The 56,259-nt window shown below is 62.0% G+C and carries 54 protein-coding genes (2 of these 54 cut by a window edge); 26 read left to right on the top strand and 28 right to left on the bottom strand.

Features of this window, described 5'->3' with window-relative positions; all coding sequences use genetic code 11:
- The 3 genes in view from M5G17_RS01795 to M5G17_RS01785 are tightly spaced (each overlapping or abutting the next) and all read left to right on the top strand, a layout consistent with a single transcriptional unit that may run on beyond the window.
- A protein-coding gene (locus tag M5G17_RS01795; RefSeq protein WP_273891304.1) for an efflux RND transporter periplasmic adaptor subunit crosses the window boundary here: on the top strand, window positions 1-874 show its 3' portion. Its footprint begins 218 nt before the window's first position; the window shows 874 of its 1,092 coding nt (coding positions 219-1,092); the start codon falls outside the window, past its left edge; its stop codon occupies window positions 872-874.
- Window positions 871-1,941, top strand: a complete 1,071-nt coding sequence (locus M5G17_RS01790) for an efflux RND transporter periplasmic adaptor subunit (protein WP_273891303.1) — start codon at window positions 871-873, stop codon at window positions 1,939-1,941. The genes M5G17_RS01795 and M5G17_RS01790 overlap by 4 nt, the downstream gene beginning before the upstream one ends.
- Window positions 1,938-4,985 (top strand): efflux RND transporter permease subunit, encoded by a 3,048-nt coding sequence (locus M5G17_RS01785; RefSeq protein WP_273891302.1) that lies wholly within the window; start codon window positions 1,938-1,940, stop codon window positions 4,983-4,985. The genes M5G17_RS01790 and M5G17_RS01785 overlap by 4 nt, the downstream gene beginning before the upstream one ends.
- 81 nt (window positions 4,986-5,066) lie before the next feature.
- Here M5G17_RS01785 and M5G17_RS01780 read toward each other — a convergent pair whose 3' ends face one another.
- The 9 genes from M5G17_RS01780 to tcyJ form a co-directional block, all read right to left on the bottom strand.
- Complete coding sequence (locus M5G17_RS01780; protein WP_273891301.1) at window positions 5,067-5,711, bottom strand: methionine ABC transporter permease; 645 nt, start codon at window positions 5,709-5,711, stop codon at window positions 5,067-5,069.
- Complete coding sequence (locus tag M5G17_RS01775; protein WP_273891300.1) at window positions 5,701-6,831, bottom strand: methionine ABC transporter ATP-binding protein; 1,131 nt, start codon at window positions 6,829-6,831, stop codon at window positions 5,701-5,703. The genes M5G17_RS01780 and M5G17_RS01775 overlap by 11 nt, the downstream gene beginning before the upstream one ends.
- Before the next feature lies 1 nt (window position 6,832).
- Window positions 6,833-7,636: a MetQ/NlpA family ABC transporter substrate-binding protein gene (locus M5G17_RS01770; RefSeq protein ID WP_130261921.1), complete on the bottom strand. Its 804-nt coding sequence runs from the start codon at window positions 7,634-7,636 to the stop codon at window positions 6,833-6,835.
- On the bottom strand, window positions 7,629-9,020 hold the full coding sequence (locus M5G17_RS01765; RefSeq protein WP_273891299.1) for an LLM class flavin-dependent oxidoreductase: 1,392 nt from the start codon (window positions 9,018-9,020) through the stop codon (window positions 7,629-7,631). Before M5G17_RS01765 ends, M5G17_RS01770 begins: the two co-directional genes overlap by 8 nt.
- Window positions 9,020-10,225: an SfnB family sulfur acquisition oxidoreductase gene (locus M5G17_RS01760; protein WP_273891298.1), complete on the bottom strand. Its 1,206-nt coding sequence runs from the start codon at window positions 10,223-10,225 to the stop codon at window positions 9,020-9,022. Before M5G17_RS01760 ends, M5G17_RS01765 begins: the two co-directional genes overlap by 1 nt.
- Before the next feature lie 22 nt (window positions 10,226-10,247).
- Window positions 10,248-11,489 (bottom strand): SfnB family sulfur acquisition oxidoreductase, encoded by a 1,242-nt coding sequence (locus M5G17_RS01755; protein ID WP_273891297.1) that lies wholly within the window; start codon window positions 11,487-11,489, stop codon window positions 10,248-10,250.
- A gap of 277 nt (window positions 11,490-11,766) precedes the next feature.
- Window positions 11,767-12,528, bottom strand: coding sequence for an L-cystine ABC transporter ATP-binding protein TcyN (gene tcyN, locus M5G17_RS01750; RefSeq protein ID WP_273891296.1), 762 nt, complete (start codon window positions 12,526-12,528; stop codon window positions 11,767-11,769).
- Window positions 12,529-12,531: 3 nt separating this feature from the next.
- The gene (tcyL, locus tag M5G17_RS01745) at window positions 12,532-13,197 is read right to left on the bottom strand and encodes a cystine ABC transporter permease (protein ID WP_273891295.1); all 666 of its coding nucleotides are present in this window, start codon (window positions 13,195-13,197) and stop codon (window positions 12,532-12,534) included.
- Entirely contained in the window at window positions 13,197-13,997 is an 801-nt protein-coding gene (gene tcyJ, locus M5G17_RS01740) for a cystine ABC transporter substrate-binding protein (RefSeq protein WP_273891294.1), read from the bottom strand. Before tcyJ ends, tcyL begins: the two co-directional genes overlap by 1 nt.
- Before the next feature lie 337 nt (window positions 13,998-14,334).
- Here tcyJ and epsC point away from each other — a divergent pair, with 337 nt between their 5' ends.
- The 6 genes from epsC (at window position 14,335) to betT (ending at window position 22,493) form a co-directional block, all read left to right on the top strand.
- Window positions 14,335-15,267 carry a serine O-acetyltransferase EpsC gene (epsC, locus tag M5G17_RS01735; RefSeq protein ID WP_273891293.1) on the top strand — a complete coding sequence of 311 codons (933 nt, stop codon included), beginning with the start codon at window positions 14,335-14,337 and terminating at the stop codon, window positions 15,265-15,267.
- A gap of 175 nt (window positions 15,268-15,442) precedes the next feature.
- Entirely contained in the window at window positions 15,443-16,051 is a 609-nt protein-coding gene (locus M5G17_RS01730) for a molecular chaperone (protein ID WP_273891292.1), read from the top strand.
- A gap of 33 nt (window positions 16,052-16,084) precedes the next feature.
- Window positions 16,085-16,570, top strand: a complete 486-nt coding sequence (locus M5G17_RS01725) for a CS1 type fimbrial major subunit (RefSeq protein ID WP_273891291.1) — start codon at window positions 16,085-16,087, stop codon at window positions 16,568-16,570.
- A gap of 78 nt (window positions 16,571-16,648) precedes the next feature.
- A complete protein-coding gene (locus M5G17_RS01720) occupies window positions 16,649-19,135 on the top strand; it encodes a TcfC E-set like domain-containing protein (protein WP_273891290.1) in 2,487 nt (828 codons plus the stop codon).
- A complete protein-coding gene (locus M5G17_RS01715; protein WP_273891289.1) occupies window positions 19,135-20,361 on the top strand; it encodes a hypothetical protein in 1,227 nt (408 codons plus the stop codon). Before M5G17_RS01720 ends, M5G17_RS01715 begins: the two co-directional genes overlap by 1 nt.
- Before the next feature lie 131 nt (window positions 20,362-20,492).
- Window positions 20,493-22,493: a choline transporter BetT gene (gene betT / locus M5G17_RS01710; protein ID WP_273891288.1), complete on the top strand. Its 2,001-nt coding sequence runs from the start codon at window positions 20,493-20,495 to the stop codon at window positions 22,491-22,493.
- Between the two features lie 73 nt (window positions 22,494-22,566).
- Here the strand turns inward: betT and tauD are convergent, their stop codons facing one another.
- The 4 genes from tauD to tauA are packed head-to-tail and all read right to left on the bottom strand — an operon-like array spanning window position 22,567 to window position 26,043.
- Window positions 22,567-23,400, bottom strand: a complete 834-nt coding sequence (tauD, locus tag M5G17_RS01705; protein ID WP_273891287.1) for a taurine dioxygenase — start codon at window positions 23,398-23,400, stop codon at window positions 22,567-22,569.
- A gap of 19 nt (window positions 23,401-23,419) precedes the next feature.
- Entirely contained in the window at window positions 23,420-24,259 is an 840-nt protein-coding gene (gene tauC, locus M5G17_RS01700) for a taurine ABC transporter permease TauC (protein WP_273891286.1), read from the bottom strand.
- Window positions 24,256-25,050: a taurine ABC transporter ATP-binding subunit gene (gene tauB / locus M5G17_RS01695; RefSeq protein ID WP_273891285.1), complete on the bottom strand. Its 795-nt coding sequence runs from the start codon at window positions 25,048-25,050 to the stop codon at window positions 24,256-24,258. Before tauB ends, tauC begins: the two co-directional genes overlap by 4 nt.
- Before the next feature lie 15 nt (window positions 25,051-25,065).
- Window positions 25,066-26,043 (bottom strand): taurine ABC transporter substrate-binding protein, encoded by a 978-nt coding sequence (gene tauA / locus M5G17_RS01690; protein ID WP_273891284.1) that lies wholly within the window; start codon window positions 26,041-26,043, stop codon window positions 25,066-25,068.
- Between the two features lie 553 nt (window positions 26,044-26,596).
- On the opposite strand from tauA, the gene M5G17_RS01685 reads away from it, so the two are divergent.
- The 8 genes from M5G17_RS01685 (at window position 26,597) to M5G17_RS01650 (ending at window position 33,656) form a co-directional block, all read left to right on the top strand.
- Window positions 26,597-27,922, top strand: a complete 1,326-nt coding sequence (locus M5G17_RS01685) for an OprD family porin (RefSeq protein WP_273891283.1) — start codon at window positions 26,597-26,599, stop codon at window positions 27,920-27,922.
- A 162-nt stretch (window positions 27,923-28,084) separates the two neighbouring features.
- A complete protein-coding gene (locus tag M5G17_RS01680) occupies window positions 28,085-28,723 on the top strand; it encodes a peroxiredoxin (protein ID WP_273891282.1) in 639 nt (212 codons plus the stop codon).
- Window positions 28,724-28,947: 224 nt separating this feature from the next.
- Window positions 28,948-29,541 carry an NADPH-dependent FMN reductase gene (gene ssuE / locus M5G17_RS01675; protein WP_273891281.1) on the top strand — a complete coding sequence of 198 codons (594 nt, stop codon included), beginning with the start codon at window positions 28,948-28,950 and terminating at the stop codon, window positions 29,539-29,541.
- Between the two features lie 93 nt (window positions 29,542-29,634).
- Complete coding sequence (locus M5G17_RS01670; RefSeq protein WP_273891280.1) at window positions 29,635-30,600, top strand: sulfonate ABC transporter substrate-binding protein; 966 nt, start codon at window positions 29,635-29,637, stop codon at window positions 30,598-30,600.
- A 58-nt stretch (window positions 30,601-30,658) separates the two neighbouring features.
- Window positions 30,659-31,807: an FMNH2-dependent alkanesulfonate monooxygenase gene (gene ssuD, locus M5G17_RS01665; protein WP_130261903.1), complete on the top strand. Its 1,149-nt coding sequence runs from the start codon at window positions 30,659-30,661 to the stop codon at window positions 31,805-31,807.
- Between the two features lie 10 nt (window positions 31,808-31,817).
- The gene (gene ssuC, locus M5G17_RS01660) at window positions 31,818-32,612 is read left to right on the top strand and encodes an aliphatic sulfonate ABC transporter permease SsuC (protein ID WP_273891279.1); all 795 of its coding nucleotides are present in this window, start codon (window positions 31,818-31,820) and stop codon (window positions 32,610-32,612) included.
- The gene (gene ssuB / locus M5G17_RS01655; protein ID WP_273891278.1) at window positions 32,609-33,421 is read left to right on the top strand and encodes an aliphatic sulfonates ABC transporter ATP-binding protein; all 813 of its coding nucleotides are present in this window, start codon (window positions 32,609-32,611) and stop codon (window positions 33,419-33,421) included. The genes ssuC and ssuB overlap by 4 nt, the downstream gene beginning before the upstream one ends.
- Before the next feature lie 19 nt (window positions 33,422-33,440).
- On the top strand, window positions 33,441-33,656 hold the full coding sequence (locus M5G17_RS01650; protein WP_028942316.1) for a TOBE domain-containing protein: 216 nt from the start codon (window positions 33,441-33,443) through the stop codon (window positions 33,654-33,656).
- A gap of 89 nt (window positions 33,657-33,745) precedes the next feature.
- Here the strand turns inward: M5G17_RS01650 and M5G17_RS01645 are convergent, their stop codons facing one another.
- The 3 genes from M5G17_RS01645 to M5G17_RS01635 all read right to left on the bottom strand — a co-directional run bounded on the left by M5G17_RS01645 (window position 33,746) and on the right by M5G17_RS01635 (window position 38,517).
- Window positions 33,746-34,372, bottom strand: a complete 627-nt coding sequence (locus M5G17_RS01645) for a TetR/AcrR family transcriptional regulator (RefSeq protein ID WP_273891277.1) — start codon at window positions 34,370-34,372, stop codon at window positions 33,746-33,748.
- Window position 34,373: 1 nt separating this feature from the next.
- Window positions 34,374-35,960: a glutamate--cysteine ligase gene (gshA, locus tag M5G17_RS01640; RefSeq protein ID WP_273891276.1), complete on the bottom strand. Its 1,587-nt coding sequence runs from the start codon at window positions 35,958-35,960 to the stop codon at window positions 34,374-34,376.
- A 238-nt stretch (window positions 35,961-36,198) separates the two neighbouring features.
- Window positions 36,199-38,517, bottom strand: coding sequence for a Tex family protein (locus tag M5G17_RS01635; protein ID WP_273891275.1), 2,319 nt, complete (start codon window positions 38,515-38,517; stop codon window positions 36,199-36,201).
- Between the two features lie 241 nt (window positions 38,518-38,758).
- On the opposite strand from M5G17_RS01635, the gene ompR reads away from it, so the two are divergent.
- Window positions 38,759-39,502, top strand: a complete 744-nt coding sequence (gene ompR, locus M5G17_RS01630) for an osmolarity response regulator transcription factor OmpR (RefSeq protein WP_273891274.1) — start codon at window positions 38,759-38,761, stop codon at window positions 39,500-39,502.
- A gap of 127 nt (window positions 39,503-39,629) precedes the next feature.
- Complete coding sequence (locus tag M5G17_RS01625; protein WP_273891273.1) at window positions 39,630-40,943, top strand: ATP-binding protein; 1,314 nt, start codon at window positions 39,630-39,632, stop codon at window positions 40,941-40,943.
- 3 nt (window positions 40,944-40,946) lie between these two features.
- On the opposite strand, the gene rimK is transcribed toward M5G17_RS01625, so the two are convergent.
- Window positions 40,947-41,852, bottom strand: coding sequence for a 30S ribosomal protein S6--L-glutamate ligase (gene rimK, locus M5G17_RS01620; RefSeq protein ID WP_010221234.1), 906 nt, complete (start codon window positions 41,850-41,852; stop codon window positions 40,947-40,949).
- Window positions 41,849-42,331, bottom strand: coding sequence for a retropepsin-like aspartic endopeptidase RimB (gene rimB, locus M5G17_RS01615; RefSeq protein WP_130261896.1), 483 nt, complete (start codon window positions 42,329-42,331; stop codon window positions 41,849-41,851). Before rimB ends, rimK begins: the two co-directional genes overlap by 4 nt.
- A gap of 143 nt (window positions 42,332-42,474) precedes the next feature.
- Here rimB and M5G17_RS01610 point away from each other — a divergent pair, with 143 nt between their 5' ends.
- From M5G17_RS01610 to M5G17_RS01600, 3 genes are all read left to right on the top strand, one after another.
- Window positions 42,475-42,876, top strand: coding sequence for an RNA-binding S4 domain-containing protein (locus M5G17_RS01610; protein ID WP_273891272.1), 402 nt, complete (start codon window positions 42,475-42,477; stop codon window positions 42,874-42,876).
- Between the two features lie 63 nt (window positions 42,877-42,939).
- Entirely contained in the window at window positions 42,940-43,842 is a 903-nt protein-coding gene (gene hslO, locus M5G17_RS01605) for an Hsp33 family molecular chaperone HslO (protein WP_273891271.1), read from the top strand.
- Between the two features lie 179 nt (window positions 43,843-44,021).
- Complete coding sequence (locus tag M5G17_RS01600) at window positions 44,022-45,563, top strand: phosphoenolpyruvate carboxykinase (protein ID WP_273891270.1); 1,542 nt, start codon at window positions 44,022-44,024, stop codon at window positions 45,561-45,563.
- A gap of 67 nt (window positions 45,564-45,630) precedes the next feature.
- Here the strand turns inward: M5G17_RS01600 and M5G17_RS27410 are convergent, their stop codons facing one another.
- The 3 genes from M5G17_RS27410 to M5G17_RS01590 are packed head-to-tail and all read right to left on the bottom strand — an operon-like array spanning window position 45,631 to window position 46,359.
- Window positions 45,631-45,723, bottom strand: coding sequence for a type II toxin-antitoxin system RelE/ParE family toxin (locus M5G17_RS27410; RefSeq protein WP_337993337.1), 93 nt, complete (start codon window positions 45,721-45,723; stop codon window positions 45,631-45,633).
- Between the two features lie 4 nt (window positions 45,724-45,727).
- Window positions 45,728-45,883, bottom strand: a complete 156-nt coding sequence (locus M5G17_RS27405) for a hypothetical protein (protein ID WP_337993338.1) — start codon at window positions 45,881-45,883, stop codon at window positions 45,728-45,730.
- Between the two features lie 17 nt (window positions 45,884-45,900).
- The gene (locus tag M5G17_RS01590) at window positions 45,901-46,359 is read right to left on the bottom strand and encodes an antitoxin PaaA2 family protein (RefSeq protein ID WP_273891269.1); all 459 of its coding nucleotides are present in this window, start codon (window positions 46,357-46,359) and stop codon (window positions 45,901-45,903) included.
- Between the two features lie 103 nt (window positions 46,360-46,462).
- On the opposite strand from M5G17_RS01590, the gene M5G17_RS01585 reads away from it, so the two are divergent.
- A complete protein-coding gene (locus M5G17_RS01585; protein WP_273891268.1) occupies window positions 46,463-46,891 on the top strand; it encodes an acyl-CoA thioesterase in 429 nt (142 codons plus the stop codon).
- Between the two features lie 6 nt (window positions 46,892-46,897).
- Here the strand turns inward: M5G17_RS01585 and M5G17_RS01580 are convergent, their stop codons facing one another.
- The 6 genes from M5G17_RS01580 to M5G17_RS01555 all read right to left on the bottom strand — a co-directional run bounded on the left by M5G17_RS01580 (window position 46,898) and on the right by M5G17_RS01555 (window position 53,622).
- A complete protein-coding gene (locus M5G17_RS01580; protein ID WP_273891267.1) occupies window positions 46,898-47,554 on the bottom strand; it encodes a response regulator in 657 nt (218 codons plus the stop codon).
- A gap of 121 nt (window positions 47,555-47,675) precedes the next feature.
- Entirely contained in the window at window positions 47,676-48,488 is an 813-nt protein-coding gene (locus M5G17_RS01575; protein ID WP_273891266.1) for a CheR family methyltransferase, read from the bottom strand.
- A gap of 287 nt (window positions 48,489-48,775) precedes the next feature.
- A complete protein-coding gene (locus tag M5G17_RS01570) occupies window positions 48,776-49,255 on the bottom strand; it encodes a glycine zipper domain-containing protein (protein WP_176794206.1) in 480 nt (159 codons plus the stop codon).
- Window positions 49,256-49,466: 211 nt separating this feature from the next.
- Complete coding sequence (locus tag M5G17_RS01565) at window positions 49,467-51,803, bottom strand: FdhF/YdeP family oxidoreductase (RefSeq protein ID WP_273891265.1); 2,337 nt, start codon at window positions 51,801-51,803, stop codon at window positions 49,467-49,469.
- Window positions 51,800-52,639 carry a formate dehydrogenase accessory sulfurtransferase FdhD gene (fdhD, locus tag M5G17_RS01560; protein WP_273891264.1) on the bottom strand — a complete coding sequence of 280 codons (840 nt, stop codon included), beginning with the start codon at window positions 52,637-52,639 and terminating at the stop codon, window positions 51,800-51,802. The genes M5G17_RS01565 and fdhD overlap by 4 nt, the downstream gene beginning before the upstream one ends.
- Before the next feature lie 95 nt (window positions 52,640-52,734).
- Window positions 52,735-53,622 (bottom strand): LysR family transcriptional regulator, encoded by an 888-nt coding sequence (locus M5G17_RS01555; protein ID WP_273891263.1) that lies wholly within the window; start codon window positions 53,620-53,622, stop codon window positions 52,735-52,737.
- 84 nt (window positions 53,623-53,706) lie between these two features.
- Here M5G17_RS01555 and lysM point away from each other — a divergent pair, with 84 nt between their 5' ends.
- Window positions 53,707-54,147 (top strand): peptidoglycan-binding protein LysM, encoded by a 441-nt coding sequence (gene lysM, locus M5G17_RS01550; protein WP_038605656.1) that lies wholly within the window; start codon window positions 53,707-53,709, stop codon window positions 54,145-54,147.
- Here lysM and yrfG read toward each other — a convergent pair whose 3' ends face one another.
- Entirely contained in the window at window positions 54,148-54,810 is a 663-nt protein-coding gene (yrfG, locus tag M5G17_RS01545; RefSeq protein WP_273891262.1) for a GMP/IMP nucleotidase, read from the bottom strand. It abuts the gene before it with no gap.
- 79 nt (window positions 54,811-54,889) lie between these two features.
- Here yrfG and nudE point away from each other — a divergent pair, with 79 nt between their 5' ends.
- Window positions 54,890-55,456, top strand: coding sequence for an ADP compounds hydrolase NudE (gene nudE, locus M5G17_RS01540; protein WP_130261883.1), 567 nt, complete (start codon window positions 54,890-54,892; stop codon window positions 55,454-55,456).
- Window positions 55,453-56,259 carry the 5' portion of a 3'(2'),5'-bisphosphate nucleotidase CysQ gene (cysQ, locus tag M5G17_RS01535; protein ID WP_273891260.1) on the top strand. Its footprint extends 27 nt past the window's final position, so 807 of the gene's 834 nt are visible here — the first part of the coding sequence; it begins with the start codon at window positions 55,453-55,455; its stop codon lies off the right edge, out of view. The genes nudE and cysQ overlap by 4 nt, the downstream gene beginning before the upstream one ends.

Below are 56,259 nucleotides of genomic sequence, written 5' to 3'. Positions count from 1 at the left end.
CAGCGTCGATGTCGGCGATCACATCAAGGCCAACCAGGTCCTGGCCAGGCTTGACCCCAAGGACCTGCAGACCACTGTCGATTCGGCCAAGGCCGAGGTCTTCGCCGAACAGGCGCGGGTGACCCAGAGCGCCGCCGCCTTCGTCCGCCAGCAGAAGCTGTTGCCCAAGGGCTATACCAGCCAGAGCGAATACGATTCCGCCGAAGCCGCCCTGCGCAGTAGCCAGAGCGCCTTGAAAGCCGCCCAGGCACAGTTGGCCAATGCCCGCGATCAATTGAGCTACACCGCGCTGGTGGCCGAGGCGGACGGGGTGATTACCGAGCGTCAGGCCGAAGTCGGCCAGGTGGTTCAGGCCACGGTGCCGATCTTCAGCCTGGCCCGCGATGGTGAACGCGATGCGGTGTTCAATGTGTACGAGTCGTTGCTGATGGCTGAGCCGAGCAAGAAAGCGATCACCGTCAGCCTGGTGGACAACCCCAAGGTCCAGGCGCGGGGGCATGTGCGTGAAGTGACCCCGACGGTCTCGGCAAAAAGTGGCACCGTGCAGGTCAAGATCGCTCTGGATGAAGTTCCCGCTGGCATGGAGCTGGGCTCGGCAGTCACCGCCAGCGGCAGTGCTCAGGGCAAGCCAAGCATCGAGTTGCCCTGGTCGGCCCTGACCAAGGCCCTGCATGAGCCGGCAGTGTGGGTGGTGGGCGAGGGCAACAAAGTCAGCCTGCAGCAGGTCAAGGTCATTCGCTACCTCACCGGCAAGGTGGTGGTCGGCGAGGGCCTCAAGGGGGGTGAAACGGTGGTTGTTGCAGGTGGGCAGCTGCTCAACCCGGGCATGCAGGTGGAAATCGCCGCAAGCAAGGACAGCGGGGTGGCCCAATGAAAACCCTGACTCTCGGCCTATGCAGCGTGTTGTTGCTTACCGGCTGCGAACAGCAGGCCGCAGCGCCCGAACCAGTCCGTCCGGTGCTGTCGATGATCGTCGAGCCGCAGGTCCAGGCCAACCTTGGTCGCTTTGCTGGCAGCATCCAGGCGCGTTACGAGAGCACCCTGGGTTTTCGCGTGGCCGGTCGGATTGCCCGGCGCTGGGTGGATGTCGGCAGCCAGGTCAAGCCGGGTGACGTGCTCGCCAGCCTCGACCCGACCGATCAGCGTAACCAGTTGCGCGCCGCCGAAGGCGACCTGGCCAAGGTCCAGGCCCAGTGGATCAATGCCCAGGCCAGTGCGCGTCGCCAACAGCAATTGTACGACCGTGGCGTGGGGGCTCAGGCGCAACTGGACATCGCCCAGACCGACCTGAAAACCACCACCGCCGCCCTTGAGCAGGCACGCGCGGCGGTGGACCAGGCGCGCGACCAGTTGGGCTATAGCGAACTGCGCGTTGACCATGGGGCCGTGGTCACCAACTGGCAGGCTGAAGCCGGGCAGACCGTCAGCGCCGGGCAGGCGGTGGTCACCCTGGCCCGGCCGGACATCAAAGAGGCCGTGATCGACCTGCCAACCCACCTGGCCGAACAGCTGACCCCTGAGCTGACGTTTCAGGTTGCCTCGCAACTGGAGCCCAACATCAGCACCACCGCCACCTTGCGCGAGCTTGAACCCCAGGCCGATGCCGCCACCCGGACTCGCCGTGCACGGCTGACCCTGACGCAAACACCGCCAGCGTTTTACCTGGGCACTGCAATCAGCGTCACCCTGACCTCGATGATGTCGCCGCGCACCGAACTACCGGCTTCAGCCTTGCTCGAGAGCGATGGGCAGACCCGGGTATGGGTGGTCGACCCGCAGCAAAGCACGGTTGCCACTCGCAAGGTGAAGCTGTTGGAGCGCTCCTTTGACAGCATCGTGCTGAGTTCGGGTGTGCAGGCAGGTGACCGTGTGGTAACCGCAGGTGTGAATACCCTGAAACCGGGCCAGAAGGTCATAGTCGACGAGGAAGATGCGCAATGAAAGGAAGCTTCAACCTCTCGGAATGGGCGCTGAAGCACCAATCCTTTGTCTGGTATCTGATGTTCGTCGGCTTGCTGATGGGCGTGATCTCCTACATGAACCTGGGTCGAGAGGAAGACCCTTCGTTCACCATCAAGACCATGGTCATACAGACCCGCTGGCCGGGGGCGACTCAGGAAGAAACCCTGAACCAGATTACCGACCGCATTGAAAAGAAGCTCGAAGAGCTGGACTCGCTCGACTATGTAAAAAGCTACACCCGCCCCGGTGAATCGACGGTCTACGTCAACCTGCTCGATACCACCCCGTCCAAAAGCATTCCCGAGATCTGGTACCAGGTACGCAAGAAGATCCAGGACATTCGTGGCCAGTTTCCCCAGGGTGTTCAGGGGCCGGGCTTCAACGACGAGTTCGGGGATGTGTACGGGTCGATTTATGCCTTTACCGCCGACGGCTTGAACATGCGCCAGTTGCGCGACTATGTCGAGCAAGTGCGCGCCGAGATCCGTGAAGTGCCGAACTTGGGCAAGGTGGAGATGATTGGCACCCAGGACGAAGTGCTGTACTTGAATTTTTCCACACGCAAGCTGGCGTCGCTCGGCATTGACCAGCGTCAGGTACTGCAAGCCCTGCAGACCCAGAACGCAGTGACGCCGGCCGGCGTTATCGAGGCCGGGCCGGAACGTGTTTCGGTGCGCACCAGTGGCCAGTTCGCCTCGGAAAAGGACCTGGAAACCGTCAACCTGCGCATCAATGACCGCTTTTTCCGCCTGGCCGATATCGCCGAGATCCAGCGCGGCTATGTCGACCCGCCGTCGCCGATGTTTCGTTACAACGGCGAGCCCGCTATCGGTCTGGCCATCGGTATGAAGGCGGGTGGCAACATTCAGGCATTCGGCGCCCATCTGCACGAAATGATGAAGCGGGTGACCAGCGAATTGCCGGTGGGTGTCGGGGTGCACACTGTTTCTGACCAGGCGGTGGTGGTCGAAGAGGCGGTGGGCGGATTCACCAGTGCCTTGTTCGAGGCGGTGATCATCGTGCTGGTGGTGAGTTTTGTCAGCCTGGGTGTGCGTGCAGGTCTGGTGGTGGCCTGTTCGATTCCGCTGGTGTTGGCCATGGTGTTCATCTTCATGGAGTACAGCGGCATCACCATGCAGCGCATCTCCCTGGGGGCGCTGATCATTGCCCTGGGCCTGCTGGTCGACGATGCGATGATCACCGTGGAGGTGATGGTCACGCGCCTGGAGATGGGCGAAAGCAAGGAGCAGGCAGCGACTTTTGCCTACACCTCGACCGCGTTCCCGATGCTTACCGGCACTCTGGTAACCGTCGCAGGTTTTGTTCCCATCGGCCTCAATGCCAGTTCGGCGGGGGAGTACACCTACACCCTGTTCGCGGTGATCGCCGCAGCCTTGCTGGTGTCCTGGGTGGTGGCGGTGATGTTCGCGCCGGTGTTGGGCGTGCATATCCTCAGTACCAAGGTCAAAGCCCATGACCAGGAGCCGGGCCGTGTCGGCAAGGCGTTCGAACACAGTTTGCTGTGGTGCATGCGCCATCGTTGGCTGACCATCATCGGTACCGTGTTGCTGTTCGTCTTGGCATTGTTCTGTATGCGCTTTGTGCAGAACCAGTTCTTTCCCTCTTCGGATCGCCCCGAGATTCTCGTCGACCTCAACCTGCCGCAAAACGCCTCGATCGCGGAAACCCGCAAGGCGGTGGATCGGCTGGAGGCGACGCTCAAGGGCGACCCGGATATCGTGCGCTGGAGCAGCTACATCGGCCAGGGGGCGATTCGCTTCTACCTGCCGCTGGACCAGCAACTGCAGAACCCTTACTACGCTCAGTTAGTGATCGTCAGTAAAAGCTTCGAGGCCCGCGAGGTCCTGATCAAACGCTTGCAGCAACGGCTGCGCGAGGACTTTGTCGGCATCGGCACAAACGTCCAGTCGCTGGAAATGGGGCCGCCGGTAGGGCTACCCATCCAGTATCGGGTCAGCGGCAAGGACATCGATCAAGTGCGCAAGCATGCTATTGCCTTGGCGACACTGCTCGACAGCAACGACAATGTCGGCCAGATGATTTACGACTGGAACGAGCCAGGCAAGGTATTGCGGGTCGAGATCGCCCAGGACAAGGCTCGCCAGCTTGGCTTGTCGTCCGAGGACGTGGCCAACGTCATGAACAGCATCGTCAGCGGCATGCCAGTGACCGAGGTGAGCGACAACATTTACCTGATCAACGTCGTTGCCCGTGCCGAAGACAGTGAGCGCAGCTCGCCGCAAACGCTGCAGAACCTGCAGATCGTCACGCCCAATGGCACCTCGATTCCGCTACTGGCGTTCGCCACTGTGCGCTACGAGATGGAACAGCCCCTGGTCTGGCGGCGCGACCGCAAACCGACGATTACCATCAAGGCTGCCGTGCGTGGCGATATCCAGCCGACAGACCTGGTCCGCGAGCTCAAACCGCAGATCGATGACTTCGCCAGCAAGTTGCCGGTGGGTTACTCGGTGGAAACCGGCGGTACGGTGGAGGCCAGCGGCAAGGCCCAGGGGCCGATTGCCAAAGTGTTGCCGCTGATGTTCTTCCTCATGGGCACGTTCCTGATGCTCCAGTTGCACAGTGTGCAGAAGTTGTTCCTGGTCGCAAGCGTCGCGCCGCTGGGTCTTATTGGCGTGGTCCTGGCGTTGGTGCCAACCGGGACGCCCATGGGCTTTGTGGCGATCCTGGGGATTCTTGCGCTGATCGGCATCATCATCCGCAACTCGGTGATCCTGGTGACCCAGATCGAAGAGTACGAAGCCCAGGGTTACTCGCCCTGGGCGGCGGTGCTGGAAGCCACCAACCACCGCCGTCGACCGATCCTGCTGACCGCGGCAGCAGCGAGCCTGGGCATGATCCCGATTGCCCGCGAAGTGTTCTGGGGGCCGATGGCCTACGCCATGATCGGCGGGATTATCATCGCCACCTTGCTGACCTTGCTGTTCCTGCCGGCACTGTATGTGGCCTGGTACAAGATCCGCGAGCCGCAGCGCCAATGAATACGCTATCGCCGGCAAGCCAGCTCCCACAGGATCTGCATGCACCGGATCCGGTGGGAGCTGGCTTGCCCCGCGATGATTTCAACGCTTGTTCAAACCTTTCGCCAATCGATCCCCACCCAGTTGAATCAATGCCACCAACACCACCAGCATGACTATCACCGTCAGCATGATCTGGCTGTCGAAACGCTGGTAGCCGTAACGGTAGGCAATGTCGCCCAGGCCGCCGGCACCAATGGCGCCGGCCATGGCCGAGGAGTTGATCATGGTCACCAGGGTGATGGTGAAGCCGCCGACGATGCCCGGCAGGGCTTCGGGCAGCAGGACATGCCAGACGATGTGCCAACGTCGGCAGCCCATGGCCTGGGCTGCTTCGATCAGGCCGTGGTCGACTTCCCGCAAGCTGACTTCGGCAATGCGGGCAAAGAACGGCGTGGCGGCAATGGTCAGGGGCACCACAGCGGCCCAGACCCCATAGGTGGTGCCGACGATCAGGCGGGTAAAGGGGATCAGAGCCACCATCAGGATCAGGAACGGAATCGAGCGGAACAGGTTGACGAAGGCGCCGAGCACCCGGTTCAGGGTGGGCGCTTCGAAGATCCCGCCCTTGCCGCTGGTGACCAGGATCACTGCCAGCGGTATGCCGGCAAGCAGGGCGATCAGCGACGAGACGCCAACCATCAACAAGGTGTCGAGCACACCCGCAAGCAAGCGATCAAACCACATAACCCAGTACCTCCACCTGTGCAGCCCATTGCCGGGCGCGCTCAATCACCTGCTCGTGGCTGTGCGGCGAGTTGGCCACCGACACTACAAGCTGGCCCAGGGCGCGGCCCTGGATCGGTTCGATACCGCCTTGCAGCAGGCTGATCTGGCCGCCGAGCAAGGCGAACAATGAAGACAATTCCGGTGCCTGTTTGTCTTTGCCACTGACCCGCACATTCAGCACCAGCGCCGCCTCCGGGCTTGGCGGTTGCGGCTGCAAACGTGCTTGCAAGGCAGCCGGCAGGGCAGGTTGCAACGGCGCGAGCAGGGTCTTGCTGACTTCGTGCTGCGGGTCGCCAAACACTTGCCAGACGGCGCCTTGCTCGACGATGCGGCCGCGTTCGAGCACCACTACCCGCTGACAGATATCGCGGATCACTGCCATCTCATGGGTGATCAAGACGATGGTCAGGCCCAGGCGCCGGTTGATATCGCGCAGCAGGCCGAGGATCGATTCAGTGGTTTCCGGGTCGAGGGCCGAAGTCGCTTCATCACACAGCAGGATCTCTGGGTCATGCACCAACGCCCGGGCAATGCCGACACGCTGCTTCTGCCCGCCAGACAACTGTGCGGGGTAAATCTGGTGTTTTTCCTGCAGGCCGACCAGCTCCAGCAACTCGGTGACTTTGCGCTGGCGCAGCTCCCTGGGTACGCCGGCAACCTTGAGTGGCAGCTCGACGTTCTGCCACACCGTCTTGGCCGACATCAGGTTGAAGTGCTGGAAGATCATGCCGATGCGCCGGCGCAGGCGCACCAGGCGGTCTTCGTCGTACTCGCCGATGTCCACCTGGTCGATCAGCACCCGGCCACTGCTCGGTTGCTCCAGGCGGTTGATGGTACGGATCAGCGACGACTTGCCAGCACCGCTGCGGCCGATAATGCCGAAAATCTCACCGCGCTGGATGTTCAGGTCGATACCCGCAAGCGCTGGTGTTTGCTGGCCCGGGTAGGTCTTGCCCAGGCCGATGAAGCGCACATGGGCGTTGCCCAGCTCCGGGTGCAAGGCTCGCTGCCGGGCCTGTTGCAGGGGCGCGAAAGGCGGTTGCTGCTCCTGCGCCACGCGGGCGCTGACGGCGCTCATCTCAGCTCTCCCAGCCAGCTTGGTAGAGCTTGCCGTGGGCCTGGTCGAGGGCGGCGCGCACCACCGGCGAGTGCTGGTAGATGTCGATGAACTTGGCCAGGCGCGGGTCATCCTTGCTCTGCGGGCGAATGACGAACTGGATCACGTATTCCTTGTGGTCCAGGCCATCGAACAGCAGCGCCGAGGTGGCGTCGAAGGTCTTGGCCAGGCGGATATAGGCCGGGTAGCCCTGAACCAGGTCAGCATCATCGTAGGCGCGTACCAGTTGCACCGCTTCAACCTGGAGAATCTTCAGTTTTTTCGGGTTGGCGACGATGTCTTCTTCGCTGGCCTTGTAGCCGACGCCGGGCTTGAGCGTGATCAGACCAGCCTTGGCCAGTAGCTGCAAACCGCGGCCGCTGTTGATCGGGTCGTTGGCGATGGCAACACTGGCACCTTCGGGCAGTTCATCGAAGCTTTTGTATTTTTTCGAATAGAGGCCGACGTTGTTGATGATCCCCGGGGCGAGGGGGACCAGGTTGAATCCGGCGGCGGCCTTGGCGTTTTCCAGGAACGGGATGTGCTGGAAGTAGTTCACGTCGATATCACCTGCCGCCAGGCTGACGTTCGGCGCGATCCAGTCGCTGAATTCGATCAGCTCGACCTCCAGGCCCTGCTTCTTCGCTTCGCTGACGGCCGCTTCCAGGGGGATGGAAAAGGCTGCGGTGGTCCCGACTTTCAAGGCGTCGGCGGCCTGGGCGGCGCCGAACAGGCCCACGGTCAGCGCCAGGGCGGTGAGCGGGCGGGCAATCAAGGTTTTAAGCATGCTGTAGCGCTCCGGTTGGGGTCGTAGTGGTATGGCGATAGCTGGCGCCAGGGTGGTCTGCCGGCAGGTGCGGCTGGTCGCTGGCGAAGAGCTTTTCGCGCAGGCTGCCCTGTTCGTAGGCGGTCTTGTACGAGCCGCGTCGTTGCAGTTCGGGGATCACCAGGTCGATGAAGTCGACATAGCTTTCCGGGGTCACGGTGCGCGTCAGGTTGAAACCGTCCAGGCCAGTTTCGGCGATCCAGCTTTCCAACTCGTCGGCGACCTGGGTTGGCGAGCCGATCAGGGTGATGTAGCGTCCGCCGAGGGCGTGTTGTTCGAGCAGCTTGCGCCGGGTCCAGTCGTTGTTCTGCAGGTTCTTGGTGGCGGACTGGATAGCGTTGCTCTTCACGTACTGAATCGGCTCGTCCAGTTCGTACTCGGAGAAGTCGATAGCGGTGGAGCTGGAAAAATGCGCAACACCGGCCTCGGCGCTGGCGTAGCGCAGGTACTCGGCATGCTTGGCCTTGGCCTGATCCTCCGTGCGGGCGACGATCACCGTCAGGCCCATGAACACCTTGATCGCCTGCGGGTCACGCCCGGCGGCCACGGCGGCAGCACGCACCTTGTCGACCTGGGCGCGGGTGGCGGCCTTGTTCTGGCCGCTGATGAACACGCACTCGGCATGGTTGCCGGCAAAGCTCAGGCCGCGCTCGGAACTGCCGGCCTGGAACAGCACCGGGGTACGCTGCGGCGATGGCTCGCACAGGTGGTAGCCCTCGACCCGGTAGAACTCGCCTTGGTGCTTGATCTTGTGCACCTTGTCGGGCTGGGCATAGATCCGCTGCTGGCGGTCGTTGAGCACCGCGCCGTCTTCCCAGCTGCCTTCCCAGAGCTTGTACAGCACCTCAAGGTATTCGTCGGCCTGGTCATAGCGGCGGTCGTGTTCGGGTTGCTGATCCAGGCCCATGGCCTTGGCCGCGCTGTCGAGGTAGCCGGTGACGATGTTCCAGCCGACCCGGCCACGGCTCAGATGGTCGAGGGTCGACAGGCGCCGGGCGAACAGGTACGGCGGTTCGTAGGTCAGGTTGGCGGTCAGGCCGAAACCGAGGTTGCGGGTGACCGCAGCCATGGCCGAGACCAGCAGCAGCGGGTCGTTGACCGGCAACTGGATCGACTCTTTGAGCGGCACATCGACAGACTGCTGGTAGACATCGTAAACACCGACGATATCGGCGAGGAACAAGCCGTCGAACAGTCCGCGTTCCAGTAGCTGGGCCAGCTCGGTCCAGTATTCGAGGGTCTTGTACTGGCTCGACGTGTCCCGCGGGTGGGTCCACAGGCCGTGGTTGATATGCCCGACGCAGTTCATGTTGAAGGCGTTGAGCAGGATCTTTTTCTTGGCCATCAGATCGTGCCCCGCAACGGTGGGTTTTCGTTGTTGAGGTAGTAGTTGCCGATGGCGTGATACTTCCAGCGCACCGGGTCGTGCAGGGTGTGCACCCGGGCGTTGCGCCAATGACGATCCAGGCCGTGCTCGGCCAGGGTTGCCTGGCTGCCGGCCAGCTCGAACAGGGTGGTGCCGGCGGCCAGCGAGATTTCGGTGCTGATTGCCCGCGCTTCGGCCACGGCGATCGAGGCGGCGGCGACGGTGTCGGCATTGGGTTCGGCCTGGGCGCGATCCAGATAGTCGCCCGCCCGTTCGAGCAGCGCTTCAGCGGCGTGCAAGCGGATCGCCAGGTGGCCGAACGACTTCAGGGTCAACGGGTCTTCGCTGGCCTGATCGACGCCGGAGTCGATCCATGGCCGACTGCGGGTACGCACGAAGTGCAGGGCATCTTCGTACGCGGCGCGGGCGATGCCGGTGTCGATGGCAGCATGGAGGATCTGCGCCAGCGGGCCGACCGTGGTCGGGCGCTCGAAGGCGCTCTGGAACGGCAACACATCCTCGGCGGCGACTGGCACCTGGTCGAACACCACCGAGCCACTGCCGGTGGTGCGTTGGCCGAAGCCGCTCCAGTCGTCGATGACCTTCAAACCGGCGCTGTCTGCCGGTACGAAGGCCAGATGCTGCACGCCCGCTTTATCGACCACCGAGGTAGGAATGCGCTGGGCATAGATAGCGCCGGTGGCGTAGAACTTGCGGCCATTGATGCGGTAGGCGTCGCCATCACGGGTGAGGGCGGTGGTGCGGTCGTGGGCAGTCTTGGTGCCGAGCTCGGCCAGGGCATTGCCGAAGCGTTGGCCGGCCAGTACTTCGGCGTACAGGCGTTGTTGCTGCTGCGGGCTGCCGTTGACCCGCAGCACCTCCAGGGCATAGAAATGGTTTTGCGGAATTTGCCCAAGCGAGGCATCGGCCTGGGCGATGCGGGCGATGACCTTGGCCAGGGTGACGTTCGATACGCCGGCGCCACCGTAGGCCTTGGGCACGCTGATACCCCACAGGCCGGAGCGCGAGAACAGCTCCAATTCAGGGTGTGGCAGGCGGCGTTCGCGGTCGCGCAGGGCGCTGTCGCGGCGAAGCTGGGCGGCGATTTCCTCGGCAATGTGCAATGCCTGGGCGTCAGTGTGGATGACCGCGACGTTAGCCTGCGGTTGTGGCAAAAGACTCATAAACAGGGCTCCAGTGGTCTGGTCAGATCCAGGCGTGCCGGGCAGGCAGGGTACCGTTGAGGTGATAGGCGCCGACGGCGTGGTATTTCCAGCGAACCGGGTCGTGCAGGGTGTGCACGCGGGCATTGCGCCAGTGTCGGTCAAGGTTGAACTCGGCCAGGGTGGCGCGGCTGCCGGAGAGCTCGAAGAGCTTCTCGCTGGCTTGCAGGGAGATCTCGGTGGTCAGCACCTTGGCTTCGGCCACGGCGATCGAGGCCCGGGCGGCAGCGGCGGCATCGACGGGTGCGGCGCTGACTTCGTCGAGCACGCGCGCAGCTTTGCCCAGGAGCGCCTGGGCGGCATGCAGCTCCAGTTGCAAGCGACCGACGTCGGCGATCACATAGAGATCGTCACTGGCGCGATCGACCTTGGCGTCGATCCACGGCCGGGCCTTTTCGCGGACAAAGGCGATGGTGTCGGCAATTGCCGCTTCGGCAATCCCGGCATCGATGGCTGCCTGAATCAGTTGCGAGACGGCGCCCTGGATGTTCGGGACTTCGCCTTGTTTCCAGGTGTCGATCACCAGGTCCGCATCGACCTGCACCTTGTCCAGCAGCACGGTTCCGCTGGCGGTGGTGCGCTGGCCGAAACCGGACCAGTCGTCGACGATGCGCAGGCCCGGTGTGCCGCGCCGGACCAGGGCCATGACCTGACGGCCATCATCGTTCAGCGCCTTGACCGCCACCCAATGGGCAAACAGGGCGCCGGTGGAATAGAACTTCTGGCCGCTGAGCACATAGTGATCGCCCTCGCGGGTGATGCGCGCCTTGAGGTCCAGGGTGTGCTTGGTGCCGCGCTCGGGCCCGGCATTGCCGATGCGCCAGCCGTCGAGCACCGACTTGAACAGCAGTGCTTGCTGGCGTTCGGTAGCGGCGCCCTTGAGCAGTTGCAGAATGCCGAACTGGTTTTGCGGGATCTGCCCCAGCGCCGGGTCGGCGACGCTGATGATGCGAAACACCTCGGCGAGGGTGACAAACGATACCTGCGCGCCGCCAAAGGCGTGCGGGATGCTGATGCTACCCAGGCCGCTGCGGGTGAACTGCTCGATTTGCGCCCAGGGCAGCTTGCGTTGCTGGTCGCGCCTGGCCGCCTGGTCACGTGCCGCCTCGGCCAGTTCATGGGCCGCTTGCAGGGCTTGTGCGTCGTTGCTCAGCACCTTGGCTGGCAACAACAGCGGGGCGCTGTCCAGATCACTGTGGACTGTGGTTTCTGCCAGATTGGACATCAGTACCGCTCCTTGGCTGCACTCAATGCCCTGGCGTTACGCACTGGGGTGATTGTGTTCCTGACCATACCTACCTCACGAATTGAAAACGTCGACGCGGGGTGCGGCGACAAAATTGCGCTGGTCCGGTGGTCCGGTGTATATACCCTAATAGCGTATAAAAATTAAATAAACTAACTTTTAGGAATAAATATAGAAGTACTTGGCGGTCGCTGGACGAACGCCTGCCGGGGTAGGGCAGGCGTCAGGTGGGAGTGGGAAAAAGGCGGGGGAAAACTCAGTAGTCGGTGTTCTGCGTACCGAGGAATTTGCCGAGGAACTGCCGGGTGCGCTCTTCTTTGGGTTGGGCAAACAGTGCTTTGGCTTCACCCTGCTCAACGATTACGCCCTTGTCGAAGAAGATCACCCGGTTGGCGACATCCCGGGCAAAACTCATCTCGTGGGTGACGATGATCATGGTGCGTTTTTCTTCGGCCAGGCTGCGGATGGTTGCCAGTACTTCGCCGACCAGCTCGGGGTCGAGCGCCGAGGTCGGTTCATCGAAGAGGATGACCTCCGGTTCCATGGCCAGTGCCCGGGCAATCGCCACCCGCTGTTGCTGTCCACCGGACAGCTTGCGCGGGTAGGAGGCCTCCTTGCCGGCCAGGCCGACCTTGGCCAGCAGCTTCATGCCCAGGGCCTCGGCCTGCTCGCGCGGGGTCTTCTTGACCACCAGCGGGCCTTCGATGATGTTCTCCAGTGCCGTGCGGTGGGGGAACAGGTTGAAGTTCTGGAAAACGAAGCCAACCTCCTGGCGCAAGCGGCGGATCAACCCGCTTTGCTGGCTGAGCGGGCGGTTGGCGTCGATCTCAACGTTACCGACCTTGATGCGCCCGCTGCTGGGGGTTTCCAGCAGGTTCAGGCAGCGCAGGAAGGTGGTCTTGCCGGAGCCGCTGGGGCCGATGATGGCGATTACCTCGCCAGCCTCTACCTTGAGGCTGATGTCGTCGAGCACGGTCTGGCCGTTGAACTGCTTGCTCAGTCGTAGTACCTCGATCATGCCTCAGGACTCCTGGTCGTGCCGGTTGACCCGCGCTTCCAGGCGGTTCTGCAGGTGTGCAAGAACGCTGGCCAGCACCCAGTAGATCAGTGCGGCGGCAAGGTACATGGTGAAGATTTCGAAGGTGCGCGCGGTAATCAGCTGCGCCTGGCGGAACAGTTCCGGCACCTGAATAGTGGCGGCCAGGGCGGTGTCCTTGACCAGCGAAATGAAGCTGTTGCCCAGGGGCGGCAAGGCGGTGCGCGCCGCTTGCGGCAGGATCGCCCGGCGCATGGCCTGGCCACGGGTCATGCCGATGCTGGCCGCGGCCTCCCACTGGCCACGATCAATCGAGCTGATGGCGGCGCGGAGGATTTCACAGGCATAGGCGGCCATGTTCAGCGAGAAGCCGATCAGCGCCGCCGGTAGCGGGTCCAGTTCCAGGCCTATCTGGGGCAGGCCGTAATAGATCACGAACAGCTGCACCAGCAGTGGCGTGCCGCGGAAGAACGACACGTAGACTCGCGCCGTCCAGCTCAGCAGCCTGAGCGATGACAGACGCATCAGCGCCAGGGCAAAGCCCAGCAGCAGGCCAAAGAACATCCCGCCGAGGCTGAGGATTACCGTGTAGTACGCGCCCTTGAGCAGAAAGGGCGCGGACTGCAGTGCAAGTTGGAAAGCTTCTTCCATTATTGGGTGACGTCAGCGTTGAAGTATTTTTCCGAAAGCTTTTTCAGCGTGCCGTCGGCGCGCAGCTTGTCGATGGCTTTGTTCAGGGCTTGCAGCAATTCAGGCTCGCCTTTGCGCAGGGCGATTCCGGACTCCTGACGCGAGAACGCGTTACCGGCGGCGGTGGTGTCCGTGGCCTTCTTGGCGTATTCCAGAGCAGCCAGACGGTCGATCAGGATGGCGTTGATACGGCCGTTGCGCAGGTCGGCGAACTTGGTTGGATCGTCTTCGTAGGTGCGCACGTCAGCAGTTGGCACATTGGCCTTGACCCACTGTTCGTAGTTGGTGCCCAGGCCCACGCCGACTTTCTTGCCACCCAGGTCGGCAGCGGACTGGATGTTCAGGTCGGCGGCTTTCTTGGTCAGCACCAGCGCCTGGATGCCGGAAACGGTGTAGGGCTCGGAGAAGTCGTACTTCTTCTTGCGCTCTTCGGAGATAGTCACCTGATTGACCACCGCGTCCAGACGCTTGGACTCAAGGGCTGCGAGGATGCCGTCCCACTTGGTCGGTTGCAGTTTGACCTTGACCCCCAGCTCCTTGGCCAGGGCCTCGGAGAGTTCCACCTCGAAGCCGGTGAGCTTGCCGTCGGCATCGACGAAGCTGAACGGTGGATAGGTACCTTCAAGGCCGATGTTGATAACGCCCTTGTCCTTGATCTGCTGCAGTTGCTCACCCGCCACTGCCTGACCGAGCAGGCTGGCGCCAAGCAGCAGGCCCAGACCGGCGGCGACTGCCTGTTTACCGAACGCGGAAATCTTCATGTGTAGCCCCAATGTTGTTGTGAGTGTGGCGCTGACTATAGGGTGATGCGTTTAGTCTTAAAAATAATATAAATTCATTTTCTTATACTATTTTCAAATTTTTCAATGACCTGGCCCAGGCCTCAGGGTAGGCGAATAGTGCCGGTGCCCTACTGCGCTGTGCAAAGTTCGACTATAGGCAGCCCGGGGCAGGCGGGCAACTCCCCAGCTTATGCCGCCTTTATTGCTTTCTGGAATAAAGCGTTATTTTTTCTGCTGTAGGAAATTGCCGTAAAGTGATTGTTCATTGCGACGGCACCCTCATCCACCGACCGCCGCTGCAGCAGGAGAAGTAACCGTGAGCGACAACGCGCAATCAGGGCATTGGCAGCTGCAAACCATCGTTGGCCAGTTGCGTAGCGCCCGCGATCAGTGGCGCACCAGCAACGGCCGCAGCAGCGGTCAGCAGGGCGGCCGTGAACTGCCGTCACGCGAAGCGGTGCGGCACATTCTCGAGCAGCTGTGTGGCGCCTTGTTCCCCATGCGCCTGGGCCCGGTGGACCTGCGCGAAGAAAGCGAAGACTTCTACGTGGGCCACACCCTTGATGCTGCCCTGACCGCCTTGCTCGCCCAGGCGCGTCTGGAGTTGCGTTATGTGGCACGTCAGGGCAATCAGGCCACGGCGGACATCGACGCCAAGGCATTGCGCCTGATCCAGGACTTTGCCGCCGCCTTGCCGGGCCTGCGCAGCATCCTCGATACCGATGTGCTGGCCGCCTTCCATGGCGACCCGGCGGCGCGCAGCGTCGACGAAGTGCTGTTGTGCTATCCAGGTATCCTTGCGGTCATTCACCATCGCCTTGCCCATCACCTGTACCGGGCCGGCCTGCCGTTGCTGGCGCGGATCAGCTCGGAACTGGCGCATTCGGCCACCGGCATCGATATTCACCCGGGCGCGCAGATCGGCCCGAGTTTCTTCATCGACCACGGCACCGGTGTGGTGATCGGTGAAACCGCGATCATCGGCGAGCGGGTGCGTATCTACCAGGCGGTCACCCTGGGCGCCAAGCGCTTCCCGGCAGACGAGGACGGGCAACTGCAGAAGGGCCATCCACGCCACCCGATTGTCGAGGACGACGTGGTGATTTATGCCGGCGCGACTATTCTGGGACGAATCACCATCGGCAAGGGTTCGACCATCGGCGGCAACGTCTGGCTGACCCGTAGCGTGGCCCCGGGCAGCAACCTGACCCAGGCTAACCTGCAACACGACGACGGCACCCAGAAGTAAAGCGGCCACGCTAAATTGTTATCAAAACCGCTTGGCGCAATGCCAAGCGGCTCAGTTCTTTGTGCTCATTGTTTCGCTCGGAAAATTCCCGATTTATTTGCGACTGGTCTGATTAGCTCATACCCCGCCGCTCAGTAGTTTTCGCTCATTCCCAAGAGCAAGACAGGCCGGGCACATGAGAGCGTTGTTGTGGGTGTTGTTGTGTACACCATTGCTGGTACAGGCAGGCCCTGAAATCAACATCGGTGCCATGTACGAGTACATGGATGGGCAAAAAAGCACCTTGCTCAAACGTGTGCGCAACATGGGCGACACCACTGCCTTTGTCAAAGTCAGCGTGGTCGAGCTGGTTTACGCCGAGGATGGCAGCAGCCGCGAGCACGAGCGCTACTTTCGTGTGCGCTTCGAGCCGGTCCTGCCCGACCAGGGTGATGGCTTTGGTCTTAGTGCCGATGAGTCCGAGGACTATCGCGAGTCTTTCTCCGCAGGCGTGAATGTCCTGGCCGGTTACGGCGCAATTCTTTTCGTGCGTCCGCTTTCTCCTCGCTATCAGACCGACATCAAGCAAGAGCCTGAGCGCTTTCTGGTCCACAACAACGGTAACGCCACCCTGATTCTGGATCACTTCAATGACTGCGCCACAGGTGGCAAACAGTGTGAAGTGCCCAGCAAGTATCACGTTCGTCCCGGCACCGCGCGTGAGTTCAAAAAACAGGCGGGTCGCGCCTATCGCTTCGAGCTGATCGAGGGCGACAAGACCCGCAAGGTCGAGATCGCCGGTTGATTTCGCCAACACTTTCACACATGAGGTTTTAACGTGAACAAATTTACTCTGGCTGCTCCCTTTGCATTGCTGGCGTTGTCCATCAGTGCCCAGGCCGCCGACCCGATCCAGCATCAAGTCACTGTAGTGGCAACCGTGCCGACCGATAGTTTCTACGTTGTCACCCCGCCGGGTGACAACTGGACCAACGACCCACAGACCTTGCCGTGGAACCATGTGCGCGAAGACTTTGACAGTCTGAGCAAGCAATTCGACGTCAAGAGCACCATCGGCCCGATCAGTGCCTCGCTGACCTCACCAGCTTCGATTGCCAGCGGTGGCAACCAGATTGGTCTGAACGTGATGGTCGGAGGGGTGCAACTGAGCCCCGGCACTCCCGAGGTGGTGGTACCGGCCGCTGCGGCTGCAGGCGGTACGCGTATCGAGTTCAGGCTGGCGGCCAACACCCCGTCCGGCGGCTATGTGCCGGGCAACTATCAGGGCATGGTCGGCATGATGTTCGAAACCGCCGCACCCTAAGCCTCCCTTCTCGCTCTCCAGCCCCCGGCCGCGCTTGTTCGAAGGCGGCCTCGGGGCCTTCTTTCGGGTTGCTTGGGTATGAGTGTTCTGTCTCGCTGGGTGGCCTTTGGCCTACTGTGCCTGGGCGCTCAGGTGCATGCTGAAACGTCGGTGCTGGGCCAGGTCAAGGGCTTGCCACCTGATTTTCACGCACACTTCTTTGACGTACCGCTGGCGGTCCGGGTTGAGCTCGATGGTCGTACCCTGGGCGAGGCCATGGTCATTTTGCGTCCTGATGAAAGCTTGCAGCTGATCGAGTTCAGCGAGCTGTCTGACAGTGCCTACGGGCCGACCGAACAGCAACGCTGGTTGCACAACCTGGCCGATGGCTGGCCCCTGGGTACGTGCACCAGAGCGTGTCCGGATGATCTGCTGGCCCTGCATTACAGCCTGGTCACTTCGCAGGTTTCCATCCTTACCCGCCGGGCTGAGCATGATGCCCTGGCTTCGAATTTTCACCGGTTGCCGGATCAAGGCAGCCGCGGCCTGTTGCTGAGCAATCAGTTGAACCTCACCGGCGGTCAGGGCCAGGCGGCTTCGGGACGTTACGCTTTCGAGGCGCAAAGCAGCCTGGGGCAATGGACGGCGGTGGCCGCCGGGCAGATGCACCGCAGTGCCGACAGCCGCGATGCCGAGGATCTGCGTTATTACGCGCAGCAATTGTATGGCGAGCATTTGCAGCAGGAGCACTTCTGGCGCCTGGGTTTCTTTACCCCCGACGACAACGGTATTGCCCGTCAGCCACGGCTGTTGGGTTCGCGCCCGGAGGGCACGGTAGGGGTGATGTACGGCACCAGCGATACCTTGGCCATCAACAACGGCATGCCCAGTGCCACGCCAATCTATGTAACCCCGAGCCGTCCAGGGGTAGCGGAGGTTTATCGCAATGGCGTGTTGATTTACAGCCAGCCGGTCCAGCCCGGGCTGCAGGCCCTGGATACCCGGCGGCTGCCGGGCGGAATCTATGAAGTGGAAGTGCGCCTGCTGGAAGATGGCAATGTCACGGTGCGCAGCGAGGAGTTCATCTACAAGCCGAACAACTGGAGCAACCCGGACAAGCCGCTGCGCTACAGCGCCTTCCTTGGACAGCAGAGCAACTTGCTCAGCAACTGGAACGATGATGAGGACGGCCAGTTAACCGCTGGCCTGGTCGCCAGCTACCTGGCGCATCCCCGGGCAATTCTCGGCGTGTCGCTCCAGCGGGTTGACGAGGCCATGCAGTACGGGAGCGCATTGGACTGGGCCGTGCGCGATGACATGCAACTGTACGCCAACGTGTTCCACACCGGCGGTGTCGGTAACGGCTTTGACCTGCAGGGCATCTTTCGCTACAGCCATGGCAGCTTTGTGCTCAGTCACAACCGTAGCTGGATGGATGTCAACCGCTATGACCAAGGTTCGTGGTATCGGCAGGCGCGGATCGAGCGGTTGCAGCAGAGTGCATTGTCCTGGCAGCACCGTTTGAGCCCAGAGGACAGTGCCACCTTGCGCATCGCCCACAGCAACGGCGCGGCCAATGGTGTCGGTGTGGATGTGGGCTGGTGGCGCAACGCCAAGTTGTTTGGAACCGATGCCAGCTGGCGTCTGTCGCTGTTCGACCGCCCAGGTACCCTGAGCACCAACGAACAGCGCAATCGAGGTGTCGACCTGAGCTTGAACGTACTGCTTGGCAGTGGCGAGCGCCGGGTAGCCGGCAGCTTTGGCAGCCGTACCGGCTATGATGGTCGCCGTGACCAGAATGCCTCACTGATCTACCAGCAGGCCTTCACCGACGGGGCACTGCAGGCAGTGTCCGGATCGCTCACCGCCGATCGCTATGGCGCAGGCATTGGTGCTACCGCCAGCTACCAGACCAATGTGGTGCGCGGCGATGTCTACGCTCAGCAGTCGACCCTGGACAGCGCCTGGCTCGGAGGTCTCAATCTTGATAGCACGCTGGCCTGGGGCGGTGGCGCGATGGCGGCCACGGGTGAGTATCAGAACTACCAGGCTGGCATGATCGTCGATGTCGAGACCGATGGCGGCGATGTCGAGTTGCGCTCCGATGACCTCAACGGCCACGCGGCGATCCTGCGTGCCGGGCGTAATGTGGTGCCGGTGTCAGCGTACAAGGCCGGTAGCGTGCAGTTTGACTTTGCGGGCAGCGATGCGCCGACGGCAAGTATCCAACCGCAAGCGGTGGGTTATCACCTCAACCGGGGTGGCGTCGGCTACCAGAAGATCCGCGTGATGAAGACCCTGACCGTGATCGGGCGCCTGCTCGATGGCCGTGGCCAGCCGCTCAAGGGCGCACTATTGATCAATCACGCCAGTCGCAGCGTGACCGAGGCAGACGGTTTTTTCGCCGTGGAGATGAGCGAGCGCACGCCAACCCTGGAGGTGCGTTTGCGCGATACCTCACTGTGCCTGCTCGACCTGGGCAAAGGTGACTTGCGTCGTGAACAGGACGTGCTGTTTGCGGGGGATGTCTCCTGCGAGCGATCGACATTGGCCAGTGCCGAGACCAACCCTGGAGCCAAGAGCTGATGAGCATGCCCGCTTTACTTCGTCGCGTTGTGCTGGCGGGGCTCTGTGTCCTGAGCCCCACTGTGTGGGGGCCGACGGTAAAAATCACTGCATTCTATGAGCCGGACCCAAACAACCCTCACAACACCCATTTCATTAACACTACGCCACAGGCGGCGTTTTGCTTACGCTGGCCAGAATATTGTCGAGCGCTGGGGGCGTTTTCGGTAGGGATTCCGATCACCTATAACAAGGAGAGCGTGCAGGGCGCCAGCGATGTCAGGGACCGCTTTTTTGTTCAATTGCCTGGCCAGCGCAATTTTCAGATCAGCAATGTTGCAACGGGACGCAGTTACCCGGTCGAGTTTCGTATTACGCATGTGAGCCAGATGGGGCGTTCAATGAGACTGGGGGACAGCATTCATAACCATCCCATTTTTACCCAGTATCCCGGTGGTGGCTGCCGGTATCTGAAAACCTTTCATCAAACCTCGCGTCCTCGGGAGGTCCACTATCTGTGGAACGTTACGAATCCTCCGGCCCCGGCGGGGTGTCATTCCCAGAGCAGTTTCGCCCCCAATGGCCATCAGGTGCCTTTGGAAATGGAGACGTTCGGTATCGGCTTCGAGTTGAACCTGCCGCCGCCCCTGGATATTCCCAATGGCATGTATACCGCTACCCAGACGTTCAGCGTAGGCCCGGGTGCAGAGTTTGACCTTGGCAATCACGTCAGCGGCTTGAACACCAGCGAGGTAACCCTGGAGTTCGAGCTGGCGGTCAATCACCATCTCAAGACCGAGTTCCCTCCGGGCTCCGAAAGGGCCGTGCTCGAGCCGCGCGATGGTTGGGCCGGCTGGGTCAATCGTGGCCAGCGACCGGAGCAACTGCAACGCGACATCCCGTTTCGCGTGTGGAGTTCAGGCCCGTTCAGTATGTATACCCTGTGCCAGTATCCGCAGGGGGCAGGTTGCGCCATGCGCCGCAATGGCGGGGACACCCTGGCGGCGTTTAATGTGGCAGTGAGCTTGCCGGCTCATATCCAGGTTGGCAATGGCCGCCCGGTGCGTCGTGAGGTGTTGCCGGTGGGGCGACAAAATGCATTGAATCTGCGCACGGTGAGTGCCGCCTTTCAGCAACCTGCTACGCTACATTTCCAGACAGTGGGGACGGCGGTGGAGCAGATGCTGGCGCATCCCGGCAGCCAGTTCGAGGGTATCGTGACGGTATTTTTCGAACCCTTTATCTAGCCTTTGCGACCTCGCCGATTGGTCTTGTGGCCCCTATCCGTGTTTAACTTGAATGCTTGTTCAAGATAAACACGACAGGAGGCCACTTTGCCCTACACGGTGTTTCCCTTAGGCAGCGGGGTATTCACAGCATGAATAACCCGGGTGTGACGCGCACTGAAAAGATCCGCATGAACCCGCCGGTTTTCTACTTCGCGGCGAGCTTTATCCTGATATTCGGCCTGGTGGTCATCAGCAATCCGCAAGCGGCCGGCGAGTGGTTGTTGGCGGCGCAGAACTGGGCGGCCAACACGGTAGGCTGGTACTACATGCTGGCGATGACGCTGTACCTGGTCTTCGTGGTGGTCACCGCCTTGTCTGGCTACGGCAAGATCAAGCTCGGTGCCGACCACGACGAACCCGAGTTCAGCTACCTGTCCTGGGCCGGGATGCTGTTCGCCGCCGGCATCAGCATTACTCTGTTCTTCTTCTGCGTCTCCGAACCCCTGACTCATATGCTCCAGCCGCCGCAGGGCGAAGCCGGCACGGTCGAGGCTGGGCGCCAGGCGATGCAGCTGCTGTTCCTGCACTGGGGTTTGCATGGCTGGGGCGTGTTCGCCTTTGTCGGCATGGCCCTGGCCTACTTCGCCTACCGGCACAACCTGCCGCTGGCCCTGCGTTCGGCGTTGTATCCGCTGATCGGCAAGCGTATCAACGGCCCGATCGGTTACGCCGTGGACGGCTTTGGCATCATCGCCACGGTGTTTGGCCTGGGCGCCGACATGGGCTTTGGCGTGTTGCACCTCAACTCGGGCCTGGACTACCTGTTCGGCGTGCCCCACAACCAGTGGGTACAGGTGATCCTCATCACCCTGATGATGGGCGCTGCGGTCGCGGTGGCGGTCGCCGGAGTCGAGAAGGGCGTGCGGGTGATGTCCGACATCAACATGTTCCTGGCCTGTGCGCTGCTGCTGTTCGTGCTGTTCGCAGGGCCCACCCAGCACCTGTTCAACACCCTGATCCAGAACCTGGGTGATTACCTCGGCGCCTTGCCACGCAAGAGCTTCGACGTGTACGCCTACAACCAGGCCAATGAGTGGCTGGGCGGTTGGACCGTGTTTTACTGGGCCTGGTGGATTGCCTGGGCGCCCTTTGTCGGCCTGTTCATCGCGCGGATTTCCCGCGGCCGGACCATCCGAGAGTTCGTCTTTGGCGTACTGCTGATCCCCCTGGGTTTCACTCTGGCTTGGATGTCGATCTTCGGCAACAGCGCCTTGTCCCAGGTGCTCGATCACGGCATGACTGCCTTGGGGCAGTCGGCTATCGACAACCCGTCGATGACCCTCTATCTCTTGTTGGAAACCTACCCATGGAGCAAGGCGGTCATTGCTGTCACGGTGTTTATCAGCTTCGTGTTCTTCGTGACCTCGGCCGACTCCGGCACCGTGGTGCTCTCGACCCTCTCTGCACGTGGCGGCAACGCCGATGAAGACGGGCCGAACTGGCTGCGGGTGTTCTGGGGCGCAATGACCGCGCTGGTGACCATAGGCTTGCTGTTCGCCGGCAGTATCGATTCGCTCAAATCGGCGGTGGTGCTCACCTCGCTGCCGTTCTCGGTGATCCTGCTGTTGATGATGTGGGGCTTGCACAAGGCCTTCTACCTGGAATCGCAACGGCAGATCGCCCAGTTGCATTCGCTGGCGCCGTTCGCCAACTCGCGGCGGGGTCGCGGTGGCTGGCGTCAGCGCTTGAGCCAGGCGGTGCACTTCCCGTCCCGTGATGAGGTGTACCGCTTCATGGACGACGTGGTGCGCCCGGCGATTGCCGAGGTGACCGAGGTGTTTGTCGAGAAGGGCCTGCACGTCATCACCCAGGAAGACCCGAGCCATGACAACGTCAGCTTGAAGATCGGCCACGGCGAAGAGCAGCCGTTCATTTACCAGGTGCAGATGCGCGGCTACTTCACGCCATCATTTGCCCTGGGCGGCCTGGGTACCCAGGAGCTGAAGAACCGCCGGTACTACCGCGCCGAGGTGCACCTGAGCGAAGGCAGCCAGGATTACGACCTGGTTGGCTACAGCAAGGAGCAGATCATCAACGACATCCTTGATCAGTACGAGCGGCATATGCAGTTCTTGCACCTGGTGCGTTAACCGCATCGCTGGCAAGCCAGCTCCCACCCTGTGGGAGCTGGCTTGCCAGCGATAATAGCGCCGCGATGGATCTTTAAAACGGCGCATCCCCCAGAATCGTCGCCCGGTGCATTACTCGCCGCGCCGGGCGGTAGTCATCCACCGCGTAGTGCTGGGTCACGCGGTTGTCCCAGAAGGCCACGTCGTTTTCCTGCCAGCGCCAGCGAATGGTGAACTCCGGGCGGGTTGCGTGGGCGAACAGCAGCTTGAGGATCGCCTCGCTTTCGGCCTCGCTCAGTTCATTGATGCGGGTGGTGAAGCCGTCGTTGACGAACAGCGCCTTGCGTCCGCTCACTGGATGGGTACGGATCACCGGGTGTGACAGCGGCGGGTTGTTGCGCCGTGCCGCTTCCCAGCGCGCCAGATCCTCTGAGGTGGTGCCGAAGCGCTCCAGCGGAAATGACTTGGTGAAGTCATGGGTGGCAGTGAGGCCGGCCAGCAGCTGCTGTAGTGGGGCCGACAGCGCCTCAAACGCGGCGATGCCACTGGCCCACAAGGTGTCGCCGCCGTAGGCTGGCAGTTGCTTGGCACTGAGCACCGCGCCCAGCGCCGGAGTTGGCAGGAAGGTTACGTCGGTGTGCCAGATAGCGTTGTCGCGCACGTCGGTGACGGCGGTGTCGAGCACCAGTACCTGTGGGGTTTCCGGCACATTGGGGTAGATCGGGTGGATATGCAGGTCGCCAAAGCGCGCGGCAAATTCGGCTTGTTGCTGCGGGTTGATCGGCTGGTCGCGAAAGAACAGCACCTGGTGCTTGAGCAGCGCCTGCTCGATGGCGTCACGCTGCTGCAGCGTGATTTCGCGGCTGAGGTCGATACCGCTGATCTGTGCGCCGAGCGCCGGGCTCAGCGGGGTAATGGTCAGGCTCATGCTTGTTCTCGATAAGTCTTCAATGGCTCTGGCCGTGCCAGGGCACCAGCTTGCGTTGCAGGGCGCGCAGGCCCATCTCCAGGGCGAAGGCAATCAGCGCGATCACCAGGATGCCCAGCACCACCACGTCGGTTACCAGAAACTGTGCGGCCGACTGGACCATGAAGCCCAGGCCGCTGGTGGCGGCAATCAGCTCGGCAGCCACCAGGGTCGACCAGCCGACACCCAGGCCGATGCGCACACCGGTGAGAATCTCGGGCAGGGCGCTGGGCAGGATCACATGGCGAATCAGTTGCCAGCGCGTGGCGCCCAGCGACTGCGCCGCGCGCAGTTTGGTCGGGTCGACGGTACGCACGCCGGTGGCGGTGGCAATGGCAATCGGGGCGAAGATCGCAAGATAAATCAGCAGCACTTTCGACAGCTCGCCAATGCCGCACCAGATCACGATCAAAGGCAGATAAGCCAGTGGTGGAATCGGCCGGTAAAACTCGATCAACGGGTCGAGAATGCCGCGGGCAACCCGGTTATGGCCGATGGCGATACCGATCGGAATCGCCGTGATGATCGCCGCACCCAGGGCCAGGCCAATACGTTGCAGGCTGGCGCCCAGGTGCTGCCACAGGGTTGATTCCATATAGCCCTGGGTCAGCAACAACCAGGCCTTGCCCAGTACCGCATCGGGGGAGGGCAGGAACAGCGGCTCGATCCATTCGGCGGCAGTGACCGCCCACCACAGCACCAGCAGCGTGGCCAGGGTCAGGCCGCTGATCCAGCGGGTGCTCAGGCTGCGCCGGGGTTTGCTTGGCGGGGTTTGATGGGCAGTGCGTTTGGCCGCCACCGGTAGATCCAGGCTGCTCATGCGGACTCCTGCCGCGTCGCGGCACTGCGTTGGGAGAACACCCGGGCCAGCACGTGCTCGCGGGTTTCGATGAAGCGCGGGTCGGACTTGATCGAACGGGCTGACTCACCGGCGCTGTAGCGCTGGCCGAAATCCAGTTGCAGACGTTCGACGATCTGCCCGGGGTTGGGCGCCAGCAGCACCAGTTCGGTGGCGAGGAACACCGCTTCTTCAATATCGTGGGTAATCAGGAACACCGGCTTGGCGGTGCGCTGCCAGACCTGCAACAGCAACTCCTGCATCTGTTCGCGGGTAAAGGCATCCAGGGCGCCGAACGGCTCGTCCATCAGCAGCACCCGCGGGTCGGCAGCCAGGGCCCGGGCCAGGCCCACGCGCTGTTTCTGGCCACCGGACAACTGCCAGATACGCCGGCTGCCAAAGTCCGCCAGGTCAACCAGGGCGAGCATCTCGCGGGCTTTTTTTTCCCGCGTGGCGCGCGGCACGCCGGCCAGTTCCAGGCCAAAGGCGACGTTGGCCAGCACATCCTGCCAGGGCAACAGGGCGTCATCCTGAAACACCACCCCGCGCTCGGCGCCCGGGCCTTGCACCGGTACGCCGTCAAGGGTGATACGGCCACTGCTGGGTGCGACGAAACCGGCAATCAGGTTGAGCAACGAGGTCTTGCCGCTGCCCGAAGGGCCGAGGGCCACCAGCAACTGCTGCGGGCCCAGGCTCAGGCTGATATCGGCCAGCACCGGCTCGGCCGCGCCGGGGTACTGTGCGCTGATGCGCTCCAGTTCAAGCAATGCCATGGTCTGCTCCGCGTTTCAGTTGGTGATGAACTTGGCGCTGACGTAAGGCGCGTAGTCCGGCAGTACCGCTTCGACCTTGCCTTGCTCTTTGAGGAAGGTGGCCGTGTCGGTGATCGCCTGGGTGGTCGGTGTGCCCAGCGCGGCAACCTGGTCGGCGGCCAGCGGGAACACGTTGCCCTGCAGCAGGCCAGGAATATCAGCGGCCTTGGCCCCGGAGAGTTTCACCAGTTTGTCGACGTTGCTCTTGTTCGCCAGCCACGCCTGCGGGTTTTTGCGGTAGTCGGCGTAGGCATCCAGAGTGACCTTGGCGAAGGCCTTGACTATTTCCGGGTGTTTGGCGGCGAAATCCTTGCGCACGATCCAGGCGTCAAAGGTCGGTGCGCCTTTCTCGGCCAGTTCACCCGAGGTGATCAGCACCTTGCCGGTTTCCTTGGCCACGCCCAGGGCTGGGTCCCAGACGTAGGTGGCGTCGATATCACCGCGCTTCCAGGCGGCGATGATTGCCGGTGGCGCCAGGTTGAGGATCTGCACTTTGGCCGGGTCGATGTTCCACTGCTTGAGCGCGGCCAGCAGGCTGTAGTGACCGGTGGAGACGAACGGCACGGCGATCTTCTTGCCAATCAGGTCCTGCGGCGAATTGATGCCGGCACCATCGCGGGCAACCAGGGCTTCGGCGGCGCCGATCTGGGTGGCGATCAGGAAGGTTTCCACCGGCAGCTTGCGGGTTGCGGCAGCGGCCAGCGGGCTGGAACCGAGGTAGCCGATCTGTACATCGCCAGATGCGACTGCGGTGATCACGTCGGCGCCGCTGTCGAACTTGCGCCAATCAATGTCGGCCTTGCTGGTTTTCTCGTAGGTGCCATCGACCTGGGCGACTTTCGCCGGGTCGACGGTGGTCTGGTAGGCCACGGTCAGGTCGGCCGCCTGGGCAAACCAGCTGGTGCCAGCCAGGGTCAGGGCAGCGAACAGGCGCAGGGGTGCATGCAGGGTCATGGTCAACTCCTTATCAGGCGGGCATATGTGTTGGCGTGGAATAAGACTAGATGATCTAAGAACTTTAAAATAAATAACTTTTTTGCATTAGCTTAGGAGCCAATTGGTTTAAGGCGCCGAGGGATGAGGTGGGTTAATCGCGGGGCGACAAAAGTGATGCTGGTCAAGGTCAGCACGGTGGAGAAACGCAAAGATGGTCCGGCCATGAAGGGCTGGCTTGTCGAAGGGGAAAGAGTCGACAACGTCAGGCGATCTAAAAAACTGATTCCAAATATCCTTTAGGAATTAGCTTATGCGCCGATAACCGCGGTATAGAAAAATTTGGGGTATATGACTTAATAATCTGAAAAATTCAGAAATAAGTCTTTTTGGATTTATACGATTGTCATTATCCTTCACCCCCTGGTTTGGCGCATTAGACCAAAGTCGTGAAATGAATAGTTACGATTGACTTGACGGTCACCCATTGGTGCTAATCGCCAATCGACGTCGAGCGGGACACAAGATCCCGCCGTAAGCGACACACAAGAATTAGAACGTAGAGGAGCAAAACATGTACAAGTCCACCTTGGCGCTTGCCGTGGCCGTTGGGGTTCTGGCCCAGCAGGCGGGTGCTGCCGGTTTCATCGAAGACAGCAAGGCAACACTGAAGCTGCGCAACTTCTATATCAACAACGACAACCGTAACCACGGTACCAACACAAGCTCCAACTACCAGGAAGAATGGGGTCAGGGCTTCCAAGTGGACTACGCCTCGGGCTTCACCCAGGGCACTGTCGGTTTTGGTGTTGACGCTATCGCCCTGTTGGGCGTGCGCCTGGATTCGGGCAAGGGCCGTCATGGCAACCCGAGCAGCGCTTCCTATGGTGGTTTGGTGTTCCCGACCGACAGCGACGGTCGTGCAGTCGACGAATACTCCAGCCTGGGCCTGACGGCCAAGGCCAAGATCTCCCAGACCGAATTGCGCTACGGCACCCTGCTGCCGAAGCTGCCGGTCATCTCGTACAACGACGGTCGCCTGTTGCCGCAGACTTTCGAAGGTGGCCAGATCACCTCGAACGAGTTCAAGGACCTGACCCTGATCGGTGGTCAGATCGAGCACGTCAAAGGCCGTAACTCCAGCAACAACGAAGAGCTGTCGATCGCTGGCGCCAACAACGCCCGTACCGGGAAGTTCAGCAACAAGTTCCTCTACGCCGGTGCCGATTACAAGGTCACCAAGGACCTGCTGCTGCAGTACTACTATGGCAACCTGGAAGACTTCTACAAACAGCACTTCCTCGGTGCCGTACACAACTGGGCAATCGGCCCGGGCGTGCTGAAGTCCGACTTCCGTTACTTCCACAGCACCGATGATGGCGCCAACAGCAACGATCCTGCCTACTTCACCAGTGGCTGGTACGGCAACGGCACCAAAGGCAAGGTCGACAACGACCTGTACAGCGCCCTGTTCCTCTACACCGTGCAGGGTCACACCTTCGGTGGCGGATACCAGGTCTCCAGCGGTGACAGCGACTTCCCTTGGCTGAACCAGGGTGACGGCTCATCCAACTACACCATCACCGACTCGCAGATCCAGAAGTTCGGCCGTGCCGGTGAGCGTACCTGGCAGGCTCGCTACTCCTACGATTTCGCCAAGGTCGGCCTGGCGGGTGCAACCGCTGGCGTTACCTACCTCAAAGGCGACAACATCGATTCGTCTATCGGTGACCGTACCGAGTGGGAACGTGATATCACCGTGGCTTACGTGGTACCGGAAGGCACCCTCAAGGGCCTGGGCATCATGTGGAAAAACGCCACCTGGCGCAGCGACATCGCCAACACCAAGGACCAGGACGAAAACCGTCTGATCCTCAGCTACTCCATCCCGCTGCTGTAAGGCGAGAAAAGCGCGCCCGCCCGGCCCTGTGCCGCGCGGGCGTTGTTTTGTTTGTTTTTTTATATCTCTTTTCGATCTAAATAAATCGATATTTATTCTTTTTAATTTAACTCGCAAGCAGGCACAGTGAAGCCATAACGAACCCAGCCAAGGAGCCGCACCATGAGCCTCAGACTCGGCGATATCGCCCCCGACTTCGAACAGGATTCCAGCGCCGGCAAGATCCGTTTCCACGAATGGCTGGGCGACAGCTGGGGTGTATTGTTCTCGCACCCGGCCGACTTCACTCCGGTGTGCACCACCGAACTGGGCTTCACTGCCAAACTCAAGGATCAGTTCGCCGAGCGTGGGGTCAAGGCCATCGCCCTGTCGGTCGACCCGGTGGACTCGCACCACCGCTGGATCGAAGACATCAACGAAACCCAGAACACCATTGTCAATTTCCCGATCCTGGCCGATGCCGATCGCAAAGTCTCCGACCTCTACGACCTGATTCATCCCAATGCCAGCGACACCCTGACGGTGCGTTCCTTGTTCGTTATCGACCCGAACAAGAAGATCCGCCTGACCATCACCTATCCGGCCAGCACCGGGCGCAACTTTAACGAGATCTTGCGGGTGATCGATTCGTTGCAACTGACCGACAACCACAAGGTTGCCACCCCGGCCAACTGGCAGGACGGTGACGAGGTGGTGATCGTGCCATCGCTCAAGGATGAAGACGAAATCAAACGCCGCTTTCCCAAGGGTTACCGGGCGGTCAAGCCATACCTGCGCCTGACCCCGCAACCCAATCGTTGAGCTTTAGCCATAGCAGGGATTTTGGGCCGTTTCGACGGCCCATTTTTTATTCCCCCAAGGCCTGTAGGAGCGGGCTTGCCCCGCGATGTTTCTATAGCTCATATAGGAATAAACAAATGAAAAAATATGATTTATAGGTATATGTATCAAGCTGTTAAGGTCACTCCACTCCAGCGAGGACTCCAACTCGCGGCCTTCTAGAACACGATCAAGGATGCGTTCCAATGCTGGTTGTTTCTCTCGGTGGTAGTCCCAGTCTGCGTTCGCGCTCCGGCGTTTTGCTTGAGCGCAGCCGGCAGTGGCTGCAAGGCCAGGGCGTGGAAGTGGTGACTTTCCAGGTGCGGGATTTTCCGGCCGAAGACTTGCTCCATGCCCGATTCGATAGCCCCAGGGTGCAGCACTTCCTGCAATTGGTGGAACAGGCCGATGGTCTGGTGGTTGCTACCCCGGTGTACAAGGCCTCGTTCGCCGGTGCACTGAAAACCCTGCTCGACCTACTGCCTGAACGCGCCCTCAGCCACAAAGTCGTGTTGCCGATCGCCACCGGCGGCAGCATCGCTCACATGCTCGCCGTGGATTACGCGCTCAAGCCGGTGCTGTCGGCGCTCAAGGCCGAGGAAACCCTGCAGGGGATCTTCGCCGACGACAGCCAGATCGCCTACGGCGAAGGCAGTGCCGCCGCGCAACTGGCACCGGCGCTGGAGCAGCGTCTGAACGAATCGCTGGAACTGTTTCACAGCGCCCTGGCGCGTCGCCCCAAGCCGGTCGCCCCTGGTGTGTTGAGCGAACGTCTGCTCAGTGCTCGCTGGAGCATCTGAGGCGTAGTACCCCGTTACCTGCAATTCCCACCTTACTCGCCCGCCAACGGGCAAGCAGGTGCAGCCTGAACCCCAACAGCAAAGGAGAGCGCTATGCGCACTGTCATTTTGCGTCGTGGTCTGGTCGCTCTGTTTGCTGCGGCTGTGTCCTTCGGCGCCATTACTCAAGCCCAGGCCCAAAGCCTGCGTATCGGTTACCAGAAGTACGGCACCCTGGTGCTGCTCAAGGCCAAGGGCTCGCTGGAAAAGCGCCTTGCCGCCCAAGGCGTGCAGGTGCAATGGACCGAGTTCCCTGGAGGCCCGCAGCTGCTTGAAGGCCTGAACGTCGGCTCGATCGATTTTGGCGTGACCGGTGAAACGCCGCCGGTGTTCGCCCAGGCCGCCGGCGCCGATCTGCTCTATGTCGCCTACGAACCGCCAGCACCGCACAGCGAGGCGATCCTGGTGCCCAAGGGTTCGCCGATCCAGTCGGTGCAGGACCTCAAGGGCAAGAAAGTCGCCCTGAACAAAGGCTCCAACGTTCATTATCTGCTGGTCCGTGCTCTGGAAGACGCCGGTCTCAAGTACACCGACATCCAGCCGGTATTTCTGCCACCTGCCGATGCCCGCGCCGCTTTCGAGCGTGGCAGCGTCGATGCCTGGGTGATCTGGGACCCGTACCAGGCCGCTGCCGAGCAGCAGCTGCAGGCCCGCACCCTGCGTGATGGCAAGGGCATCGTCGACAACCACCAGTTTTACCTGGCCACCAAGCCCTATGCACAGAAGCATCCCGAGGTGATCAGCACGCTGGTCGAGGAAGTGCGTGCGGTGGGCGAGTGGTCCAAGGCCAACCCGCAGGAAGTCACCGACCAGGTCGCGCCGCTGCTCGGCCTGCCAGCCGACATCACCCTGACCTCGGTCAAGCGCCAGGGCTACGGCGCCGCCTTCCTGACCCCAGAAGTGATCGCCGCCCAGCAGAAAATCGCCGACACCTTCAAGGCGCTCAAGCTGATTCCCAAGCCGCTGAGCATCAAGGATGTGATCTGGACACCGCCGGCCAAGGTTGCCAGCGCCCCTTGACGAATTGCCCGCGCCGGGGCGTCGCCCCGGTTTGCGCCACCCCTAGGAGACAACTCCAATGAGCCTCAACGTATTCTGGTTTCTTCCTACCCATGGCGACGGCCACTACCTTGGCACCGCCGAAGGCGCACGCGCCGTTGATCATGGTTACCTGCAGCAGATCGCCCAGGCGGCGGACCGCCTCGGCTTTGGCGGCGTCTTGATCCCCACCGGGCGTTCCTGCGAGGACTCCTGGCTGGTCGCCGCTTCGCTGATTCCGGTGACTCAACGCCTGAAGTTCCTGGTTGCCCTGCGCCCGGGAATCATCTCGCCGACCGTGGCGGCGCGTCAGGCGGCAACCCTGGACCGTCTTTCCGGCGGGCGTGCCTTGTTCAACCTGGTGACCGGCGGCGATCCGGAGGAGCTGTCCGGCGACGGGCTGTTCCTCAGTCACGAGGAGCGCTACCAGGCTTCGGTAGAATTCACCCGCATCTGGCGTCGGGTGCTGGAAGGCGAAACCGTCGACTACGACGGCCAGCATATTCAGGTCAAAGGCGCCAAACTGCTCTATCCGCCGATCCAGCAGCCGCGCCCGCCTCTTTACTTTGGCGGCTCTTCGGAAGCGGCGCAGGACCTGGCAGCCGAGCAGGTCGAGCTGTACTTGACCTGGGGTGAGCCGCCGGCAGCGGTGGCCGAGAAGATCGAACAGGTACGCGCCAAGGCCGCCAAGCAAGGTCGCAGCGTGCGCTTCGGCATCCGCTTGCACGTGATCGTGCGTGAGACCAATGCCGAAGCCTGGCAGGCCGCCGAGCGGCTGATCTCGCACCTGGACGACGACACCATTGCCCGGGCCCAGGCTTCGCTGGCGCGTTTCGATTCAGTGGGTCAGCAACGCATGGCCGCGCTGCACGGTGGCAACCGCGACAACCTGGAAGTCAGCCCCAACCTCTGGGCCGGTGTCGGCCTGGTACGTGGCGGTGCCGGTACTGCGCTGGTCGGCGACGGCCCTACCGTGGCCGCGCGGGTCAAGGAATACGCGGCGCTGGGCATCGATACCTTCATCTTTTCCGGTTATCCACACCTGGAAGAGTCGTACCGGGTCGCCGAGCTGCTGTTCCCGCACCTGGACGTGGAGCGTCCGGAACTGCCGAAAAGCGGTGGTTATGTGAGCCCGTTCGGCGAGATGGTCGCCAACGACATCCTGCCCAAATCCTCGGCCCAGCGCTGAGGATCGGATCATGAGTCGTTCATCCACTCCCTGGCAGCAACGCCTGGCGCCCTGGGCGCTGCCGTTGCTGTTGCTGGCGGTCTGGCAACTGGCGGTTAGCGTCGGCTGGCTGTCGACGCGGATCCTGCCGGCGCCGAGCGCGGTGCTAAGTGCTGGTGTCGAGCTGGTGCGTAGCGGCGAGATCTGGACCCACCTGGCAATCAGTGGCTGGCGGGCAGCCGTCGGCTTCCTGATTGGCGGTGCGATCGGCCTGGTGCTGGGCTTTATCACCGGCCTGTCGAAATGGGGCGAGCGCCTGCTCGACAGTTCGGTGCAGATGATTCGTAACGTGCCGCACCTGGCGCTGATTCCGCTGGTGATCCTGTGGTTCGGCATCGATGAGTCGGCGAAGATTTTCCTTGTCGCCCTGGGCACCCTGTTCCCGATTTACCTGAACACCTATCACGGCATCCGCAACGTCGATCCGGCCCTGGTGGAAATGGCTCGCAGTTATGGATTGTCTGGCTTTGAGCTGTTCCGTCAGGTAATCCTGCCGGGCGCTTTGCCATCGATTCTGGTCGGTGTGCGCTTTGCCTTGGGCTTCATGTGGCTGACCCTGATCGTTGCCGAAACTATCTCCGCCAACGCTGGCATTGGTTATCTGGCGATGAATGCCCGCGAGTTTTTGCAGACCGATGTAGTGGTCCTGGCCATCGTTCTCTATGCCGTGCTCGGCAAGCTTGCCGATCTGGCCGCGCGTGCGCTCGAGCGGGTTTGGCTGCGCTGGCATCCGGCCTATCAACCGAGCAGGGGAGAGGGCGCATGAGCATCCTCAAAGAAACCCCACCACGGCTGCTGCGCGGGATTCCACTGGCGGCGCAGAACCTGCAGAAGACCTTTGGCCAGCGCCAGGTGCTGCGCGATATCGACCTGCACATTCCGGCCGGGCAGTTCGTTGCCATTGTCGGGCGCAGTGGCTGCGGCAAGAGCACCTTGCTGCGCTTGCTCGCCGGGCTCGACCAACCCAGTGGCGGCGAGCTGCTGGCCGGCTCCGCGCCGCTGCGCGAAGCCCAGGAAGACACCCGGCTGATGTTCCAGGAAGCGCGCTTGCTGCCATGGAAGAAGGTCATCGACAACGTTGGCCTGGGCCTGTCTGGCGACTGGCGGCCACGGGCGTTGCAAGCGCTTGAAGCGGTTGGCCTGGCCGAACGCGCCAATGAATGGCCAGCGGCCTTGTCGGGCGGCCAGAAACAGCGCGTGGCCCTGGCCCGCGCCCTGATCCACCAGCCGCGCCTGCTGCTGCTCGATGAGCCACTGGGCGCGCTGGATGCCCTGACCCGTATCGAAATGCAGCAGTTGATCGAACGGCTGTGGCGCCAGCACGGTTTCACCGTGTTACTGGTCACCCATGACGTCAGCGAAGCGGTGGCGGTGGCCGACCGGGTCATCCTCATCGAAGACGGCGAGGTGGGCCTTGACCTGCACATCGACCTGCCACGCCCGCGGGTACGCGGATCACACCGCCTGGCCGCACTGGAAACCGAAGTACTCAACCGGGTTCTGTCGGTCCCGGGCACACCGCCCGAGCCGGAACCTGTCGCACCTTTGCCGACGCAATTGCGTTGGGCTCTCTGACCTGTAAGGAACCAAGCAGATGACTATCAAAGCGATCAACGTACGCAACCAGTTCAAAGGCACCGTCAAGGAAATCCTCGAAGGCCCGGTGCTGTCGGAAATCGACGTGCAGACTGCCTCGGGTATCGTCACTTCGGTGATTACCACACGCTCGGTGCGTGAGCTGGAACTGGCCATTGGCAGCGAGGTGATTGCTTTTGTGAAGTCGACGGAAGTGTCGATCGCCAAACTTTAAGTACCAGAGCAAGGCTTCGCCTTGCATCGCTGGCAAGCCAGCTCCCACATACAGTCTCTGTGGGAGCTGGCTTGCCAGCGATGAGGCCATCAGCGTTTCGGCAAAAAGGGCGGTAGATACAACCCCAGGTACGCATCAAACACCCGCATCCCTTCCTCGGCCAAGCGCGGCGTGATCTGCCCATGCAACTGCACCGAGCGGGCATAGACCCGATCACCCAGTTCCATGGCCAAGGCAAACACATCCACATCATCCGGCAACACCGGCAACTGGAAATGCTCGGCGAACAGCTTATGCATCAGGTCGCCCAGCTCAATATCGTGCTGGCGGTCAGCCTGGGTCACTTCGCTCAGACCATGCTGGGCCAAGATTAGCTGCCGCGCTGCCGCATCTTCGTTGTAGATCACCAGCATGCGCTGCTCGACCAGGCGCGATAGGTCGTGCCAGGTGTTCAACGCCGCCGCGTCGATCGGCGCCTCGAGGCAGGCGCGAAAGGCGCCGTGCACGTCAGCAGTGAGCGCTTCAAGCAACGCCGGCACACTGGCGAAGAAGTGATACACCGACGACGGCGGGATCTGCGCGCGCTCGGCCACGCTGTAGATCGACAGGCTGGCCACCCCTTCGCTGGCCAGCAGCGTGCGCGCCGCTTCGAGGATCGAATCGATCCTCGCCTGGCTGCGGGCACGGGGTTTACGCGGGGTAACGGTGCGGGTCATGTCAGTTGCTGATCGCTAGGATGCTTGCCTGGTAGCCACTGACGAACAGGTCGAAATCAACCTTTTCTTCTTCACGCTCAAGCTTGGCCTGGGCTGCCAGGGACTCGCGCGCTGCGGTTTCAAACCCTTGCTGCTGCTCTGCCGGCAGGGCCTGGGCACGGAAGAACTCGGCATGGACCTGGCTTTGGCGCAAGGCGAAGCGGCTGAAGCTCTCCTTGTGCTCGATCATGCTCGCCAGCACCTGCGCCGATGGCGTCAGGGATGGGTCGCTGACCTTGGCGTGCTGCGCCTGCAGGGCCTTGGCGTGCTCGTCGCTGCCGTGGCTGCGGTCGAGCAGTTTGGCCAGTGGCGCAATGCGTTCGAGCAGCTCATCGGCCCACAGCTTGAGCTCGACCGGCTGACCGTCACGCTGCAGTTGCAGACCCGGACGGCGGCCTTCCTTGACCACGCTGAGGAAGTTGCCGGTGCAGTTGCCGCACTCCTGGTTGCCCAGCAACGGGCTGTCTTCCAGGGCGCAGAACAGCAGGAAGGCGTCGAGAAAACGCGCTTCTGGCAGGTCGATGCCGGTGGGCAGGAACGGGTTGATGTCCAGGCAACGCACTTCGACGTACTGGATGCCACGGGCCATCAGCGCCTGGATCGGCCGCTCGCCGCTGTAGGTGACGCGCTTGGGGCGGATGTTGGAGTAGTACTCGTTTTCGATCTGCAGGATGTTGGTGTTGAGCTGAACCCACTCACCATCCTTGTGCGTACCGATCTCGACATAGGACGGATAAGGCGTGGCCACTGCCTTGCGCAGGCTGTCGGTGTAGCTGGCAAGGTTGTTGTAGCAAGGCGTGAGGCCTGCCTGGGCATTGCTTTGGTAGCCCAGGTCGCTCATGCGCAAACTGGTGGCGTAGGGCAGGTACAGGGTGTCGGCGTCGAACTGCTCGAGCTGGTGCGGGCGGCCACGCAAGAAGCCGGCATCCAGGGCCGGCGAGGCGCCGAACAGGTACATCAACAGCCAGCTGTAGCGGCGGAAGTTGCGGATCAGGGCAATGTAGGCCGTCGATTGATACTCACGATCATCCAGCGTGGTGCTTTCTGTATCGCGTAACAGCGGCCAGAGTTTTTCTGGCAGCGAAAAATTGTAGTGAATCCCGGCAATGCACTGCATGGTGCGGCCGTAGCGCAGGGCCAGGCCCTTGCGGTAGACGTACTTGAGCTGACCGATGTTGGAGGTGCCATACCAGGCGATCGGGATGTCTTCCTCGGCCGGCAGCGGGCAGGGCATCGACGGGCTCCAGAGGAATTCGTTGCCAAGCTTGGTGTAGGCGAAGCGGTGGATGCTCTCCAGGCTTTCGAGGGTCTGCGCAGGGTCAGCCAGGGCTGGGGTGATGAACTCCAGCAGCGACTCCGAATAGTCCGTGGTGATCTGCTCGTGGGTCAACGCCGCGCCCAGGGCTTCGGGGTGCGGTGTCTGGGCCAGGCGGCCGTCCTCGGTCACGCGCAGGCACTCACGCTCGATGCCGTGCAGGCACTGCTTGAGCAGGGAGAGGTTGTCGCCTTGGCCGAGCAGGCTCAGGCGGCGGTTGAGAAGTTCGCTCAAGATGGATTCCTTCACGCGTCAGTCGCCCCAATATGGGGGTAGAGATGACGGTCTACAAGGGTGGACAGAGGAACTGGCGTTTTCGCCTGGTTTTGGCCGGCTTTGGGCAGCGCCTGCGCTCTGCCGAAAGTACCGCAATTTGGCCGTTTGCGGCTAGAGGACGACGAATGTCCCTTGTGCTTTTGCCACGAGGTTGCAGTGCTGTTTCCAGCGCTACAACCCCTGCGTGCAGGCGACTTTACTTTTTCTTCAGCTGCTTGGCGTTGGCGAACAGCGAGGCCATGGCGTTATTGGCCGGGGCCGGGGTTTCCTTGGCCCGGGCTGGCGCGCTTGACTGGCGTGGCGCCGAGCCCGGGCGGCTGCCACGGGCGCCGTCGACCTTCTCGCCCGGGGTATCGCCCATGCGCATCGACAGGCCGACGCGTTTACGCGGGATGTCGATTTCCATGACCTTGACCTTGACCACGTCACCGGCTTTGACCGCCTCACGCGGGTCCTTGATGAACTTCTCCGACAGCGCCGAGATGTGCACCAGGCCATCCTGGTGCACGCCGATGTCGACGAAGGCACCGAAGTTGGTGACGTTGGTCACCACGCCCTCGAGGATCATTCCCAGTTGCAGGTCCTTGAGGTCTTCGACGCCTTCCTGGAACTCGGCGGTCTTGAACTCCGGACGCGGGTCGCGGCCGGGTTTGTCCAGCTCCTGGAGGATGTCGGTGACGGTCGGCAGGCCGAAGGTTTCGTCGGTGAACTTCTTCGGGTCCAGACGCTTGAGGAAACCGCTGTCACCGATCAGCGAGCGGATGTCGCGGTCAGTCTCGGCGGCAATGCGTTGTACCAGCGGGTAGGCTTCCGGGTGCACGGCCGAGGCGTCCAGCGGGTTGTCGCCGTTCATCACGCGCAGGAAGCCTGCGGCTTGCTCGAAGGTCTTTTCGCCCAGGCGACTGACTTTCTTCAGCGCGGCGCGGGTCTTGAAGGCGCCATTGGCGTCGCGATGGCTGACGATGTTCTGCGCCAGGGTGCTATTGAGGCCGGAGATGCGTGCCAGCAGCGCGACCGAGGCGGTATTGACGTCGACGCCGACGGCGTTCACGCAGTCCTCGACCACCGCATCCAGGCCGCGGGCCAGTTTGAGTTGCGAAACGTCATGCTGGTACTGGCCGACACCAATGGATTTCGGCTCGATTTTCACCAGTTCCGCCAACGGGTCCTGCAGGCGGCGGGCGATGGATACCGCACCACGGATCGACACGTCGAGGTCCGGGAACTCCTTGGCTGCCAGCTCCGAGGCCGAGTACACCGAAGCGCCGGCTTCGGAGACCATGACTTTGGTCATCTTCAGCGCTGGATACTTCTTGATCAGCTCGGCCGCGAGCTTGTCGGTTTCGCGGCTGGCGGTACCGTTACCGATGGCAATCAGCTCGACCGAGTGCTTGGCGCACAGCGCGGCGAGCACGGCGATGGTCTGGTCCCACTGGTTTTTCGGTACGTGTGGGTAGACGGTGGCGGTGTCCAGCAGCTTGCCGGTGGAGTCGACCACGGCGACCTTGCAACCGGTGCGCAAGCCCGGGTCCAGGCCCAGAGTAGCGCGCGGGCCGGCCGGGGCGGCCAACAGCAGGTCGTGCAAATTGTGGGCGAAAACGTTGATCGCTTCGCCTTCGGCGTTGTCGCGCAGCTCGCCGAATAGGTCGGTCTCCAGGTGGCTGTAGAGCTTGACCTTCCAGGTCCAGCGCACCACTTCGGCCAGCCATTTGTCGGCAGGGCGGTTCTGATTTTGCAGGCCGAAACGCTCGGTAATCATCATTTCGCACGGGTGCAGGGTACCCGGCAGTTCTTCACCGACTTTCAGCGAAGCGGACAGCACGCTTTCGTTGCGGCCACGGAAAATCGCCAGGGCGCGGTGCGATGGCACACTCTTGAGCAGCTCGTCGTGCTCGAAGTAATCGCGAAACTTCGCCCCTTCCTCTTCCTTGCCGGCCACCAGGCGGGCGCTGAGCACCGCTTCCTGCTTGAGGAAGCTGCGCAGTTTGTCGAGCAGACTGGCGTCTTCGGCAAAGCGCTCCATGAGGATGTACTTGGCGCCTTCGAGGGCGGCTTTGACATCGGCCACGCCTTTTTCCGTGTCGACGAACCGCGCCGCTTCGGCTTCCGGGCTCAGTTGCGGATCGTTCAGCAGGCCGTCAGCTAGCTCGCCGAGGCCGGCTTCCAGGGCGATCTGGCCCTTGGTGCGGCGTTTTTGCTTGTAGGGCAGGTAGAGGTCTTCGAGGCGGGTCTTGGTGTCGGCCAGCTTGATTTCACGGGCAAGTTCCGGGGTCAGCTTGCCTTGCTCTTCAATGCTGGCAAGGATGCTGACACGCCGGTCGTCCAGCTCGCGCAGGTAGCGCAGACGCTCTTCCAGGTGGCGCAGCTGGGTATCATCCAGGCTGCCGGTGACTTCTTTGCGGTAGCGGGCGATAAAAGGCACGGTAGAACCTTCATCAAGTAGAGCCACGGCCGCTTCGACCTGTTGTGGGCGGACACCGAGTTCCTCGGCGATGCGGCTGTTGATGCTGTCCATAAAACCACCTGACAAATTGTGAATACAAAGGCCGCGGGCGGGCGCTGTAGAGCGCTTGTGGTCGATGCGGCGCTGGCTGAAAGCGGCGCATTATACCCAGCGCGTCCGGCTTGCGGTGATAGCTGCGGGCCAGTCGTCGGCCTGGCAATACTGGCACCCTGGGAAAAATCTGCTAACAATGCACACGGCACGGCCACTGGTGGCTAAGCCATAATGCGTGCCGAGATTAGAGGAGCTATCCATGAGCAGCACTACTGCACAAAACGCCGAAGGCGAAAAAATTCTTATCGTCGACGACGACCCGGGCCTGAGCAGCCTGCTGGAACGATTCTTCACCAGCAAGGGTTATCGTGCCCGTGCAGTACCCAACACCGAACAGATGGATCGCCTGCTGGCCCGTGAAGTCTTCAACCTGGTGGTGCTCGACCTGATGCTGCCGGGCGAAGATGGCCTGACCGCCTGCCGCCGCCTGCGCGCCGCCAACAACCAGATCCCGATCATCATGCTCACCGCCAAGGGCGACGAGCTGAGCCGCATCAAGGGCCTGGAGCTGGGCGCCGACGATTACCTGGCCAAGCCTTTCAACCCCGACGAACTGATGGCCCGGGTCAAGGCCGTGCTGCGTCGCCAGGCGCCGGCAGTGCCGGGTGCTCCGGGTAGCGAGGACGAAACCGTCACTTTCGGCGACTACGAGCTGTCGCTGGCCACCCGCGAACTCAAGCGTGGCGAGGAAGTGCACATGCTCACCACCGGTGAGTTCGCCGTGCTCAAGGCGCTGGTCATGCACGCCCGTGAGCCGTTGACCCGCGACAAGCTGATGAACCTGGCCCGTGGCCGCGAGTGGGACGCCTTGGAGCGCTCCATCGACGTACAGATCTCGCGCCTGCGCCGGATGATCGAGCCCGACCCGTCCAAGCCGCGTTACATCCAGACTGTCTGGGGCGTTGGTTATGTGTTCGTGCCGGATGGCAATGCCGGCAAGTGATGTTTCGTTTGCAGCAGTAGCTCACCGTCAGCAGGGCAGGCCTTCGGGTTGCCCTGTTTTTGCCTGTGCAGCGCTTTGCAAAGCCTGCGAGCCCCGCTCGTTCCCGCATAGTGTGTAGCCGTAGTCGATGAAAACGCCCCTGTGGTTCCCGCAAAGTTTCTTCGCCCGCACCCTTTGGTTGGTGCTGATCGTCGTGCTGTTCTCCAAGGCCCTGACCCTGGTGTACCTGCTGATGAACGAGGACGTGCTGGTTGACCGGCAGTACAGCCACGGCGTGGCATTGACCCTGCGCGCCTACTGGGCTGCCGATGAGTCCGACCGCGACAAGATCGCCGAGGCGGCAGGCTTGATCCGCGTGGTCGGCTCCGGCGTTCCCGAGGGTGAGCAGCATTGGCCCTACAGCGAGATCTACCAGCGCCAGATGCAGGCCGAGCTTGGCGCCGACACCGAGGTGCGCCTGCGCGTGCATGCGCCGCCGGCCTTGTGGGTGCGGGCACCGAGCCTGGGCGACGGCTGGCTGAAGGTGCCGTTGTATCCGCATCCGCTGCGTGGGCAGAAGATCTGGAGCGTGCTGGGCTGGTTCCTGGCCATCGGCCTGTTGTCCACCGCCTCGGCGTGGATCTTCGTGCGTCAGCTCAACCAACCGCTCAAGCGCCTGGTGTTCGCCGCCCGGCAACTGGGTCAGGGGCGCAGCGTGCGACTACCGGTCAGCGATACGCCAAGCGAGATGACCGAGGTGTACCGCGCTTTCAACCAGATGGCCGAGGACGTCGAGCAAGCCGGCCGCGAGCGTGAACTGATGCTCGCCGGGGTATCCCATGACCTGCGCACACCGCTGACACGCTTGCGCCTGTCATTGTCGCTGCTGCCCAACGAAAGCGACCTGACCGACGACATGGTCCGCGACATCGAAGACATGGACGCGATCCTCGACCAGTTCCTGGCCTTCATTCGCGACGGTCGCGACGAGCCGGTCGAAGAGATCGACTTCAGCGAGCTGGTGCGTGAAGTGGTGGCGCCGTTCAACCAGCCCGAGGAGCAGGTGCGCTTGTGCCTGGAGCCGATCCCGCCCTTCCCGCTGCGCCGGGTCTCGCTCAAGCGGTTGCTCAACAACCTGATCGGCAACGCCCTGTATCACGCCGGCAAGGGCGTTGAGGTCGCTGCCTATGTGTCTGGAGAGAATGGTGCACCCTATGTGGTGCTCAGCGTGCTGGACCGTGGTGCCGGGATCGACCCGGGTGAACTGGAAGGCATCTTCAACCCGTTCATTCGCGGCGACCGTGCCCGTAGCGGCAAGGGCACCGGGCTGGGCCTGGCGATCGTCAAGCGGATCGCCGCCCAGCACGGTGGCAATGTGCAGTTGCGCAACCGTTCAGGTGGCGGCCTGGAAGCGCGGGTGCGGCTGCCGTTAGGCCTGATGCTGCCGCGTGACGCTGTCTAGCGGCTAGCCTTTGCCCTTGGTGCGGGTCAGGTTCGGCCCGCCGTTCTTCTCCAGGTGTTCGATGATCATCCCGGCGACGTTCTTGCCGGTGGTGACCTCGATACCTTCCAGGCCCGGCGAGGAGTTCACCTCCATGACCAGCGGGCCGTGATTGGAACGCAGGATATCCACCCCGGCCACGCTCAGGCCCATGACCTTGGCCGCACGGATGGCGGTCATGCGCTCTTCCGGGGTGATCTTGATCAGGCTGGCGCTGCCGCCACGGTGCAGGTTGGAGCGAAACTCGCCGGGCTTGGCCTGACGCTTCATTGAGGCGATGACCTTGTCGCCGACCACAAAGCAGCGGATGTCGGCGCCGCCGGCTTCCTTGATGTATTCCTGAACCATGATGTTCTGCTTCAGGCCCATGAATGCCTCGATCACCGACTCGGCGGCCTTGGTGGTCTCGCACAAGACCACGCCGATGCCCTGGGTGCCTTCGAGTACCTTGATCACCAGCGGGGCGCCATTGACCATCTGGATCAGGTCGGGGATGTCGTCCGGCGAGTGGGCAAAGCCTGTGACCGGCAAACCGATGCCCCGGCGCGACAGCAACTGCAGCGAACGCAGCTTGTCCCGCGAACGGGCAATGGCCACTGATTCGTTGAGCGGGAAGACCCCCATCATTTCGAACTGGCGCAGCACGGCGCAGCCATAGAAGGTCACCGACGCGCCAATCCGCGGGATCACGGCGTCGAAGTTTTCCAGCGGCTTGCCACGGTAGTGGATCTGCGGCTTGTGGCTGGCAATGTTCATATAGGCGCGCAGGGTGTCGATCACAACCACCTCATGGCCTCGTTCGGTACCGGCTTCGACCAGGCGACGAGTGGAATACAGACGCGGGTTTCGCGACAGCACGGCGATCTTCATGCAACACCTGTGGAGGGAGTGATAGTGGCCGGGAACGCCGGCTTGTCCTGAACGTACTTGAGCCCCGGGTTGACCACCAACTGGCCATGGATCAGGGCTTTGGAACCGAGCAACAGGCGGTAACGCATGGCTTTGCGACAGGCCAGGGTGAACTCCACCTCCCACACCCGGTCACCCAACGCCAGCGGCGTGCGGATCACGTAGCGGGTCTGGGCCTGGCCGTTGGAGCTCTTGATGGTTTTCATGGTCACCAGCGGCGCCTCGCAGCGCCGGTGACGCAGTTGTACCACCGAACCCAGATGGGCGTTGAAACGCACCCACGGCTGGCCATTGCGCTCGAAGGGTTCGACTTCGGTGGCGTGCAGGCTCGAGGTGCTGGCACCGGTGTCGATCTTGGCCCGCAGGCCGGCCAGGCCAAGGTCCGGCAGGGCCACCCACTCGCGCAGGCCGATCACGGTCAAATGGTCAAATGTCTTCAAAATGCTCAACCAGCGTAGTAAGTCGTCAGGCACCGAAGCGGGCGTGAACGACAGGTCGGTGAACTGTAAGCACGCCGCGTGTTTTTTGCATCCGCCAGATACGGTAGTACAGTTCTCTTTACCAAAATAAGTGGGGAAATGTCATGGCACAAAAGCCGGAAGAGGACGACAAGGTTCGCTTGGACAAGTGGCTATGGGCGGCGCGCTTCTATAAGACCCGGGCGCTGGCCAAGGCAGCCATTGAAAGCGGCAAGGTGCATTGCCGGGGGGAGCGTTGCAAGCCGGGCAAGGAACCGCGGGTGGGCGATGAGTTCGTCTTGCGCACTGGCTTTGATGAGCGCACGGTGGTGGTCAGGGCGCTGTCGGTGGTGCGCCGTGGTGCGCCCGAGGCCCAAGCCTTGTACGAAGAAACTGCTGAAAGTATTGCGCGCCGTGAGAAGGCAGCGGCCCTGCGCAAGGCAGGCGAATTGGGCGTGATGACCGATGGTCGGCCAACCAAGAAGCAGCGGCGCCAACTCCACCAGTTTCACGGCAGTGCCGGTTAACGGGCACGGGACGCACTGATAAACTAGGCGCCATTAACCCATTTACGCGAAAGCCTGAACCCCATGTCCGATTTGCCAGATACCGACTACACCCAACGCTTTCTCTTCGACGACCGCGATGTACGCGGTGAAATGGTCGGGCTGGAGCGCAGCTACGCTGAAGTGCTGGCCAAGCATCCTTACCCGCAGCCTGTCGCACAGCTGCTCGGCGAGCTGATGGCGGCAGCCGCGCTGCTGGTGGGTACGCTGAAGTTCGATGGCCTGCTGATCCTCCAGGCCAAGTCCACAGGGCCGGTGTCGCTGCTGACCGTCGAGTGCACCAGCGAGCGCGAGATCCGTGGCCTGGCACGCTATGATGAAGCCATGGTCAGCGACGACGCTACGCTTAGCGGGCTGATGCCCGAAGGCAGCCTGGTGTTTTCTGTGTTCCCGACCGAGGGCAAGCGTTACCAGGGCATCGTCGACCTCGACGGTGACAACCTGTCCGACTGCTTCACCACCTATTTCAATATGTCGCAGCAGATCAACACGCACATCTCACTGAAGGCTGATGGCCTGCGTGCCCGTGGCCTGCTGGTGCAGCAGTTGCCCGCCGACCGCCAGAAGGACAGCGAGGAGCGTGAAGAAAGCTGGAACCATGTCACCGCCCTGGCCAAGACCCTGAAAACGGAAGAACTGCTCGGCCTGGACAACGAAACGGTGCTGCATCGCCTGTATCACGAAGATGCCGTGCGCTTGTTCGACATCCATCCGATGCACTTTCGCTGCAGTTGCTCGCGTGAGCGTTCCGGCAATGCGTTGGTCAGTCTTGGCGAAGATGACGCGCTGGTGCTGGTCGATGAGCATGGTGGGGCGATCGAGGTCGATTGCCAGTTTTGCAACCAGCGTTACCTGTTCGATGCCAACGATGTCAGGCAATTGTTCGCCGGTGGCGGAGTAGACACACCGTCAGATACTCGGCACTAAAACGTTTCACCACAGGTAAATCTCCTGTCTAACGCCGTAAACCGGGTGTTCTGACAGGAGGGCCCTACTTTTTTTGGGCGTTTCTGGCATAATCCGGCCACTTTTTTCGCTGTAGTAGTTCGAAAAGATCTACTACAAAACGTTTGGAGCACTCGGCCGCAGGCCGGATGGGGAATCTCATGACGCAAGCCAACAACACCGTGTACACCGACCTGAGCGTCGATGAGCTGGTAAAAGAAGCGCTGAAACGCGGTGAGGGCGAGCTGGCCGACACCGGCGCGCTGGTCGTGAAAACGGGTCACCGTACCGGTCGTTCGCCGGTTGACCGTTTCATCGTCGAAGAGCCGTCCACTCAGGACGCCATCGCCTGGGGCCCGATCAACCGCAAGTTCCCGGCCGACAAGTTCGATGCCCTGTGGGACCGCGTCGAGGCGTTCAACAACGCCCAGGAGCACTTCGTTTCCTACGTTCACGTAGGTGCTGCCCAAGAGCACTACCTGCCGGTCAAGATGACCACCCAGACTGCCTGGCAGAACCTGTTCGGCCGTTGCCTGTTCATCAACCCGGCGCAGTACAACCCTGCTGACCGCGGTGAGTGGCAAGTGCTCAACGTCGCCAACTTCGAATGCGTGCCTGAGCGTGACGGCACCAACTCCGATGGTTGCGTGATCCTCAACTTCGCCCAGAAGAAAGTGCTGATCGCCGGTATGCGTTACGCCGGTGAAATGAAGAAAGCCATGTTCTCGGTGCAGAACTTCCTGCTGCCTGCTGCCGACGTGCTGCCAATGCACTGCGCCGCCAACATCGGCGAAGAAGGCGACGTGACCCTGTTCTTCGGTCTGTCGGGCACTGGCAAGACCACCCTGTCGGCTGACGAAAGCCGCTACCTGATCGGCGACGACGAGCACGGTTGGGGTGAAGGCGTTGTCTTCAACATCGAAGGCGGCTGCTACGCCAAGTGCATCGACCTGTCGGAGAAGAACGAGCCGGTCATCTGGAAAGCCATCAAGCACGGTGCGGTACTGGAAAACGTCATCATCGACGATGCCAAGCACGCCGACTACGCCGATGTCAGCCTGACCCAGAACAGCCGCGCGGCCTACCCGCTGGAGCACGTTGCCAAGCGTTCGGAACAGAACCTCGGTGGCGAGCCTAACGCGGTCATCTTCCTGACCTGCGACCTGACTGGCGTACTGCCGCCAGTGTCGATCCTGAACAACGAACAGGCGGCCTACCACTTCCTGTCCGGTTACACCGCCTTGGTCGGTTCGACCGAAATGGGTTCGGGCAGCGGCATTAAGTCGACCTTCTCCACCTGCTTTGGCGCACCGTTCTTCCCGCGCCCGGCTGGCGAGTATGCTGAGCTGCTGATCAAGCGCATCAAGGGCTTCAACTCCAAGGTCTACCTGGTCAACACCGGTTGGACCGGTGGCGGCTACGGCGTTGGCAAGCGCTTCAACATTCCGACCACCCGCGCGGTGATCGCAGCGATCCAGAGCGGCGCCCTGATCGGCACCGAGACCGAACACCTGGACATCATCAACCTCGACGTGCCACTGGCCGTACCGGGCGTTGAAACCAACTTGCTCAACCCACGCAACACCTGGGCTGACAAGGCTGCGTACGATGAAGCTGCAAAAGCCCTGGCTGGCCTGTTCATCGAGAACTTCAAGAAGTTTGAAGTTTCCGACGCCATCAAGGCCGCTGGCCCACAGCTGTAAGCTAAAGCCCGCGCAAACAAAAGGCCGCCCTCTGGGGCGGCCTTTTGCTTTCTGACGGTTTGTTAAATCAGGGCCATTGTTGTCTGGCGTGCAGCACCCGGATTACCTCGACGCAGTCTTCTACCACGCGATAGACCATCACGTAGTTGGGACGAACCACGATTTCATGCGTACCGGGATATCTCCCTGCTTTGTAGATAGTTGGGGGAGTGTCGCGCTTGTTGGGCTTTGGTTTCGAAAGCCTCGTCCAGCACAATTGCCGCATTCGGATTGTCGGCTGCGATATGGTCCATGATCTGTTCGCGGTCGCTCAGGGCCATGGCTCGCCACACCAGTCTCATTGAGACTTCAGTGTGGTGCGGCGTGCTGCGAACAAGCGGCGAGCCTCATCATCCTCGATTGACGGAGCAGGGTCCTGGAGACTGGCTTCGACTTGTGCATTGAACCAGGCATCGTACGCCGCCGCTTCATGGGCAGTTTTGAGTGCCTGGGCACGATCAGGTCTTTGATAGGTTTGCAGTGTTTCAGGGTTGTAGCCGGAAGTGTCGACCTTGAAGTAATCAATACCCAGTGCCTGAAGATAGCTCACCAGGGTCTCGAGTTTTTTAAACAGCCGAACATTGCCGCTGCGTTGCGCGGTGAGGATGTGCTCCTGGTCACGGGCAGAAACCTGAATTGCCCATCCCCCCGCTTGCCCCACGATATGCGTGGCGTTGATGCAGCCTGTCTCGACCATCTTGCTGAGCTTGGCGTGGTCCACGTTATGAGTTGGCATTGGTGAATGTCTCTGCTTCATGAGGTCGATCCATGCTATGCAAACTATAGTTGATTGCAACTATAGGGCTTCTGTAGCGTTTGTGGGAAGCTTCGCATTCTTCCTCGCTTTTCACAGGCCTACCATGTCCGAACTCCCTCAACGCCAAGACTATCCCTACCTGCATCCGATCCTCACGCGCTGGCAGGACAGCGACCCCAATGGCCATATCGCTGGTGCTACGGTCTATGCCTACTTCGACACCGCTATCCAGGCGTACCTGCTGCAGCAGGCCGGGCTGGACCTGCAGGAGGGTGAGGTCGCCGGTTTTGTGGTCAGTTCGGCAGCGGACTTCTTTGCCTTGTCAGCGTTCCCCGACACTCTTGAGGTAGGCCTGCGAGTAGCACGCTTGGCAGGCAGCTCGGTGGAGTACCAGTTGGCGCTGTTGCGGGTCGAGGACGGGCAGCCGTGCGCGGCCGGCAAGGTGGTGCAGGTGTTCGTCGAGCGCGAGTCAGGGCGGCCGGCGCAGTTGCCGGCTACGTTGCAGGCGGCGCTGGAACGCTTGCAAGGCTGAGGCCGTTCAGTCGTTGAGGCGAATGATTCCTTCGCGCACGGCAAACAGCACCAGGCCCGGCACGTCGTGAATCTGCAGGCGGTGCATGATTTGCGAGCGATGCGCTTCGATGGTCTTCACGCTCAGGCCCAGGCCGTCGGCAATCGAGCGGGTTGACTCTCCGCGGGCGATCAGCCGCAGGATTTCCAGCTGGCGCGCGGTGAGCTGCATCGTGGTGCTGCCGCCAGGGCGCTTGCGGCTGTGCTTTACCGCTTGGCCAATGACCATCGGCAGTACCGCTGACGACAGGTACTGACCGCCATTGTGCAGGGCCTGCAGGGCTTGCTCCAGCTCCATTACCGTGGCGCTCTTGAGCAGAAACCCATGGGCACCCAGTTGCAGGCAACGCATGACGAAGTCCAGCTCCGAGCGTGGTGAGAGGATCAACACGTGGCTGGATGGTGCGCGCAGAAACAGTTCGCGCAGGATCTGCTCGCTGTCGAGGGTGTCGGCGGTCATGTCCAGCAAGATGATGTCGGGCTTGAGCTTCTCGGCCAGGGCGACAGCGGTCATGCCATCGCCTGCGTCACCGACTACGGCGTATTGTTTTTTTTGTTCGAGCAGTGCTCGCAAGCCCGCTCGAAAGAGCGGCGAGTCATCGGCAAGTAGTATTCGGCAAAGCATGGGTTCGAGCCTGTTTCGCAAAAGAAGAGGGGCGGCAGGTTTGCTCGGTCCGGGTGAGCGCTGCCGCGCGGTGGCGCGATCAGTATCGGCGGCCTGCCGCAGGTCCCGGCAGAGCAGGCCATCATAGGCGTTCGAACACCGAGGGCAGGATCGGCCGCAAGGGCAGGTCGAGCCCGTGGATGCTCTCGCTATGCCCGATCAGCAGCAGGCCGCCTGGGCGTAGGCAGGCCAGCAAGCGATGAACCACGCGCTGCTTCTCATCCTGACTGAAATAGGCGAGCAGATTGCGCAGAAAAATCACATCGAACAGGCCCATGTCGCCGGCCAGTGGCTGGATCAGGTTGATCGGGCGAAACGTCAACCGCTCGCGCAAGGCGCCCGCCATGCGCATGCGCCCGGCCATCTCGCCGATACCGCACAGGCAGTAGCGTTGCAGCCAGCCTTCAGGAAAGTAACGGGCCTGGGCGACGTCGTAGATGCCCTCGGCGGCCTGGCGCAACAGAGTAGGGCTGACATCACTGGCCAGAACGCTCCAGTCGTTGTGTGCGGCGCTTTCGCTGGCCACCATGGCCAGGCTGTAGGCTTCTTCGCCGGAGGCGCAGGCAGCGCTCCAGAGCCTTGGCGGCCGTGGCAGGCTGCGCAGCCACTGGGCGAGGAACTCGAAATGACGGTGTTCGCGGAAGAAGTAGCTGTCGCGGGCAATCAGCAGATCCAGCACCCGCTGCTGTTCGTGCTGCTGATCAGGTTGTTCGAGCAACTGCAGGTAGTGTTCGAAGCAGGTCAGTTGCAGTTGTCGCAGGCGCTTGCCCAGGCGCGCGGCCACGGCGGCGCGTCGGTCGGCGGCAAGAAATACGCCAGTGTGCTGGCTGACCAGGGTGCGAAAACGCAGGAACTGGGCTTCGCTCAGCAACGGTGGGCGGCTGCCGGCAGGCATTTCACGTCCCTCGTGCTATGGGCAATCGGGGCGTGTTTGCGTGGTAGATGCGCATTCCCTGCGTCCATTGGCTGTTTGGGAATGGCCGATAATAGCTACTGGCTATATTCGCCAGAATCGGGGTTGCCCCTAGGTCGTGTATGGGTAGCAAGGACGGGGCAGGGCAGTGCCTGCGCGGACTGGCCGGAAGATCGGCCTGCAGGGCTTGATCGATAACGTGCGGGATGTTGCGCCGATCCCTGCCCGTGAGGGCAGGGACTAGGAGTTTGGCTTAAGCCCGAAAAGCCTCAGCGGTGACGCCAGTGCTTTTTGTGCTTGCGGTGACCGTAGTGGTGACCACGGTCGTAATAGCGACGGTCATCGTAGCCACGGCGATAGCGGCGGTCATCGCGCTCGTCTTCGTCGGCCTTGTTGCCCATGTAGTTACCCAGCGCACCGCCGGCACCACCGCCTGCTGCCGCACCGATGTAGCTGCCGGTGGTCCCGCCCATGCTGCGGCCGACTACGTTACCGCCCGCTGCGCCCAGGGCGCCACCGATTGCGGCTTCACCGCGCTGGCGCTTGTCGGCACCGACCGCACTACCGGCCGCGCCGCCCAGGCCGGCACCGATTGCACCGCCAGTGCTGCCACCGATCGACTGACCGACCACCGAGCCGAGTACCCCACCCAATGCGCCGCCAATACCGGCTTCGGTGGTGCCACCTGCCGAGGCAACGCCGCTGAGCAGGCCGAGAGACAACAACAGAATCGAGGAGTACTTCATCAAGAGAGCCTCATAGGGATGACGAGGCGATCCTGAGGCTGGAGAGGGGGGCTGGCAAACGAAATCCGACGAGTAACACGAGTTGTACACAATTTTATAAGTTACTGTTTTTAATGTGAAACTTTATCGTTTTTCGCGTGTCTGAGCTTACTTGGAACGAGGCCCCGACAGTGATGTCAGGGCCTTTTTTTGTGCCTGTTTGCCGCCGATTTTGTCAGAGGATCCGGGCGTTGTCACAGGCCGGTTGCAATTGGATCGCAACGAACTTGGAGGTCGGCGTGTGGCTGCCATCGCCGACGCTTTCCAGTGGCACCAGCGGGTTGACTTCCGGGTAGTAGGCGGCCGCTTGCCCTGCAGGAATATCAAAGGCCAGCAAAGTAAAGCCCTTGACCCGGCGCTCGCGGCCGTCATTCCACAACGAAACGATATCGGCCTTGTCGCCGGGGTGGAAACCCAGGCGGATGATGTCGGCTTCGTTGGCGAACAACACGTTGCGCTGGCCCTTGACCCCGCGGTAGCGGTCATCCAGGCCATAGATGGTGGTGTTGTACTGATCGTGGGAGCGCATCGACTGCATGATCAGGTCCGGCACCTGGCCGCTGGCGCGTACGCGCTCGTGCAACAGGTCGTCCGGCAGGGCGTTGGCCTTGAAGTTGGCCCGGCCGCTGGCGGTTTTCCATTGCCGTTGACCGGCGCTGTTACCCAGGTAGAAGCCGCCAGGATGCTCCAGGCGCTGGTTGAAGTTGGCGAAGCCGGGGATGGTTTGGTCGATCAGGTCGCGGATCCGCCCGTAGTCGGCGATTAGCCAGTTCCAGTCCACCAGCTTGCTGCCGAGGGTGGCATGGGCGATCCCGGCGACTACTGCAGGCTCTGAGCGCATTTGCCGTGACAGCGGCTGCAACTGGCCGTTGGAGGCGTGGACCATGCTGAACGAGTCTTCCACGGTCACAGCCTGCGGCCCTTCGCCTTGCAGGTCGATATCGGTGCGTCCCAGGCAGGGCAGAATCAATGCCTGCTTGCCATGCAGCAGATGGCTGCGGTTGAGCTTGGTGCTGATCTGCACGGTCAGTTCGCAGTTGCGCAGGGCCTGGGCGGTACGTTCGGTGTCCGGGGTGGCTTGGGCGAAGTTGCCGCCCAGGGCGATGAACACCTTGGCCTGGCCGTCAGCCATGGCACGGATCGCCTCGACTGTATTGTGGCCGTTATGGCGCGGGACCTTGAAGCCGAAGCGGCGCTCCAGGGCGTCGAGCAGGGCTACCGGGGGGCGCTCGTTGATGCCCATGGTGCGGTCGCCCTGCACATTGCTGTGGCCACGCACCGGGCACAGGCCGGCGCCAGGTACGCCGAGGTTGCCGCGCAGCAGCATCAGGTTGGCGATTTCCTGGATGGTCGCCACCGAGTGGCGATGCTGGGTGATGCCCATGGCCCAGCACATGATGACCTTCTTGGCCTTGCAGTACATGCGCGCGGCCTGCTCGATCTCGGCCAGGGTCAAGCCTGACTGTTCGGTGATCTGCTCCCAGGAGGTGGCGTCGACTGACGCCAGGTAAGCCAGTACGTCCTGGGTATGCTGGTTGAGGAAGTCATGGTCGAAGACAGCCGGCGCACCGCTGGCCTGGGCCTCGCGTTCCCATTGCAGGAGGAATTTGGCCATGCCGCGCAGTAACGCCATGTCGCCGCCCAGGGCCGGGCGGAAATAGGCGGTGTTGGTCGGCCGGTCGCCGTTGGTGAGCATCTCCAGCGGGTGCTGTGGGTGCTGGAAGCGTTCCAGCCCACGCTCCTTGAGCGGGTTGACGCAGACCACCTGGGCGCCACGCTTGACCGCTTCACGCAGCGGTTCGAGCATGCGCGGGTGGTTGGTGCCGGGGTTCTGGCCCCAGACGAAGATTGCGTCGGCATGCTCGAAGTCGTCGAAGGTCACCGTGCCCTTGCCAACCCCGACGCTCTGCCCAAGTGCCACGCCACTGGCCTCGTGGCACATGTTCGAGCAGTCCGGGAAGTTGTTGGTGCCGTAGGCGCGCACGAACAGCTGATACAGATAGGCCGCTTCGTTGCTGGCCCGGCCGGAGGTATAGAACTCGGCCTGGTCGGGGCTTTGGAGTTGATTAAGGTGAGAGGCGATCAGGGCGAAAGCGTCGTTCCAGTCGATTGGTTTGTAGCGGTCGCTACTGGCGTCATAGACCATCGGCTCGGTCAGCCGGCCCTGGTATTCGAGCCAGTAATCGCTCTGAGCCAGCAGCGAGGTGACGCTGTGGCGAGCAAAGAACGCGGCGTCCACCCGGCGCTTGGTTGCCTCCCAGTTCACCGCCTTGGCGCCGTTCTCGCAGAACTTGACCATGCCGCTTTCCGGCGAGTCGCCCCAGGCGCAACCCGGGCAATCGAAACCGCCATTCTGGTTGGTCTTGAGCAGGGCGCGGATGTTCTTCAGGGCGTTGTCGCTGCCAATCCAGGCCTGGGCGACACTGCGCAATGCACCCCAGCCGCCGGCGGCGCCGCTGTAAGGCTTATAGCGAGGTACAGGCTTCTGATCGGCTTGGTGATGCAGGCTCACGTTCTGTTCTCCCGCACGGGGCTGAACACCCGTGGCGCGCTGTGTTTGGGCAGGTGAATAAGGTTGAGGTTGTGCCGCCGTGCCCACTGCAGGGCAAGGCCGGTGGGCGAGGACAGGCTGACCAGGGTCTGGATCCCGGCGCGCAAGACCTTCTGGATCAACTCCAGGCTGCAGCGGCTGGTGACGATGGCCAGGCCGCCGTCGAGGCTGATGCGCTGGCGCACCAGAGCACCGATCAGTTTATCGAGGGCGTTGTGCCGGCCGATGTCTTCGCGGCCCAGCAGGATGTCACCCTGATGGTTCATGAACAGCGCCGCATGCACCGCGCCGCAGTGCTGGCCCAGGGGCTGGAACGCCTCCATGCGCTGACGCAGGCCAGCCAGCCAGTGCGCTGGCGGCAATGGCGCACCTGGCAGCACGGCAAGGTCGGGCAATGCCTGTTCTACCGCTTCCACCCCACACAAGCCACATCCGCTGGTGCCGGCCAGTTGCCGGCGTTGGGTCTTGAGGTTCCAGAAGGCGCGGTTGGCGATCTCGACGTCGGCATGCACCGCCGAACCGTTGTGGGTGAACTTGACGTCGTAGATCTCGTTGGCCGAAGCAATGATGCCGCTGCCGATACTGAACCCGACGATAAAATCGTCCAGGTCGGTGGGGCTGACCAGCATCACCGCCTGGCTGATGCCGTTATAGGCGATCGCCAGGGCGACTTCTTCGGCCAGTGCGGTGCGCGCCTGGTGATCGTCGTCAAGGTGGCAGTAGTCATAGGTATTGCTGGCCGCGGGCGCAGTCACAAGCGGAGTGGACGCCGCACAGGCCGGGGGTTTAGTGCTCATCAGCAGAGGTACCGGCGGCTGTTCAGCTTTAAGCCTAGGCTTGCGCTCGGGTATCGTCTAATCGCTAATGCTGATGCCTTGATAGACGGCGTCGATCAAGCCTCGCTTTGCAGCGCTTGATATTGTGCCAGGCACACCTCGGCCAGGGTCGAGCGTGGCGCCGTACGGCGCATGATCAGGCCCAGCGGCGCCAGGGTGCAGGCCTGTTCGATCGGTTGCAGGCACAGCCGTTCGGTGAGTACTTCCAGGCCGGCAGCCAACGGCATGATCGCACAACACAGGCCACCCCTGACGGCCTGGGCCAACTGATGGACGGCGTCGGTCTGCAGCAGCAGCTGTGGGCTCAGGCCACGGCTGTGGAAGTTGTGATCGATCGACTGGCGAAAATGCATGCCGGCAGTCAGCAACCCCAACGGCAGTTCGCTCAGCTGTTGCCAGCTTAGAGGCTGGGTGTCGAAGCGGAAATGATCTGGATCATATAAAAGCCCCATGCGCGTCTCCCCCAGTGGCAGTGACTGGAAGCGCTCATGGTCGAGGCGATCGAGGTATGACACGCCCAGGTCCAGCTGATTGCTGGTCAACTGTTCGAGGATCTGTTCGGAGCTCAGGGCGCTGAGTTCGAAGCGCAGTTCCGGGTGCAACTGGTGCATGCGCCGCAACAGCGGCAGCGGATCGAAGCTCGACAGCGGCACCACACCTAGGCGCAAGGTGCCGACCAGATGCCCGCGGCAGGCGGCAGCTTCGGCGTTCAGGCCATCGTAGGCGGCGATCACTGAGCGGGCCCAGGCCAGTACCCGTTCGCCCTGGGCAGTAAAGCCCTCGAAGCGCTGGCCTCGGTTGACCAGGGCCAGGTCCAGCTCCTGTTCAAGGTTGCGCAGGCGCATCGACAGGGTCGGCTGGGTCACGTGGCAGCGGGCGGCGGCCTGGCCGAAGTGGCGGGTTTCATCCAGGGCGATGAGGAATTTGAGTTGTTTGATGTCCATCGTCGCTCCACGGCGCAAAGCAGGCGAAGCATTCTAACCTGTCCTAGACTCCTGGCTCCGAGATTCATCACCAAGGAGAGCGGTATGAGCATTTTCAGTTTCATCAAAGAGGCCGGTGAGAAAATCATCGACCTGTTGACCCCGGGTAATGCCAATGCCAGCGAGCAATTGCAGAAGCACGTGGAAGCGGTTGGCCTCGGCAACCCGAATATTCAGGCCACGGTCGATGGCGACAAGGTGACGGTCACCGGAGAGGTGGCCAGCCAGGAAGAGAAGGAGAAGATTCTTCTGGCGCTGGGCAATATCGCTGGCGTGGCTAGCGTGGATGATCAGATCACCGTGACCGGGCCGGTCGTCGCCGCTGCCCGCTTTGTGGTGGTGAAGAAGGGCGACACCCTCAGCGCGATTTCGCTGGCGGTGTATGGCAACGCCAATCTGTACAACAAGATCTTCGAAGCCAACAAACCGATGCTCAAGCACCCGGACAAGATCTATCCGGGTCAGTCGCTGCGCATCCCCGAGTAATCACAACCCTTCGAGCAACGCCCGGTAGTCTTCCACTGCGGCGAACTCTTCGGTATCGCGCGGCCCTTTGCGGCTGTCCGGCTGGCGCACCGCAAGCAGGTGCGCCACGCCGAAGTCGCGGGCACTGCGCAGGATCGACAAGGTGTCGTCGATGAACAGGCTGCGCTGCGGGCTGAAGCCGATATCGGCCTGCAGGGCGCTCCAGAACTGTGGGTTCTCTTTGGGATAGCCATAGTCATGGGAGCTGATCAGGCGCTCGAAGTAGGGCGCAAGCTCGACACGCTCCAGCTTCAATGACAGCGAATCGCGGTGGGCATTGGTGATCAGGATCACCCGCTTTCCGGCCTGTTTGATCGCCTGCAGGAAGGTATCGGCATCCGGGCGCAGGGCGATCAGGTGGGCGGTCTCCAGCTTCAGCTCGCGCACCGGAATATTCAATTCGCGGCTCCAGAAGTCCAGGCAATACCAGTTCAGTGAACCGGCGTGCTGCTCGAACAGCGGTTGCAGTTCGAGCTCGGCCATGGCCCGACTGATGCCGTGCAGCTCGGCGTAGCGCTGTGGCAACTGCTCAAGCCAGAAGTGATTGTCGAAGTGCAGGTCGAGCAGGGTGCCGTCCATGTCCAGTAGGACGGTATCGATGGTGGACCAGGCTAAAACAGGCATATGAAATTCTCGAGCAGTCAGGAGGCAGCAGCTGGGCAAGCCACGGTATAGTAACCCGTTCACGCCAAGGAGCCGCCCCATGCGCCAGAAACCCACTGTCCTCTCTCGCGAGATCGTCGCCAGCAGCCGTCTGTTTCGTGTCGAAGCCGTGCAATTGCGTTTTGCCAACGGCGCCGAGCGCACCTACGAACGCCTGGTCGGGCGCGGCAACGGTTATGGCGCGGTGATGATCGTGGCGATGCTCGATGCCGAGCATGCGGTATTGGTGGAAGAGTACTGCGGTGGTACCGACGAGTACGAACTGTCGTTGCCCAAAGGCCTGATCGAACCAGGTGAAGACGTGCTGGCGGCGGCCGATCGTGAGCTCAAGGAAGAAGCTGGTTTCGGCGCCCGCCAGCTGGAACACTTGACCGAGTTGTCGCTGTCGCCAGGCTATATGAGCCAGAAGATCCAGGTGGTGCTGGCCACCGATCTCTACGAGGAACGCCTGGAAGGCGATGAGCCGGAGCCGATGCGGGTCGACAAGATCAACCTGCGCGAGCTGTCGGCACTGGCCCAGCATCCGCAGTTCTCCGAAGGCCGGGCCCTGGCGGCGTTGTATCTGGTACGCGACCTGCTGAGTCAGCGTGGGGTGTTCCCGGTATGAGCGACATTGTCCTGATGCAACACGTGGTGAATCTGGCTCGCCAGGCAGGCGAGGCCATTCTGCCGTTCTGGCGTGCCGATGTGGCGGTGACCGCCAAGGCTGATGAATCGCCGGTCACTGCCGCTGACCTGGCGGCTCACGAAGTCATTGCCAAAGGTCTGCGGGCAATGGCGCCGCAGATCCCGGTGCTATCGGAAGAGGACTGCGACATTCCCCTGAGCGAACGGCAACACTGGCAGCGCTGGTGGCTGGTCGATCCGCTGGATGGCACCAAGGAATTCATTGCCGGTACGGAAGAGTTCACCGTCAACATCGCCCTGATCGAGCAAGGCCAGGTAGTGTTTGGCGTGGTGGCGATTCCCACCAACGGGCGTTGCTATTACGGCGGTAAGGGCTTCGGTGCCTGGCTGGCAGAAGCGGGCGGGGTGCCCAAGGCCATCAGCGTGCGCAATACACCGTCTGCGGGCGAGCGCTTTACCGTGGTCGCCAGCCGCCGGCACTCCAGCCCGCAACAGGAGGCTTTGCTGGCCGGCCTGGGTGAGGCCGTGGGTGAGCTGGAACTGGCCAATATCGGCAGTTCGTTGAAGTTCTGCCTGCTGGCTGAGGGTAAGGCGGATTGCTATCCGCGTCTTGCGCCCACTTCGCAGTGGGATACTGCAGCCGCCCAGGGCGTGCTGGAGGGCGCCGGTGGCGACGTGCTCGGCCTTGATGGCCAGGCTTTCGTCTACCCGCCGCGCGAATCCTTGCTCAACCCGTTCTTCCTGGCCTTGCCGGCCGCCGCGCCGTGGCGCGACAAGCTATTA

The sequence above is a fragment of the Pseudomonas rubra genome, assembly GCF_028656935.1.
Taxonomy (GTDB): Bacteria; Pseudomonadota; Gammaproteobacteria; order Pseudomonadales; family Pseudomonadaceae; genus Aquipseudomonas; species Aquipseudomonas rubra.
The sequence above is the reverse complement of the archived record's forward strand: the minus strand, read 5'-3'. Positions and strand labels throughout refer to the sequence as shown.

Excerpts from the sequence above, each read along its gene's own strand:
- M5G17_RS01610 (WP_273891272.1), top strand. The coding sequence starts at position 42,475 with ATGGCACAAAAGCCGGAAGAGGACGACAAGGTTCGCTTGGACAAGTGG.
- lysM (WP_038605656.1), top strand. The coding sequence starts at position 53,707 with ATGAGCATTTTCAGTTTCATCAAAGAGGCCGGTGAGAAAATCATCGAC.
- M5G17_RS01645 (WP_273891277.1), bottom strand. The coding sequence starts at position 34,372 with ATGACCCGCACCGTTACCCCGCGTAAACCCCGTGCCCGCAGCCAGGCG.
- betT (WP_273891288.1), top strand. The coding sequence starts at position 20,493 with ATGAATAACCCGGGTGTGACGCGCACTGAAAAGATCCGCATGAACCCG.
- fdhD (WP_273891264.1), bottom strand. The coding sequence starts at position 52,639 with ATGAGCACTAAACCCCCGGCCTGTGCGGCGTCCACTCCGCTTGTGACT.
- M5G17_RS01585 (WP_273891268.1), top strand. The coding sequence starts at position 46,463 with ATGTCCGAACTCCCTCAACGCCAAGACTATCCCTACCTGCATCCGATC.
- M5G17_RS01770 (WP_130261921.1), bottom strand. The coding sequence starts at position 7,636 with ATGCTTAAAACCTTGATTGCCCGCCCGCTCACCGCCCTGGCGCTGACC.
- tauC (WP_273891286.1), bottom strand. The coding sequence starts at position 24,259 with ATGAGCAGCCTGGATCTACCGGTGGCGGCCAAACGCACTGCCCATCAA.
- M5G17_RS01715 (WP_273891289.1), top strand. The coding sequence starts at position 19,135 with ATGAGCATGCCCGCTTTACTTCGTCGCGTTGTGCTGGCGGGGCTCTGT.
- hslO (WP_273891271.1), top strand. The coding sequence starts at position 42,940 with ATGTCCGATTTGCCAGATACCGACTACACCCAACGCTTTCTCTTCGAC.
- tcyN (WP_273891296.1), bottom strand. The coding sequence starts at position 12,528 with ATGATCGAGGTACTACGACTGAGCAAGCAGTTCAACGGCCAGACCGTG.
- M5G17_RS01765 (WP_273891299.1), bottom strand. The coding sequence starts at position 9,020 with ATGGCCAAGAAAAAGATCCTGCTCAACGCCTTCAACATGAACTGCGTC.
- rimK (WP_010221234.1), bottom strand. The coding sequence starts at position 41,852 with ATGAAGATCGCCGTGCTGTCGCGAAACCCGCGTCTGTATTCCACTCGT.
- nudE (WP_130261883.1), top strand. The coding sequence starts at position 54,890 with ATGCGCCAGAAACCCACTGTCCTCTCTCGCGAGATCGTCGCCAGCAGC.
- M5G17_RS27405 (WP_337993338.1), bottom strand. The coding sequence starts at position 45,883 with ATGGCCCTGAGCGACCGCGAACAGATCATGGACCATATCGCAGCCGAC.
- M5G17_RS01580 (WP_273891267.1), bottom strand. The coding sequence starts at position 47,554 with ATGCTTTGCCGAATACTACTTGCCGATGACTCGCCGCTCTTTCGAGCG.
- M5G17_RS01780 (WP_273891301.1), bottom strand. The coding sequence starts at position 5,711 with ATGTGGTTTGATCGCTTGCTTGCGGGTGTGCTCGACACCTTGTTGATG.
- M5G17_RS01600 (WP_273891270.1), top strand. The coding sequence starts at position 44,022 with ATGACGCAAGCCAACAACACCGTGTACACCGACCTGAGCGTCGATGAG.
- M5G17_RS01670 (WP_273891280.1), top strand. The coding sequence starts at position 29,635 with ATGCGCACTGTCATTTTGCGTCGTGGTCTGGTCGCTCTGTTTGCTGCG.
- M5G17_RS01575 (WP_273891266.1), bottom strand. The coding sequence starts at position 48,488 with ATGCCTGCCGGCAGCCGCCCACCGTTGCTGAGCGAAGCCCAGTTCCTG.
- yrfG (WP_273891262.1), bottom strand. The coding sequence starts at position 54,810 with ATGCCTGTTTTAGCCTGGTCCACCATCGATACCGTCCTACTGGACATG.
- M5G17_RS01590 (WP_273891269.1), bottom strand. The coding sequence starts at position 46,359 with ATGAAGCAGAGACATTCACCAATGCCAACTCATAACGTGGACCACGCC.
- tauB (WP_273891285.1), bottom strand. The coding sequence starts at position 25,050 with ATGGCATTGCTTGAACTGGAGCGCATCAGCGCACAGTACCCCGGCGCG.
- M5G17_RS01775 (WP_273891300.1), bottom strand. The coding sequence starts at position 6,831 with ATGAGCGCCGTCAGCGCCCGCGTGGCGCAGGAGCAGCAACCGCCTTTC.
- tcyL (WP_273891295.1), bottom strand. The coding sequence starts at position 13,197 with ATGGAAGAAGCTTTCCAACTTGCACTGCAGTCCGCGCCCTTTCTGCTC.
- tcyJ (WP_273891294.1), bottom strand. The coding sequence starts at position 13,997 with ATGAAGATTTCCGCGTTCGGTAAACAGGCAGTCGCCGCCGGTCTGGGC.
- ssuC (WP_273891279.1), top strand. The coding sequence starts at position 31,818 with ATGAGTCGTTCATCCACTCCCTGGCAGCAACGCCTGGCGCCCTGGGCG.
- tauD (WP_273891287.1), bottom strand. The coding sequence starts at position 23,400 with ATGAGCCTGACCATTACCCCGCTGAGCCCGGCGCTCGGCGCACAGATC.
- ssuE (WP_273891281.1), top strand. The coding sequence starts at position 28,948 with ATGCTGGTTGTTTCTCTCGGTGGTAGTCCCAGTCTGCGTTCGCGCTCC.
- M5G17_RS01680 (WP_273891282.1), top strand. The coding sequence starts at position 28,085 with ATGAGCCTCAGACTCGGCGATATCGCCCCCGACTTCGAACAGGATTCC.
- M5G17_RS01635 (WP_273891275.1), bottom strand. The coding sequence starts at position 38,517 with ATGGACAGCATCAACAGCCGCATCGCCGAGGAACTCGGTGTCCGCCCA.
- M5G17_RS01760 (WP_273891298.1), bottom strand. The coding sequence starts at position 10,225 with ATGAGTCTTTTGCCACAACCGCAGGCTAACGTCGCGGTCATCCACACT.
- M5G17_RS01755 (WP_273891297.1), bottom strand. The coding sequence starts at position 11,489 with ATGTCCAATCTGGCAGAAACCACAGTCCACAGTGATCTGGACAGCGCC.
- ompR (WP_273891274.1), top strand. The coding sequence starts at position 38,759 with ATGAGCAGCACTACTGCACAAAACGCCGAAGGCGAAAAAATTCTTATC.
- M5G17_RS01790 (WP_273891303.1), top strand. The coding sequence starts at position 871 with ATGAAAACCCTGACTCTCGGCCTATGCAGCGTGTTGTTGCTTACCGGC.
- M5G17_RS01555 (WP_273891263.1), bottom strand. The coding sequence starts at position 53,622 with ATGGACATCAAACAACTCAAATTCCTCATCGCCCTGGATGAAACCCGC.
- M5G17_RS01685 (WP_273891283.1), top strand. The coding sequence starts at position 26,597 with ATGTACAAGTCCACCTTGGCGCTTGCCGTGGCCGTTGGGGTTCTGGCC.
- ssuD (WP_130261903.1), top strand. The coding sequence starts at position 30,659 with ATGAGCCTCAACGTATTCTGGTTTCTTCCTACCCATGGCGACGGCCAC.
- tauA (WP_273891284.1), bottom strand. The coding sequence starts at position 26,043 with ATGACCCTGCATGCACCCCTGCGCCTGTTCGCTGCCCTGACCCTGGCT.
- M5G17_RS01730 (WP_273891292.1), top strand. The coding sequence starts at position 15,443 with ATGAGAGCGTTGTTGTGGGTGTTGTTGTGTACACCATTGCTGGTACAG.
- M5G17_RS01625 (WP_273891273.1), top strand. The coding sequence starts at position 39,630 with ATGAAAACGCCCCTGTGGTTCCCGCAAAGTTTCTTCGCCCGCACCCTT.
- M5G17_RS01785 (WP_273891302.1), top strand. The coding sequence starts at position 1,938 with ATGAAAGGAAGCTTCAACCTCTCGGAATGGGCGCTGAAGCACCAATCC.
- M5G17_RS01720 (WP_273891290.1), top strand. The coding sequence starts at position 16,649 with ATGAGTGTTCTGTCTCGCTGGGTGGCCTTTGGCCTACTGTGCCTGGGC.
- ssuB (WP_273891278.1), top strand. The coding sequence starts at position 32,609 with ATGAGCATCCTCAAAGAAACCCCACCACGGCTGCTGCGCGGGATTCCA.
- M5G17_RS01650 (WP_028942316.1), top strand. The coding sequence starts at position 33,441 with ATGACTATCAAAGCGATCAACGTACGCAACCAGTTCAAAGGCACCGTC.